The organism is Streptomyces sp. NPDC001816 (genome assembly GCF_042892235.1).
Taxonomy (GTDB): domain Bacteria; phylum Actinomycetota; class Actinomycetes; order Streptomycetales; family Streptomycetaceae; genus Streptomyces.
Map to the genome: position 1 here is coordinate 1,194,701 of NZ_JBIATY010000001.1, position 55,558 is coordinate 1,250,258.

Annotated in this window: 50 protein-coding genes and 2 pseudogenes (2 of these 52 cut by a window edge); 25 read left to right on the plus strand and 27 right to left on the minus strand. The window is 71.2% G+C overall.

Annotated features, from left to right (window positions below):
• A protein-coding gene (locus ACFYZZ_RS05375) for a DUF3320 domain-containing protein (RefSeq protein WP_389171784.1) crosses the window boundary here: on the minus strand, window positions 1-1,607 show its 5' portion. The gene continues 5,092 nt to the left of window position 1, outside the view; only the first 1,607 of its 6,699 coding nucleotides appear in the window; its start codon is at window positions 1,605-1,607; its stop codon lies beyond the left edge, outside the window.
• An 885-nt stretch (window positions 1,608-2,492) separates the two neighbouring features.
• On the opposite strand from ACFYZZ_RS05375, the gene ACFYZZ_RS05380 reads away from it, so the two are divergent.
• From ACFYZZ_RS05380 to ACFYZZ_RS05390, 3 genes are all read left to right on the plus strand, one after another.
• Window positions 2,493-3,032, plus strand: coding sequence for a hypothetical protein (locus tag ACFYZZ_RS05380; RefSeq protein WP_389171787.1), 540 nt, complete (start codon window positions 2,493-2,495; stop codon window positions 3,030-3,032).
• 121 nt (window positions 3,033-3,153) lie between these two features.
• Window positions 3,154-3,798 carry a hypothetical protein gene (locus tag ACFYZZ_RS05385; RefSeq protein WP_389171790.1) on the plus strand — a complete coding sequence of 215 codons (645 nt, stop codon included), beginning with the start codon at window positions 3,154-3,156 and terminating at the stop codon, window positions 3,796-3,798.
• Window positions 3,799-3,853: 55 nt separating this feature from the next.
• Window positions 3,854-4,576 carry a YcnI family protein gene (locus tag ACFYZZ_RS05390; RefSeq protein WP_389172052.1) on the plus strand — a complete coding sequence of 241 codons (723 nt, stop codon included), beginning with the start codon at window positions 3,854-3,856 and terminating at the stop codon, window positions 4,574-4,576.
• Window positions 4,577-4,631: 55 nt separating this feature from the next.
• Here ACFYZZ_RS05390 and ACFYZZ_RS05395 read toward each other — a convergent pair whose 3' ends face one another.
• Entirely contained in the window at window positions 4,632-5,396 is a 765-nt protein-coding gene (locus ACFYZZ_RS05395) for a CDP-alcohol phosphatidyltransferase family protein (RefSeq protein ID WP_389171793.1), read from the minus strand.
• 108 nt (window positions 5,397-5,504) lie between these two features.
• Between ACFYZZ_RS05395 and ACFYZZ_RS05400 the strand changes: the two genes are divergently transcribed.
• The 5 genes and pseudogenes from ACFYZZ_RS05400 to ACFYZZ_RS05420 form a co-directional block, all read left to right on the plus strand.
• Window positions 5,505-6,494, plus strand: a complete 990-nt coding sequence (locus tag ACFYZZ_RS05400; protein WP_389171796.1) for a zinc-binding alcohol dehydrogenase — start codon at window positions 5,505-5,507, stop codon at window positions 6,492-6,494.
• A 112-nt stretch (window positions 6,495-6,606) separates the two neighbouring features.
• On the plus strand, window positions 6,607-7,005 hold the full coding sequence (locus tag ACFYZZ_RS05405) for a 6-pyruvoyl tetrahydropterin synthase family protein (protein ID WP_389171799.1): 399 nt from the start codon (window positions 6,607-6,609) through the stop codon (window positions 7,003-7,005).
• Window positions 7,002-8,183 carry a glycosyltransferase family 4 protein gene (locus tag ACFYZZ_RS05410; protein WP_389171802.1) on the plus strand — a complete coding sequence of 394 codons (1,182 nt, stop codon included), beginning with the start codon at window positions 7,002-7,004 and terminating at the stop codon, window positions 8,181-8,183. Before ACFYZZ_RS05405 ends, ACFYZZ_RS05410 begins: the two co-directional genes overlap by 4 nt.
• A complete protein-coding gene (locus ACFYZZ_RS05415) occupies window positions 8,180-9,190 on the plus strand; it encodes a class I SAM-dependent methyltransferase (RefSeq protein ID WP_389171804.1) in 1,011 nt (336 codons plus the stop codon). Before ACFYZZ_RS05410 ends, ACFYZZ_RS05415 begins: the two co-directional genes overlap by 4 nt.
• Window positions 9,191-9,225: 35 nt before the next feature.
• A pseudogene (locus ACFYZZ_RS05420) lies at window positions 9,226-10,293 on the plus strand (lysylphosphatidylglycerol synthase transmembrane domain-containing protein); the annotation flags it as partial.
• A 101-nt stretch (window positions 10,294-10,394) separates the two neighbouring features.
• On the opposite strand, the gene ACFYZZ_RS05425 reads toward ACFYZZ_RS05420, so the two are convergent.
• A complete protein-coding gene (locus tag ACFYZZ_RS05425; RefSeq protein WP_386575972.1) occupies window positions 10,395-11,171 on the minus strand; it encodes a creatininase family protein in 777 nt (258 codons plus the stop codon).
• 38 nt (window positions 11,172-11,209) lie between these two features.
• On the opposite strand from ACFYZZ_RS05425, the gene ribA reads away from it, so the two are divergent.
• From ribA to ACFYZZ_RS05450, 5 genes are read left to right on the plus strand one after another with little or no spacing between them, the layout of a single operon-like run.
• Window positions 11,210-11,869, plus strand: a complete 660-nt coding sequence (ribA, locus tag ACFYZZ_RS05430) for a GTP cyclohydrolase II (protein WP_389171807.1) — start codon at window positions 11,210-11,212, stop codon at window positions 11,867-11,869.
• A gap of 33 nt (window positions 11,870-11,902) precedes the next feature.
• Window positions 11,903-12,877, plus strand: coding sequence for an ornithine cyclodeaminase family protein (locus ACFYZZ_RS05435; RefSeq protein WP_386575970.1), 975 nt, complete (start codon window positions 11,903-11,905; stop codon window positions 12,875-12,877).
• Window positions 12,874-14,019, plus strand: a complete 1,146-nt coding sequence (locus ACFYZZ_RS05440; RefSeq protein ID WP_389171809.1) for an NAD(P)/FAD-dependent oxidoreductase — start codon at window positions 12,874-12,876, stop codon at window positions 14,017-14,019. Before ACFYZZ_RS05435 ends, ACFYZZ_RS05440 begins: the two co-directional genes overlap by 4 nt.
• Entirely contained in the window at window positions 14,016-15,089 is a 1,074-nt protein-coding gene (locus tag ACFYZZ_RS05445) for a saccharopine dehydrogenase (protein WP_389171812.1), read from the plus strand. The genes ACFYZZ_RS05440 and ACFYZZ_RS05445 overlap by 4 nt, the downstream gene beginning before the upstream one ends.
• Entirely contained in the window at window positions 15,082-16,233 is a 1,152-nt protein-coding gene (locus ACFYZZ_RS05450; protein WP_389172054.1) for a saccharopine dehydrogenase family protein, read from the plus strand. The genes ACFYZZ_RS05445 and ACFYZZ_RS05450 overlap by 8 nt, the downstream gene beginning before the upstream one ends.
• On the opposite strand, the gene ACFYZZ_RS05455 is transcribed toward ACFYZZ_RS05450, so the two are convergent.
• Window positions 16,211-16,579, minus strand: coding sequence for a hypothetical protein (locus ACFYZZ_RS05455; RefSeq protein WP_389171815.1), 369 nt, complete (start codon window positions 16,577-16,579; stop codon window positions 16,211-16,213). The genes ACFYZZ_RS05450 and ACFYZZ_RS05455 overlap by 23 nt on opposite strands.
• A 405-nt stretch (window positions 16,580-16,984) precedes the next feature.
• Between ACFYZZ_RS05455 and ACFYZZ_RS05460 the strand changes: the two genes are divergently transcribed.
• Window positions 16,985-17,395 (plus strand): hypothetical protein, encoded by a 411-nt coding sequence (locus ACFYZZ_RS05460; protein ID WP_389171818.1) that lies wholly within the window; start codon window positions 16,985-16,987, stop codon window positions 17,393-17,395.
• Between the two features lie 713 nt (window positions 17,396-18,108).
• Here the strand turns inward: ACFYZZ_RS05460 and ACFYZZ_RS05465 are convergent.
• From ACFYZZ_RS05465 to ACFYZZ_RS05485, 5 genes are all read right to left on the minus strand, one after another.
• Window positions 18,109-18,417: a hypothetical protein gene (locus ACFYZZ_RS05465; protein ID WP_389171821.1), complete on the minus strand. Its 309-nt coding sequence runs from the start codon at window positions 18,415-18,417 to the stop codon at window positions 18,109-18,111.
• Between the two features lie 259 nt (window positions 18,418-18,676).
• On the minus strand, window positions 18,677-19,372 hold the full coding sequence (locus tag ACFYZZ_RS05470) for a TNT domain-containing protein (RefSeq protein ID WP_389171824.1): 696 nt from the start codon (window positions 19,370-19,372) through the stop codon (window positions 18,677-18,679).
• A 158-nt stretch (window positions 19,373-19,530) separates the two neighbouring features.
• On the minus strand, window positions 19,531-20,754 hold the full coding sequence (locus ACFYZZ_RS05475; protein ID WP_389171827.1) for a serine hydrolase domain-containing protein: 1,224 nt from the start codon (window positions 20,752-20,754) through the stop codon (window positions 19,531-19,533).
• A gap of 61 nt (window positions 20,755-20,815) precedes the next feature.
• Entirely contained in the window at window positions 20,816-22,177 is a 1,362-nt protein-coding gene (locus ACFYZZ_RS05480) for an MFS transporter (RefSeq protein ID WP_389171830.1), read from the minus strand.
• Complete coding sequence (locus ACFYZZ_RS05485; RefSeq protein ID WP_389171833.1) at window positions 22,174-22,752, minus strand: TetR/AcrR family transcriptional regulator; 579 nt, start codon at window positions 22,750-22,752, stop codon at window positions 22,174-22,176. The genes ACFYZZ_RS05480 and ACFYZZ_RS05485 overlap by 4 nt, the downstream gene beginning before the upstream one ends.
• Window positions 22,753-22,839: 87 nt before the next feature.
• On the opposite strand from ACFYZZ_RS05485, the gene ACFYZZ_RS05490 reads away from it, so the two are divergent.
• A complete protein-coding gene (locus ACFYZZ_RS05490) occupies window positions 22,840-23,283 on the plus strand; it encodes a PPOX class F420-dependent oxidoreductase (protein ID WP_389171836.1) in 444 nt (147 codons plus the stop codon).
• A gap of 1 nt (window position 23,284) precedes the next feature.
• Here the strand turns inward: ACFYZZ_RS05490 and ACFYZZ_RS05495 are convergent, their stop codons facing one another.
• Entirely contained in the window at window positions 23,285-24,394 is a 1,110-nt protein-coding gene (locus tag ACFYZZ_RS05495) for an NAD(P)-dependent oxidoreductase (protein WP_389171838.1), read from the minus strand.
• Between ACFYZZ_RS05495 and ACFYZZ_RS05500 the strand changes: the two genes are divergently transcribed.
• Window positions 24,287-24,883 carry a TetR/AcrR family transcriptional regulator gene (locus ACFYZZ_RS05500; RefSeq protein WP_389171841.1) on the plus strand — a complete coding sequence of 199 codons (597 nt, stop codon included), beginning with the start codon at window positions 24,287-24,289 and terminating at the stop codon, window positions 24,881-24,883. The genes ACFYZZ_RS05495 and ACFYZZ_RS05500 overlap by 108 nt on opposite strands.
• Before the next feature lie 53 nt (window positions 24,884-24,936).
• Window positions 24,937-25,278 (plus strand): VOC family protein, encoded by a 342-nt coding sequence (locus ACFYZZ_RS05505; RefSeq protein WP_389171844.1) that lies wholly within the window; start codon window positions 24,937-24,939, stop codon window positions 25,276-25,278.
• Here the strand turns inward: ACFYZZ_RS05505 and ACFYZZ_RS05510 are convergent.
• From ACFYZZ_RS05510 to tkt, 8 genes and pseudogenes are all read right to left on the minus strand, one after another.
• Window positions 25,263-25,958: a TetR/AcrR family transcriptional regulator gene (locus ACFYZZ_RS05510; protein ID WP_389172057.1), complete on the minus strand. Its 696-nt coding sequence runs from the start codon at window positions 25,956-25,958 to the stop codon at window positions 25,263-25,265. The two genes, ACFYZZ_RS05505 and ACFYZZ_RS05510, sit on opposite strands and share 16 nt — an antisense overlap.
• A gap of 228 nt (window positions 25,959-26,186) precedes the next feature.
• Window positions 26,187-26,777: pseudogene (locus tag ACFYZZ_RS05515) on the minus strand (histidine phosphatase family protein); the annotation flags it as partial.
• 6 nt (window positions 26,778-26,783) lie between these two features.
• Complete coding sequence (gene gnd, locus ACFYZZ_RS05520; RefSeq protein ID WP_389171847.1) at window positions 26,784-27,662, minus strand: phosphogluconate dehydrogenase (NAD(+)-dependent, decarboxylating); 879 nt, start codon at window positions 27,660-27,662, stop codon at window positions 26,784-26,786.
• Window position 27,663: 1 nt separating this feature from the next.
• Complete coding sequence (gene pgi / locus ACFYZZ_RS05525) at window positions 27,664-29,331, minus strand: glucose-6-phosphate isomerase (RefSeq protein WP_389171849.1); 1,668 nt, start codon at window positions 29,329-29,331, stop codon at window positions 27,664-27,666.
• Between the two features lies 1 nt (window position 29,332).
• Window positions 29,333-30,259: a glucose-6-phosphate dehydrogenase assembly protein OpcA gene (gene opcA / locus ACFYZZ_RS05530; RefSeq protein WP_389171852.1), complete on the minus strand. Its 927-nt coding sequence runs from the start codon at window positions 30,257-30,259 to the stop codon at window positions 29,333-29,335.
• Window positions 30,256-31,848 carry a glucose-6-phosphate dehydrogenase gene (gene zwf / locus ACFYZZ_RS05535; RefSeq protein ID WP_389171855.1) on the minus strand — a complete coding sequence of 531 codons (1,593 nt, stop codon included), beginning with the start codon at window positions 31,846-31,848 and terminating at the stop codon, window positions 30,256-30,258. Before zwf ends, opcA begins: the two co-directional genes overlap by 4 nt.
• Window positions 31,848-33,014, minus strand: coding sequence for a transaldolase (gene tal / locus ACFYZZ_RS05540; protein WP_389171857.1), 1,167 nt, complete (start codon window positions 33,012-33,014; stop codon window positions 31,848-31,850). Before tal ends, zwf begins: the two co-directional genes overlap by 1 nt.
• Before the next feature lie 19 nt (window positions 33,015-33,033).
• Window positions 33,034-35,109: a transketolase gene (gene tkt / locus ACFYZZ_RS05545; protein WP_389171859.1), complete on the minus strand. Its 2,076-nt coding sequence runs from the start codon at window positions 35,107-35,109 to the stop codon at window positions 33,034-33,036.
• A 154-nt stretch (window positions 35,110-35,263) separates the two neighbouring features.
• Between tkt and ACFYZZ_RS05550 the strand changes: the two genes are divergently transcribed.
• Window positions 35,264-36,154, plus strand: coding sequence for a helix-turn-helix domain-containing protein (locus ACFYZZ_RS05550; RefSeq protein ID WP_389171862.1), 891 nt, complete (start codon window positions 35,264-35,266; stop codon window positions 36,152-36,154).
• 10 nt (window positions 36,155-36,164) lie between these two features.
• On the opposite strand, the gene ACFYZZ_RS05555 is transcribed toward ACFYZZ_RS05550, so the two are convergent.
• Window positions 36,165-37,124, minus strand: coding sequence for an alpha/beta hydrolase family protein (locus ACFYZZ_RS05555; protein ID WP_389171865.1), 960 nt, complete (start codon window positions 37,122-37,124; stop codon window positions 36,165-36,167).
• A gap of 164 nt (window positions 37,125-37,288) precedes the next feature.
• Here ACFYZZ_RS05555 and ACFYZZ_RS05560 point away from each other — a divergent pair, with 164 nt between their 5' ends.
• The gene (locus tag ACFYZZ_RS05560) at window positions 37,289-37,885 is read left to right on the plus strand and encodes a TetR/AcrR family transcriptional regulator (RefSeq protein ID WP_389171867.1); all 597 of its coding nucleotides are present in this window, start codon (window positions 37,289-37,291) and stop codon (window positions 37,883-37,885) included.
• A gap of 279 nt (window positions 37,886-38,164) precedes the next feature.
• On the opposite strand, the gene ACFYZZ_RS05565 is transcribed toward ACFYZZ_RS05560, so the two are convergent.
• Window positions 38,165-39,559: a glycoside hydrolase family 16 protein gene (locus ACFYZZ_RS05565; protein WP_389171870.1), complete on the minus strand. Its 1,395-nt coding sequence runs from the start codon at window positions 39,557-39,559 to the stop codon at window positions 38,165-38,167.
• A gap of 184 nt (window positions 39,560-39,743) precedes the next feature.
• Window positions 39,744-40,991 carry an Ig-like domain-containing protein gene (locus tag ACFYZZ_RS05570; RefSeq protein WP_389171873.1) on the minus strand — a complete coding sequence of 416 codons (1,248 nt, stop codon included), beginning with the start codon at window positions 40,989-40,991 and terminating at the stop codon, window positions 39,744-39,746.
• Window positions 40,992-41,185: 194 nt separating this feature from the next.
• Here ACFYZZ_RS05570 and ACFYZZ_RS05575 point away from each other — a divergent pair, with 194 nt between their 5' ends.
• The gene (locus tag ACFYZZ_RS05575; protein WP_389171875.1) at window positions 41,186-43,879 is read left to right on the plus strand and encodes an FAD/NAD(P)-binding protein; all 2,694 of its coding nucleotides are present in this window, start codon (window positions 41,186-41,188) and stop codon (window positions 43,877-43,879) included.
• A gap of 97 nt (window positions 43,880-43,976) precedes the next feature.
• On the opposite strand, the gene ACFYZZ_RS05580 is transcribed toward ACFYZZ_RS05575, so the two are convergent.
• On the minus strand, window positions 43,977-44,771 hold the full coding sequence (locus tag ACFYZZ_RS05580; RefSeq protein ID WP_389171878.1) for a DUF817 domain-containing protein: 795 nt from the start codon (window positions 44,769-44,771) through the stop codon (window positions 43,977-43,979).
• A gap of 223 nt (window positions 44,772-44,994) precedes the next feature.
• Between ACFYZZ_RS05580 and ACFYZZ_RS05585 the strand changes: the two genes are divergently transcribed.
• Window positions 44,995-46,269 carry a lipase family protein gene (locus tag ACFYZZ_RS05585; RefSeq protein WP_389171880.1) on the plus strand — a complete coding sequence of 425 codons (1,275 nt, stop codon included), beginning with the start codon at window positions 44,995-44,997 and terminating at the stop codon, window positions 46,267-46,269.
• Between the two features lie 81 nt (window positions 46,270-46,350).
• Here the strand turns inward: ACFYZZ_RS05585 and ACFYZZ_RS05590 are convergent, their stop codons facing one another.
• Together ACFYZZ_RS05590 and ACFYZZ_RS05595 are read right to left on the minus strand one after the other, a co-directional pair.
• Entirely contained in the window at window positions 46,351-47,097 is a 747-nt protein-coding gene (locus ACFYZZ_RS05590) for an IclR family transcriptional regulator (RefSeq protein WP_389171883.1), read from the minus strand.
• On the minus strand, window positions 47,094-47,513 hold the full coding sequence (locus ACFYZZ_RS05595) for a MarR family winged helix-turn-helix transcriptional regulator (protein WP_389172059.1): 420 nt from the start codon (window positions 47,511-47,513) through the stop codon (window positions 47,094-47,096). The genes ACFYZZ_RS05590 and ACFYZZ_RS05595 overlap by 4 nt, the downstream gene beginning before the upstream one ends.
• A 216-nt stretch (window positions 47,514-47,729) precedes the next feature.
• Between ACFYZZ_RS05595 and ACFYZZ_RS05600 the strand changes: the two genes are divergently transcribed.
• The 4 genes from ACFYZZ_RS05600 to ACFYZZ_RS05615 are packed head-to-tail and all read left to right on the plus strand — an operon-like array spanning window position 47,730 to window position 51,499.
• Complete coding sequence (locus ACFYZZ_RS05600; RefSeq protein WP_389171886.1) at window positions 47,730-48,647, plus strand: SDR family NAD(P)-dependent oxidoreductase; 918 nt, start codon at window positions 47,730-47,732, stop codon at window positions 48,645-48,647.
• Window positions 48,647-49,522 (plus strand): amidohydrolase family protein, encoded by an 876-nt coding sequence (locus tag ACFYZZ_RS05605; protein ID WP_389172061.1) that lies wholly within the window; start codon window positions 48,647-48,649, stop codon window positions 49,520-49,522. The genes ACFYZZ_RS05600 and ACFYZZ_RS05605 overlap by 1 nt, the downstream gene beginning before the upstream one ends.
• A gap of 10 nt (window positions 49,523-49,532) precedes the next feature.
• Complete coding sequence (gene menE / locus ACFYZZ_RS05610; RefSeq protein WP_389171889.1) at window positions 49,533-51,029, plus strand: o-succinylbenzoate--CoA ligase; 1,497 nt, start codon at window positions 49,533-49,535, stop codon at window positions 51,027-51,029.
• A gap of 14 nt (window positions 51,030-51,043) precedes the next feature.
• Complete coding sequence (locus ACFYZZ_RS05615) at window positions 51,044-51,499, plus strand: MaoC family dehydratase (protein WP_389171892.1); 456 nt, start codon at window positions 51,044-51,046, stop codon at window positions 51,497-51,499.
• A 4-nt stretch (window positions 51,500-51,503) separates the two neighbouring features.
• Here ACFYZZ_RS05615 and ACFYZZ_RS05620 read toward each other — a convergent pair whose 3' ends face one another.
• The 3 genes in view from ACFYZZ_RS05620 to ACFYZZ_RS05630 are tightly spaced (at most 26 nt apart) and all read right to left on the minus strand, a layout consistent with a single transcriptional unit that may run on beyond the window.
• Complete coding sequence (locus tag ACFYZZ_RS05620; protein WP_389171895.1) at window positions 51,504-52,346, minus strand: hypothetical protein; 843 nt, start codon at window positions 52,344-52,346, stop codon at window positions 51,504-51,506.
• Window positions 52,346-54,022 carry a PHP domain-containing protein gene (locus tag ACFYZZ_RS05625; protein ID WP_389171897.1) on the minus strand — a complete coding sequence of 559 codons (1,677 nt, stop codon included), beginning with the start codon at window positions 54,020-54,022 and terminating at the stop codon, window positions 52,346-52,348. Before ACFYZZ_RS05625 ends, ACFYZZ_RS05620 begins: the two co-directional genes overlap by 1 nt.
• Window positions 54,023-54,048: 26 nt before the next feature.
• Window positions 54,049-55,558: the 3' portion of a LamG-like jellyroll fold domain-containing protein gene (locus tag ACFYZZ_RS05630; protein WP_389171900.1), read on the minus strand. The gene runs 323 nt beyond the window's last position; the window shows 1,510 of its 1,833 coding nt (coding positions 324-1,833); its start codon lies beyond the right edge, outside the window — the gene reads right to left on this strand; the stop codon is at window positions 54,049-54,051.

A 55,558-nucleotide genomic window follows, 5' to 3' on the forward strand; every position in this document is an offset into this window, starting at 1 on the left:
GCGCCGTCGGTGTTGAGAGGCTCATATGCGTCCAGGGCAGACAGGAGTCCACTCAGGGCCGTGCGTGCTTCCTCAAGCACCGGACCGGGATGGGACCGGTCCGTACGCAGGCCACGCCACGGAAAGCCCGGGTCGGCCACGGCCTGCCAGGCGTCGGCAATGGTGCCGGCAGCCAGGAGTACGCGGTCCAGGTCGGCTGTGGACAGGGCTGAAGCGTCGAAGCGCCGCGATGTGCCGTCACCAGAGGCGGAGAGGTAGGCGACGGGGGCGTCATCGAGGCGCCCCACCCGCCCGATGACGTCGTGCAACGTGCGGCCCAGAGGCTGCCGCGTCTCGTTCATCGCAGTGGCGTACGCGGACAGAGCCTCGCGGTCGAGGCGTGCCTGAGCCCTTTCCTGGGCGGGAAGTTCGGAGGCCTGCGGCTGCTCGGAGAGAGCCCGGCCCAGTTCCTGCGCCACGGCCTTGCGACTGGTGTTGCGGCTGTGCAGGGCGAAGGCGTAGGAATCCAGTCCCACCGACTTCAAGCGCTGCAGTACGACGTCCAGTGCCGCCGCCTTCTCACTGACGAACAGCACACTGCGGCCGGCGTGCATCAGCCCGGCGATGATGTTGGTGATGGTCTGGCTCTTGCCCGTCCCTGGAGGTCCGTCGAGCACGAACGACCGTCCCGCCACCGCAGCCGCGACTGCCTGCCGCTGCGAGGTGTCGGCGTCCAGGACCAACGGAGTGTCCTCCGGGGGTGCCAGTTCGTCGACCCGCTCTGCCGGCACTTCCTCGAAGTCGAAGCGGTCGGAGGCGAGGGCGCTGCCGGGCCCGACCGCCACTGCGCGTACCAGATCGCTCGCCAGGAGCCGGTCCTCGTTCTCGAGCAGGTCTCGGTACATCGACTCCTTGTGGGAGGCGAACAGCGCCATGACGGCCCGTTCTTCCACCTCCCACTGGGACTTGCCTGACACGGCCTTGCGCACAGCCTCAAGCACTGCGGTCACGTCACGGCAGTCGGTTTCCGCCACAGGTGCCCAGTCGATGCCGAACTGTTCCAGCTTGATGGGCAATGCCGGATTGAGCTGGGGGTCCTCGTCGTCGTTGGCCTGGAGGAGTATCTGCCCGGTGGGCGTCCGTACGATTTCCACGGGGAAAAGGATCAGTGGCGCCTGGCTGGCGGTGGTGGCTCCGTCCTCACGCCAATGGAGGATGCCCACACCCAGGTGCAGGGTCCACAGACCGTAGTCGTTGAATACCTGCGTCGCCTTGGACCGGAGAGAGCGCAGCGCCCTCTGCAGGGCGGGGGCGGTGGTCTTCTGCGTGACGACATCGTTTTCACCGGGAGGAGGGAGCTCCGGTTCCTCGTCGTCCGCGGGTACTTCGTCCGGGAGCGCTGCGAAGTTCAGTGGACGGTTTTCCAGCAAGCTCACCAGGACCGACGGCGAGGGAGCCGACACCTCCAACGTCGAGCTGCGGGTGTGCCTGAAATTCAGCAGCCGATTGCGTCCGCTGAGGTCCACGAGCGACGTTCGCCAGCCTGCGAGGATCGTCTTGAGGCGTTCCAGGTCGCTGCCGCCCCCGAATGCACCCGGATTGGTCGTCACGGTTGTCCCTGCTCTCACGTTGCACAGCTCGGGCCCGCCGAGGGAGAAGCACAGACTTCTTCCCGGGGCACGGCAACGCGGGCAGGCCCGACGTCCTCCGAAAGATCCCCTCTACGCGACATGTTCGCCTTGTCGCACTCGCCCCCCACGGACGGACGGATTCTATGGTGATGCCATGGAAATCAGAAGTGGATCTGGTGTTCACTCCTCCTCGAGTGCTCCATCTTCACCTGGTGAGCCCGCGACCCATCTGCGGGCTTAGGGGACACATCCCGCACACCCGACTGCTCCGCGGGGGTTGGTCCAGCAGGTCGGTCATGCCCGCGGGGGCCACCACAACGCAGGCGGCTGCGGCGGGACCCGTGGCGCTGTAACGAGGCACGAGGCGCACCTTGGTGATGACCGGACCAACAGCCCGAGTACGAGGCGGGCTGGGCTGGTCCCACCAGTGTCATCCCGGCCGGCACGATGGCCCTACCGTCGGCACCCGGACGACAGGGTCGTACGTCTGCACTCCCGTTCTCGTCGTCGACGGCTGCGGCATCACGACTGCCGGCTGGTCGTGACCGTTGCGTCTTGCTCTCCCCAGGCCGTTCTGAGCGTGGCGCAGCAGCTCGACGCCCTGGTCGTTTCCATGGATGACCTGACATGGTTGCGCACCCCGTACCCATGGGCGGCGCAAAAGGGGCGCTTCGTGAAACTAGCCCGGGTCGAACGGAATTGGGCTTTCGTGTAGGTCGGACGACGGAACGGACCTCGGCTCAACACGTCGGTGTTGGTCATCGGTTCTGTTGCAGCGTCACGCGATCAGGTGACGTCGGCCGGAGCGGGCGCACGCGGCGGGGTCGGCTCGTTCGACGGTGTGACGGGACTTCTCGCTCATCGGGATCGAAGGAGACGCGCATGGGACTGTCCTTCCGCCGCAACGTCGACGGCACCACGACCGGACGGAATGACGAGACAGGCTTTACCGTGACCCTCGCCGACGAAGGAGAGGTCAAGCGACGGCTGTACGAGGACGCCGGGTGGGAGTACACGTCGCCACCGCCTCCTGTGCCTCCCGGGCGTCATCGCTTCGCCCTGGTGGACGATTCATTTGATACCGGGGATTTCGGCGACAGCCGCTATGCAGGGATCCGAGCCAATCCGCCTGCCGGGTGTGTTCCCGTCGACTGGGGGTGTTTCGCCCTGGAGTGCGAGCGGCCCGGAGCCACGCTTCTCGACGCGGTCGCGGACACCGTTGCCGAGGTGCGCCAGGAACACGGCCTGGTCATGAACAGCCTCGGCATCGAGAAACCCGAGGAGTGGTACGGCGAGGGGAAGGATGGATTCAAGGGCCAGATCGTTGCTCACTTGCTTCTGCGGGCGGTCCATCGAGCGGGCGTCATCGGTTACGGGCGTGACGATCTGATCCAACTGCTGGACGCGACAGGTATCGAGTAGTGGCCGCCGCACCGGCTGCAGCATTCCTGCTGCCGCAGGCCGTGCAGCCCCCCGGACCGGCGGTGACTGAACAGGCCAGCGGTGCCACACGTACGACCGGGTCGTGGGAAGATCCCTCACCATGAGCGCATCCCCGGCAGTGAGGAGCCTGCGTGCCGCGGTGTTCGCCGCGGTGTGTGTGCTGCTGGCTGCCGCGGCGCACGGGCTTGCCACCGGTGACATGCCGCCGGTGTGGGCGGACGGTGCCGGATTCCTCGGGGTCTTCGTCACCGGGTGGCTGCTCGGCGGTCGGGAGCGGGACCTGCCGGGGATCGGGGCGGTCATGCTCGCCACGCAGGCGGGTCTGCACATCGCCTTCGACGTCGCGCATCCGCACGTGGTCGTGTCCGCGCACGGTATCCGGATGAGCTCCATGGACGACGACGCCGTGGAGCACGCACACACGGTGTCCGCGCTCGCCTCGGCCGCCCTGGCCCACGCGCACGAGATGGCCACGCCCGTCACGGCCGCCCACCTGCTCGCCGCCCTCGTCGCCTCCTGGTGGCTGCGGCGCGGGGAGGCCGCGCTGTGGTCGTTGCTGCGCCGGGCGGCCGCGTTCGTGCCCTCGCTCGCGGTGGCCTGGTGGCAGGGCGCTCCCATCCCGCTTCCCACGACACCCGGCGGCCCCGGGCGCACACGCGCCGAGGCCGTCCCGCTGCGGCAACTCCTGCTGCGGCACGCGATGCGCCGCCGCGGACCGCCCGCCTGGATCCCATACACGATCTGACCCCCCATCACACACTTCAGTACGTACGGAGATCCACTCACCCATGTCCCAGCACATGACCTCGACACGCACCGCCCTGCGCCGCGCCGCAGCCGTCACCGCCCTCACCGCCGCCGGACTCCTCACCGCGGCCGGTGTCGCCTCCGCGCACGTCACCGTCCACCCGGAGAGCTACGCCAAGGGAGCCACCGACGGCCTGCTCACCTTCCGCGTGCCCAATGAGGAGGACAGCGCGAGCACGACCAAGGTGCAGGTCTTCCTGCCCACCGACCACCCCGTGCTCGGGGTGCTGGTCCACCCGCAGGACGGCTGGACCGCGAAGGTGACCACCACCAAGCTCAAGACGCCGGTCAAGACCGACGACGGCACCATCACCGAGGCGGTCTCCGCGATCACCTGGAGTGGCGGGAAGATCGGCGCCGGACAGTACGAGGACTTCGACGTCGCCTTCGGGCAGCTGCCGGACGACAGCGACCAGTTGACCTTCAAGACGCTGCAGACCTACTCCGACGGCAAGGTCGCCCGCTGGATCGAGGAGCTGGCCGGCGGGGACGAGCCGGAGAACCCGGCGCCGGTGCTGAAGCTCACGGCCGGTGGGGAGAAGACGACGTCGGCGGATTCGAAGAGCGGCTCGGGCGGCTCGGGCAGTACGTCGAAGGCTGTTGACCCGAGCGACTCGACCGCCCGTGGTCTTGGCGTCGCAGGGCTGGTGGTCGGTGTGCTCGGCCTTGCCGCCGCCGCGTTCGCGATCGTACGGGGCCGGTCCGCGCGGTCGTAAACGCACATGCGGAAGGGCCTGGACCGACTGTCGGTCCGGGCCCTTCCGCGTACCTTCAGCGCGCGGCCAACTCCAGTACCCTCGGCTCCGCCGGCACCTCCACCGCAGCCGTACGCGAGTTCCGCCACAGCCACAGCACATCCCGGCCGAACGACCACACCAGCGAGCCCAGGGCCAGCAGCACGACCGCCAGGTTGGCCGCCTGCGGCAGCAGCTCGGCGCCCGCCACCAGCAGGCAGATGCCCTGGAGCGCGGCGACCGTCTTGCGTGCGAAGGACGGCGGCAGCGGGGCGTTCAGCCAGGGGACGACGCGGGCCGCGGCGACGAAGCCGTAGCGCATGCCGCCGATCAGCAGTACCCACGGGCCGAGCTGCATGGACACGTACACGCTCAGCACCAGGATCAGGAACGCGTCCACCTCCATGTCGAAGCGGGCGCCGAGCGCGCTGGAGGTGCCGGTGCGGCGGGCCACCTTGCCGTCCACGCCGTCCAGGAGCAGGGCGACGGCGGTCAGGGCGACCAGCAGGGTCACCGGCGGTGCGCTCTCGAAGGAGTCCGCGACCAGCGCGGTCACCCCGCCGACCAGGGTGGCCCGGCCGAGGGTGACCCGGTTGGCGGGGCCGAAGGAGCTGAGCCGGGAGCGGTGCAGGGCGCGGGAGAGGACCGCCCAGGTGGCGAACGCGAAGGCGAGCCCGGTCAGCCAGCCGGCCGGCCCCATGCCGATCGCCGTGCCGAGCAGGGCCAGCAGCAGGATCTGCACGCCCGCTCCCACGGCGGTCTCCTGCTGGAGCCTTGCGTCAAACGTGTTGTTCAGGGCCACCGCGCATTCCTCCGGCCGAGTGACAGAGTCGATCAACGCCGCGTACTGTGCGCGGCCTGTGCACTTCTCGGTACGTGAACAACTTCCCTATCGTTCAGGAGGATGCCGATGAACCACTCGGCCCGCGCGTTCTGGCTCCGCTCGCCGGGGCACGGTGAGATCCGTGACGTCACCCTCGCGGGGCCGGCCGAGGGCGAGGTTCTGGTCCGCACGCTGTACTCCGGAGTCAGCCGCGGCACGGAGACCCTGGTCTTCCGCGGCGGGGTGCCCGAGTCCCAGCACGCCGTGATGCGGGCGCCGTTCCAGGAGGGCGACTTCCCCGGGCCGGTGAAGTACGGCTACCTGAGCGTCGGTGTCGTGGAGGAGGGGCCGCGGGAGCTCGTCGGCCGGACGGTCTTCTGCCTGTATCCGCATCAGAGCCGTTACGTCGTTCCGGTGAGCGCCGTCACCCTCGTACCCGAGCGGGTGCCCGCCGAGCGGGCCGTGCTCGCCGGGACCGTGGAGACCGCGGTGAACGCAGTCTGGGACGCGGCGCCCCTGATCGGCGACCGGATCGCGGTGGTCGGCGGCGGCATGGTCGGCTGCTCGGTGGCCGCGCTGCTCGCCCGCTTCCCCGGCGTACGGCTGCAGCTGGTCGACGCCGACCCGGACCGGGCGAAGACCGCCGAGGCGCTCGGCGTGGACTTCGCCGCACCCGGTGACGCCCTCGGCGACTGCGACCTCGTCGTCCACGCCAGCGCCACCGAACAGGGCCTCACCCGCTCCCTCGAACTCCTCGCCGCCGAGGGCACGGTCGTCGAGCTGAGCTGGTACGGCGACCGGCGCGTCGCCCTGCCGCTCGGCGAGGCCTTCCACTCGCGCCGGCTCACCCTGCGCAGCAGCCAGGTCGGCACCGTCTCCCCGGCCGCCCGCGCCGGCCGCGGCTACGCCGAACGGATGGCGCTCGCCCTCGACCTGCTCGCCGACCCGGCCCTGGATGCCCTCATCACCGGCGAAAGCGCCTTCGAAGAGCTGCCGGAGCTGATGCCGAAACTCGCCGCAGGCGAGATCCCCGCCCTGTGCCACCGCATCAACTACACCGGCAACGGCCTGACCTGAGAAAAGAGTGAGAGGAGGCTGAACACGGGGAAGCGAAGAGCCGTACTACACGGCATCCCCTCGCAGGCAACCGCGGGGGACACCAGACGCGCCGCACCTGGAGGGTCGTCCGTTGTTCAGCATCACCGTCCGCGATCACATCATGATCGCCCACAGCTTCCGCGGCGAGGTGTTCGGGCCCGCGCAGCGACTGCACGGCGCCACGTTCCTCGTGGACGCCACCTTCCGCCGTGAACAGCTGGACGAGGACAACATCGTCGTGGACATCGGCCTGGCCACGCAGGAACTGGGCGCCGTCGTCGCCGAGCTGAACTACCGCAACCTCGACGACGAGCCCGAGTTCGCCGGGATCAACACCTCCACGGAGTTCCTGGCCAAGGTCATCGCCGACCGGCTCGCCGAACGCATCCACAAGGGCGCGCTGGGCGAAGGCGCCAAGGGCCTCAAGAACATGACCGTCACACTGCACGAGTCGCACATCGCCTGGGCGAGTTACGAGCGTGGCCTGTGACCGAGACGACCGTGGCGAAGGCGCGGCTCGCCTACGTGCCCCAGCAGCCCGCCCCTTCCGAGAACGTCGGGATCATCCCCATGTCCCTGCGCACCGTGCACTTCGTCATGCCGGGCGGTGTCGACGACCCGGCCGCGCCGAGCGGCGGCAACGCCTACGACCGCCGGGTCTGCCTGGACCTGCCCGGCTTCGGCTGGCAGGCCGTGCGGCACGCCGTGCCCGGCAGCTGGCCGCGCCCCGGCCGGTCCGACCGTGACGTCCTCGCCCGCGTCCTGCGGGACCTGCCGGACGACACCGTCGTCCTGCTCGACGGCCTGGTCGCCTGCGGCGTCCCCGAGGTCGTCGTCCCCGAGGCCGAACGCCTGCGGCTCGCCGTGCTGGTGCACCTGCCCCTCGGCGACGAGACCGGCCTGGACGCGGCCCTGGCCGCCGACCTCGACGCCCGTGAGCGGCAGGTGCTGCGCGCGGTGCCCGCGGTCATCGCCACCAGCGACTGGGCCGTCCGCCGCCTCGTCTCCCACCACGGCCTCGCCCCCGAGCGGGTGCACGTCGCCGCCCCCGGCGCCGACATCGCGCCCCTCGCGCCCGGCACCGACGGCGTCTCCCAGCTGGTGTGCGTCGCCGCCGTCACCCCGCGCAAGGGCCAGCACCGGCTGGTGGAGGCGCTGGCCACGGTGACCGACCTGCCGTGGAACTGCGTCTGCGTCGGCGGGCTGACCCACGACCCGGAGTACGTCGCCCATCTGCGCGAGCTGATCCGGCGGCACGGCCTCCAGGACCGGCTGCGGCTCGCCGGTCCGCAGGCCGGCGCCGAACTCGACTCCGCCTACGCCACGGCCGACCTGATGGTCCTCACCTCGTACGCCGAGACGTACGGCATGGCGATCACCGAGGCCCTCGCCCGCGGCATCCCGGTGCTGGCGACCGACGTCGGCGGTGTCCCCGAGGCCGTGGGCCGCGCCCCCGACGGCGGCGTCCCCGGCATCCTCGTCCCGCCGGAGGACCCGGCCGCACTCGCCGCCGAACTGCGCGGCTGGTTCGGCGAACCCGACGTACGCCGCCGTCTGAAGGCCGCCGCCCGCAGCCGCCGCGCGGCCCTGGACGGCTGGGCGACCACCGCGCGCAGCCTGGCCGGCGTCCTCGCCCGGCTGCCCGAGGCACCGAGGAGGGCGGCATGAGCGACACCAGGACCGTGACCGGAGGGATCCCGGCCCAGCCCGGGCCGAGCGACGAGCAGGTGCCGGACACGGCTCGCCGACACGACGACCCGTCCGGCGTGATCGCCGGCGCCGGGCCCGTCGCCCGCCCCGGCGAGCGCGCCACCGTACGGCTGCGGGAGGGCGGGGAAGAGGAACCGCCCCGCTACGCGCCCGAGTGGCTGCAGCTGCGGGAACCGGCCGACGCCGCCGCCCGGGCGGAGGACCTGCTGGACCCGCTGCGGATCCGGCTGGCCAACCTGCCGGGCCGCACGGGTGGTCTCGTCGTGCACGACCTGGGCTGCGGCACCGGCTCGATGGGCCGCTGGCTGGCGCCTCGCCTGGACGGCGCCCAGCACTGGGTCCTGCACGACCGCGACCCGTACCTGCTGCACTTCGCCGCCGTGGCCTCCCCGCGCTCCGCCGCCGACGGCAGCCGGGTCTCGGTCGAGACCCGGCGCGGCGACGTCGCCCGGCTCACCCCGGACGCGCTGACCGGGGCCTCCCTGGTGACGGCTTCGGCCCTGCTGGACGTCCTCACCCGCGAGGAGATCGAGGCCCTCGCCGCCGCCTGCTCCGGAGCGGGCTGCCCGGCCCTGCTCACGCTGTCCGTCGCCGGACGCGTCGAACTCACCCCGTCCGACCCGCTGGACGCCGAGATCGCCGAGGCGTTCAACGACCACCAGGGCCGTACCGGCCTGCTCGGTCCGGACGCGGTCACGGTGGCCTGCGAGGCGTTCTCCGAGCGCGGGGCGACGGTACGGGTGCATCCGAGCCCGTGGCGACTCGGCCCCGAGGAGTCCGCGCTGACCGCTCAGTGGCTGCGGGGCTGGGTGGGCGCGGCCGTCGAACAGCGTCCCGAACTGCGCGAGCCCGCCGAGCGCTACCTGCGCGAACGCCTGGCCGCCTGCGAGGCCGGTGAGTTGCAGGTGGTCCTCCACCACAGCGACCTGCTGGCGCTGCCGCGGCCGGCGGGAGGAGCGTCATGAGCGGGCAGGCGGGCGCGGTGTCGGCCCCGGAGGCCATGACGGCACTGCTGGAACCGCCTGTCGACGAGGCTACGCATGCAGGCGCCTCCGAGCCTGGGGGGCGCGTCGCCTCCGAGGCCGAGGGGCGCCCTGCCTCCGGGCCTGCGGGGCACGCTACTTCTGTGCCCGAGCGGCGTACTGCTTCCGGGTCTGAGGGGTGCGTGGTCTCCGGGCCTGCGGGGCCTGCTGCCTCCGTGCCCGAAGAACCCACCACCCCCGAGCCCGAAGAACCCACCACCCGCCGCTTCAACTCCCGCGCCCTGCGCACCCACTTCGGCACCGTCGCCGGTGTGGTCATCCTCGGTGCCCTCCTGTGGCGGCTGGGTACCGGTGTGCTGCTGGACGGGCTGCGGCGGATCGACACGGTGACGCTGCTGGTCGCGCTGGGCATCGGTGTGGTCACCACCCTGTTCAGCGCGTGGCGCTGGCAGTTGGTGGCCCGGGGGCTGCGGATCCGGCTGCCCTTCGGACCCGCGGTCGCCGACTACTACCGGGCGCTGTTCCTGAACGCGGCGCTGCCCGGCGGGGTCCTCGGCGATGTGCACCGGGCGGTCCGGCACGGGCAGAGCGCCGGTGACCTGAGGCGCGGGGTGAAGGCGGTCGTTCTGGAACGGGTCGCCGGGCAGGTCGCGCTGACCGTGTTCGGCGCGGCGGTGCTGCTGACCCTGCCGTCGCCCGTCCGGGACGACGTCCGTACCTTCGCGGCACCGACGGCCCTCGCCGCGGCGGGCGCGCTTGCCGTGCTCCTAGCCGTACGGATGAACCGCGCGGCCTCCCGCCGCGGCGGCGCCCTGCGCAGGAGCCTCGGCGAGGCGCGGGAGGGGCTGCTGTCCCGTCAGGCCGGGCCCGGTGTGGCCCTGTCCTCGGCGATCATTCTGGCCGGGCACGTCGCGATGTTCGTCGTGGCGGCCCGGGTCGCCGGCTCCGCCGCCTCCGTGGCGGTGCTGCTCCCGCTCGCGGTCCTCGCCCTGGTCGCCATGGGCCTGCCGCTGAACGTCGGCGGTTTCGGCCCCCGCGAGGGCGTCACCGCCTGGGCGTTCGGCGCCGCCGGGCTCGGCGCGAGCAGCGGAGTGGCCGTCGCCGTCGTGTACGGCGTGCTCAGCTTCGTGGCGAGCCTGCCCGGCGCCGTCGTCCTGGTCGCCCGCTGGTACACCGGGCTGCGCGGCTACCCCCGTACGTCCTCGGAGCCCTCGGCGGACGTCAGCAGCGCGAAAATCGCGCCGAACGATTCCGTGAGGCTCGCCAGCAGTTCCTTCCCCTTTTCCGCCGAACCCAGGGAAGGACGGCCGATGACGCCCGACTCGGTATAGGCGGACATTCCCACGGTGAGCAGATGACGACGGTCGTCCGCGGTGAAATCGGCGGACTCGTATCCAGGACGGACGAATTCGGGATGAGCGTGCAGCAGAATGGAGGTCTCGATTTCCCCTGCGTGCATGTCGGTGAGCAGCGAGGTGCGCACCCCCGCCGCCTCCCGCGCCGCCTCCCAGTCCTCGGCGGCGGGGAACAGTCCCATCTTCTCGCCGCGCGCGGAGGCTTCCTGTACGACGTTGCCCAGCACATAGTTGCCGCCATGCCCGTTGACCACGACGAGCGCGTCGACACCGGAGCGGCGCAGCGACGCCGCGATGTCCCGGACCACCGCATGGAGGGTCACGGCGGAGATGCTGACGGTCCCCGGCCAGGCCGCGTGCTCGTGCGAGCAGGAGACCGTCACCGGAGGGAGGAGGTGCACCGGGTACGCGGCGGCGATCTCCCTCGCCACGGCACAGGCGACCAGCGTGTCGGTCGCCAGCGGAAGGAAGGCGCCGTGCTGTTCGAAGCTGCCGACGGGAAGGACGGCGACCTGAGTTGAAACGCCCGCCCCCCGCATCCGTACGTCTTCCGTGGTGTCTGCCGGCACCACCCCGTATGCCGCCGAACGCGCGCCCGAACCACTCATCTTTTCCCGGCCTTTCGTCTCTGCTTAGGAATCAGATCATGACAGAAAACATCGGCATCCTCGGCAAGAAGTCCCCGCGGCGTTCGGGCGCGGAACGCATTGTGAATGCGCCGCTGCCCACCGTGTACGGGAATTTCCAGGCGATCGGCTACCTGGACCACGACCGCGGTGACGAGCAAGTCGCCCTGGTGTACGGGGAGATCGGCGCCGACAACGTTCTCGTCCGGCTGCACTCGGAGTGCCTGACCGGCGACGCGTTCGGCTCCCAGCACTGCGAGTGCGGCGACCAGCTGGCCGCGGCGCTGCGTGCGGTCGTCGCCGAAGGCAGCGGTGTCGTCGTGTACTTGAGGGGTCACGAGGGCCGTGGCATCGGTCTGCTGGCGAAGCTGCGCGCGATGGCCCTGCAGGCGGAGGGCCTGGACACGGTCGAGGCGAACCTGGCGCTCGGGCTGCCGGTCGACTCCCGCGACTACGGCGTCGCCGCGCAGATCCTGCAGGACCTCGGGGTGCGCTCGGTGCGGCTGATGTCCAACAACCCGCGCAAGCGGGAGGCGCTGGTCCGGCACGGCGTCCAGGTCGCCGAGCAGGTGCCGCTGCTGATCGAGCCGTGCGAGAGCAACATCAGGTATCTGCGGACGAAGCGGGAGCGGCTGGACCACCACCTGCCCCATCTGGACGCGGTCGCCCACGGCTCCTGATTCGGCGGGCGGCCGTCCGGACAGGATCAGGGGATGACCGACGACGACGTCCTCTTCCTCTCCGCGACCGAGGTGACCCGGCTGCTCGGCCCGGACGCGGCGATCGCCTCGCAGCGGGCGGCCTTCACCGCGCTCGGCACGGGCGAGGCCGACATGCCCGGCAAGATCATGCAGCCGAGCCGCTTCGACGACAGCGTGGTCTTCGCCTACGTCTCCCGGCTGTCCAAGGACACCGGGGCGGTGGCGAAGTTCGGCAGTGTCAACCCGGGCAACGCGGCCGCCGGGCTGCCCACCGTGCACGCGGTCGTCACCGCGCTCGACCCCGACACCGGGCGGCTCGCGGCCGTCCTGGACGGTACGGCGGTGACCACGCTGCGTACGGCGGCGGGCAGCGCCGTCGCCGTGGACGCCCTCGCCGTGCCCGGCCGCACGGAGCTGGCGCTGCTCGGCTCCGGCACCCAGGCCCTCGCCCACGCCCGCATGATCGCGCGGGTGCGGGAGGTGACGGCGGTACGGCTGTGGAGCCCGACCCCGAGCCGCCGCACCGCCGCCGCTGACACCCTCGCCACCGGACTCGGCGTCCCTGTCCGGGCGGTCGACAGTGCCGAGGAAGCGGTGACCGGCGCCGGGGTGGTCGCCGCCTGCACGCTCAGCACGACACCCGTGGTGCGCGGCGCATGGCTGGCCCCGGGCTGCACGGTGGTCAGCGTCGGCTCCTTCGAGCCCACCCGCCACGAGGTCGACGCCGACGTCGTACGACGTGCCGCGGCCGTCGTCGTGGACGACGCCGGCACCGCGGCCGGGCACGCCGGGCCGGTCGTGGACGCCCTGCGCGACGGACTGCTCACCCCCGACGCCCTGATCCCGCTGGGCGAGGTGCTCACCGGACGCCGCGGCGCCCGTACCGCACCGGACGACATCGTCTACTACAACAGCACCGGACTCGGCATCCAGGACGCCGCGGCGGCCTGGGCCGTGATCCGCGCCGCGAAGGAGGCAGCCGAGTGAACCTTCAGGCCCGGGTGGTCGTCGTCGGCGGCGGGGTGATGGGCACGAGCATCGCCTACCACCTGGCGCGTGCCGGAGTGCGTGACGTCGTCCTCGTCGAACGCGACGAACTGGCCGCCGGCTCCACCTCCAAGGCCGCGGGCGGAGTACGGGCGCAGTTCTCCGACGAGCTGAACATCCAGCTCGGCGCGCGCAGCCTGGAGGCCTTCGGCCGGTTCGCGCAGGAGATCGGGCAGGACATCGGGCTGCACCGGGTCGGCTATCTGTTCCTGCTGTCCACGCCCGAGGAGGTCGCCTCCTTCGAGGCGGGGGTGCGGCTGCAGAACTCCCTCGGCGTGCCCAGCCGGATGCTCACCCCGCAGGAGGCCCGCCGGCTCTCCCCGCTGATCACCACCGACGGACTGCTGGCCGCCGCCTACTCCCCGGACGACGGCCACTGCACACCCGAGGCCGTCGTCCACGGCTACGCTGCCGCCGCCCGCGCCCACGGCGTCCGCATCCTGCGCCACACCGAACTGACCGGCATCGAACTGCACGGCGACACCATCACCGCCGTCAGCACCACCCTCGGCCGCATCGCCACCGACACGGTGATCTGCGCGGCCGGCGCCTGGTCCAGGGCGGTCGGCGCGATGGTCGGCGTGGACCTGCCCGTGCAGCCGCTGCGCCGCCAGATCGCGGTCACCGAACCCGTCCCCGGGCTCCCGCCGACGCTCCCCATGACCATCGACTTCACCACCAGCCTCTACTTCCACGCCGAGGGCCCCGGCCTGCTGCTCGGCATGTCCGACCCGGACGAGGAACCCGGCTTCGCCACCGACACCCACGACCGCTGGATCCCCCGGCTGTACGAGGCGATGCAGCACCGCGCCCCCGCCCTGCTCGACCTGCGCCGCACCGGCATCTGGGCGGGCCTGTACGAGAACACCCCCGACCACAACGCCCTGATCGGCGAGGCGCCTTCGGTGTCCCGCTTCCTGTACGCGACCGGCTTCTCCGGCCACGGCTTCCTCCAGGGACCCGCCGTGGGCGAGATCGTCCGCGACCTGTACCTGGGCCGCGTACCCTTCCTCGACGTCCGCCCCCTGAGCGCCGGCCGGTTCGCGGCCGACGCCCCGCGCCCGGAGGCCAACCTGGTATGACCGAGCTGCACCTGTGGCTGCGCCACGAGGCCCGTACCACCGAGCGGCGCACGCCGATCGTCCCCGCCGACGCCCGCCGCCTGACCGAGAGCGGGGTGCGGCTGACCGTGGAGGAATCCCCGCAGCGGATCTTCCCCATCGAGGAGTACGAGGCGGCCGGCTGCCGCCGCGCACCGGCGGGCTCCTGGCCGACGGCACCGCGCGATGCCGTGATCCTCGGCCTGAAGGAACTCCCCGACGAGCCGCCGTCGTTGCCGCACCGTCACATCTTCTTCGGGCATGCCTACAAGCAGCAGCCGGGGGCGGTGGAACTGCTGCGCCGGTTCGCGGCCGGGGGAGGAGCGCTGCTGGACCTCGAGTACCTGGTGGACGACCAGGGCCGCAGGCTGGCCGCCTTCGGCTACTGGGCGGGCTACCTGGGCGCCGCGCTCGCCGTGCTCCAGCACCGGGGCCGCCTGGTGGCACCCCTGCACCCCACCACCAAGGAGGACCTGGACGCCACCCTCGAACCGACGCCCGCAGACGAGGACTTCACGGCACTCGTCATCGGCGCGCTGGGCCGCAGCGGCCGGGGCGCCGCGGCCGCCTTGGCCACCGCAGGCGTGACCGCGACCCACTGGGACCTCGCCGAGACCCGCACCCTCGACCGCCCGGCCCTGCTCCGCCACGACGTGATGGTGAACTGCGTCCTCGCCACCACCCCCGTCCCGCCCTTCCTGCGCGACGCGGACCTGGACGACCCGGCCCGCCGCCTGCGCACCCTCTGCGACGTCACCTGCGACGTCGGCTCCCCGCTGAACGTCCTGCCCGTCTACGACCGCACCACCGACTGGACGGACCCCGTACGCCACCTGCGCAAGGAACCGCCCCTGTCCCTGATCGCCATCGACAACCTGCCCTCGCTGCTGCCCCGCGAGTCCAGCACCGACTTCTCCGCGGCCCTCCTGCCCCAACTGCTCGACTTCGGCACCTCGGGACCGTGGGGACGCTGCCTCGACCGCTTCCACCAGGCCTGCCGCGAGCTGGGCATCGCCGACGAAAGGGAGTCGCCCCATGAGCCCCGTGACTGACCGAGTCCCGGCGTCCGGCACCGTCCACTGGGTCGGTGCGGGCCTGTCCACCGGCAGCGGACTGGCCGCACTGTGCGACACGGCCGAGCGGGTACGGCTGTGGCACCGCACCGAAGAACGCGCTTCCGACGCCCTCGCCGCCCTGGGCCTGACCGGCCGAGCCGAGCCCCGCGCCCTCACGCTCCCCGCGCTCACCGCCGAACTGGCGCCCGGAGACATCGTCGTATCGATGCTGCCCGCGCCGGAGCACGCCGCACTCCTGTCCGCGTGTGTGGCCGCGCGAGCCCATTTCTCCTGCTCCAGCTATGTCTCGCCCGAGGTCCTGGACCAAGTGCCGGCAGCGGAGGCAGCCGGCCTGGTCGTCCTCACCGAGGCGGGCCTCGACCCGGGTATCGACCACCTCTTCGCGCACAGCCTCATCGGCAGGGCGCGCACCCAGATCGGCGCGGACACCCCGGCGACCTACCGCCTCACCTCCTACTGCGGCGGCGTCCCGGCGGTCCCGAACGACTTCCGGTACCGCTTCAGCTGGGCACCCCTGGGCGTCCTCAACGCGCTTCGCTCACCCGCCCGTTACCTGGAGAACGGCACCGAGACCACGGCCTCCCGCCCCTGGGAGGCGACCAGGCCGCACATCCTCTCCGGGGAGACCTTCGAGGCCTACCCCAACAGGGACAGCATCCCCTTCATCGCCCAGTACGGCCTCCCGCCCGCCTGGACCCCGAGCACCTTCGTACGAGGCACCCTGCGCCTGGACGGCTGGCTGAAAGCGTGGGAGCCCGTCTTCGAGGAGCTGAAGGCGGGGGACGACGCGAGCATCGCCGCCCTTGCCCGCGAGCTGGCGGCGACCTACCCGACGACGGACGAGGACCGCGACCGCGTCGTACTGTCGGTCTCCCTGGAGGTCGAGACCCCGGACCGGACCTGGACGGGCAGCTACTTCCTCGACCTCGTGGGTACCGCCGAGGAGTCGGCCATGGCCCGCTGCGTCTCCCGCCCCCTGGCCCTGGGCGTCCGCCACATCCTGGACGGCAGCCTGCCGGCGGGACTGAACCGGGCGGCGGAGACGGCTGAGCGGTCGGACGTGTGGCTCTCCGAACTCGCAGAGGAGGGACTGGACTTCACTCTGCGACTGGGCCAGTAGAAGAGGCACTGCTCTCGCGCTGGTCGTCGATGCGGACCTGCAGGTCGGACCAGCGCGAGGCCCAACGCCCCAGGTCGTCCGTGGTCGGCAACCCCTGCGAGCGCAGCGCCGTGTCCGGCAGGAACCGGATGAGCGTGCCGGTCGTCCCGTCGGCCTGCAGGGGTTCCAGGTCGGTCACCGGAACCCCGTGCTCGTAGCGCTGGGTCCAGGCTCCGTCGAGGCGGCGATTGGTGTGCATCAGCCACTCGCTGAGCGCCGCCACGACGGACATGCCGCGACGCGGGTGCCCGTCCGGAAGGTGCTCCGCGTCCGGGAAGTCGAAGAACCGCAGGTCCTTCGTGGCCATGACCGGCTTCTTCACGAACCGGCCGTGCTCATCGGCGCGAGTGTCGGTGCCTCGACCGTCATCGGCCACGGACACGGAGCCGTCGCGATGCAGAGTGATCGTGCATCGCCCTCCTGCCCTGCTCACCGCCTCGTCGGCGGCGTAGGCAACGACCTCGAGGACGAGGTGCCCCGGGCCACCGGGAGCGAACTCGGCCGGCGCATGGCGAATATGCGCAAGGTGTTCCAGATCCGTGACGCGGGCCCAGTCGTGGGTGGTATTGCTCCAGGAACCCCTTGATTCACCTGATCCATCCATCCGACGAGTATGACGAGTATCAGGGGTCGCCCCCCTGTGCCCCCTACTCACGTGCACCTGAGTACTTGAACTCTGTGTGGTGACGGGGCGAGCCGGAACGCTGGGGCCATGAGTGAAGGACAACCCAAGCCCGTTCTCCAACTGTTGTCGATCCCCGTGTTGGCCGGGGTGTCGCTGGCACTGTGGGCAGCCTGGCTCGGCTGGGACCAGCACCGTGACGTCCACCCTGACGGCTCGACGACCGGCCCGTACGAGGCGTGGCAGGTGATCGGGCTGGTGCTGACTCTGCTGGCACCGGTCTGCTGGGCGGCAGCTCGGCGCTACATGGCAGGCGCTGTGCTCGGCACCTCCGCCGGCCTGACGGTTGCTGCCTATTACGACTGGTCGGACGACGCCAGCGGCCTTTTCGTGGTCGGCGTGGGGATGATCATGATAGGGAGTTTCGTCGTGACCTCCGTCGTTTCCGCCGTGATCGCGGCGCTGACAGCTGGACCGCCCAGCCGTCTGCCCAGCCCTTGATCGCCTTTCGTGCCCTGCCGAGCGGGAGCTAGTGTTCGCGCAGCGAGTGACTCACGAGGAGCGAAGAGGGGTCCCTGTGCCGTCCTCTTCCTCAACTGGATCCGATGCGACGGCGAGCACAGCGCGCGGCGCTCCACGCCCCCTCCGCACACCACCACCCACTCTCCTGCGTCCGGTTCAACGCCGGGCACGGCTTTGCTGACGCAGGCGACATCCGTCGTGGCAAGCGTGCCCGGAGGTGTTCTCCTGGAGGGCGGATCGGAGCGTGTCGGAGACGGCATCCATACCCGCCCGGTACTGAACAAGGGGAAGACGTACCGACTCGTCCTGACGTGCGTAGGTCAGGGCAGTGCACGCCTGACGGTCGCCCCTACGACCGCAGGTTGCGGGGCAACGGTTCCTTGCGACCGGTCCGTAGTCCAGCAGCGGATCAACGGGAGCGGAACAGTCCGAATCGATGTTGTCGGTGCAAAGCACTCCACGGGCGTTCTCGCCTGGCGAATCAACACCCTCTGAGAGCGCATCGCCGTCTGCGTCGACGGACTCGTCCACCTGAAGCATGCGTCCTGGTGAACAGCTACGGCGCGGGCCAACGATGCCTACCGAAGCAAACGGGGTGGGCGCCCGGCCTTGGGCTGGTGGGCTGTTCACCTTGCTGATGGGTCGTCGGCGTCCGCGTTTGTCCCCCGTTGTGCGTGGTCGTTGTCACGCAGTCAGACACTCACCGGAGACGCGCCCCGGCCAGCTGCTGCAGTCGCCCCGGCGGCCTCCCGCACACCGGTGGCGAGCACCGCGCACGTGAACGCGATCGCAGGGGCCTTCCAGTCCCAGGAGGCGAACATGATCACTGGTACGACGAACATCGAATGGACGGCGGAGACGGCAAACGCCCCCCGCGCCCAACCTCCGCCGTTCACCGGCCGACGTACGGTCGCCCAGTGCCGCCACCACAGTCCGGCAGCCATCGCCGCAATGCCGGCCATCACGGCAGCGCCCAGCCGGGCCAGATCGGCATCGGTCACGCTGTCAGGGTCCAGTGCGGTCGAGCCGGTCGTGTGCACGCTCAGTGCAACCGCAGTCCATCCGAGGGCCGCCGTACTCAGCAAGGAAGCCAGAACTGCTGCGCGCCGCCGGGACCAACTCGCTTCAGAATGCATGGAGTTCGATTTCATGATTCATACTAGCCACGGCTCGGAACAGGGACGCGATGGTGGTGCGTCCTGACGGAACCCTGGATGGCTGCACCGTTGGTCCGGTGCCGGGGATGTGATCCATCTGGTGTCACGACGTCGGGGTGATCTCTTTCAGATACCCACCCGGGGCGGCCAGTTCCGAGACCCTGGTCTGCGTCAGGAACTGTTCGCCGAGCCCTTCCTGGCCGAACCAGGGCCTGATGGGCCCGGCCTGGACCGTGAGCGGCTTGATGACGCGGTACAGGTGGTAGTTGAAGGGAGGGGTGTTCTCGGCGTACTTGTCCAGGTTGGTCGGCGGGAGAGCGCGCTTCGCGTACGGCGTGCCCTCCGGCGCGAGGAAGAAGCCGTTGCCGCTGCCGAAGAGGTCGACGCGGTCCCCCACCTGGAGGGTTTTCGGCGATTCGACCGGACGGCCGTCGCGGAGGACGAAGCCGTTGTTGTCGGGGTACCACCAGCCGGACTTGTTCTGCTGGTCGGTCTGCCAGTAGCAGCCGAGGAACCAGAACTGCGAAGTGTGGTCCTCCGGGTGGTAGCCCCGGAGCATCCGTCCGATGGCGCCGCTCGTCGTGAGGTAGCTGGGGCCGAGCCGCCAGTCGCCGTGGTAGTACTCCTGCAGACCCGTCGACGGTGCCGGGCTCGTGCTGGCCGTCCGATGGGTGATCGGGCAGTCGTAGGAGCCGCCCCGGAAGTGGGCCTCCTGGGCCTGGACGGGGGCTGGCGCTGCTCCGATCAGAAGGAGCGACGACGCAAGTCCGCTCCAGAGGAGACGTCGCAGTGCGCGCATCCGAATCCCTTCTCTTCCGGTGTCGGTCGGCACCGGCACACGCCGCAGTCAAAGCGCGCGGTACGAACGAAGGAGCGAGGTGGCCCGGGGACGTCGCCTGAGCGGCGCAACGGAACAACTCGGACGGTCGAGCGGTCCCTTGTGGAAGCCACCAGCGGTCAGTCCATCAGCGCCTCGTGCACCATTCGCCGCAGCTCCGGGAACACCTTCAGCTTCTTCGGGCGTACCTGGGTCATGAACTGGACCGTCAGGTCGTGGGTCGGGTCGATCCAGAAGGCCGTGGTGGCCACGCCGGTCCAGCCGTAGGTGCCGAGGCCCTGGGGGGCCAGGGTGCGCGTCGGGTCGATGACGACGGAGACGTTGAAGCCGAAGCCGAGGCCTACGTTGTTGCGTTCCTGGTGGGCGGGGGCGCCGAAGGTGCGCAGGTCGGTGTTGCCGGGGAGGTGGTTGCGGGTCATGAGGGCGACTGTGTCGGGGGACAGGAGGCGGGTGCCGTCCAGTTCGCCGCCCCGGCGGAGCATCTCCATGAAGCGGTGGAAGTCCTGGGCCGTGGCGACCATGCCGCCGCTGCCGGACAGGAAGCGGGGCCGGCCGCGCAGTGGCAGTCCCGGGATCGGTGTGATGCCGCCGTCCTCGGTCTCGCCGTACATCTCGGCCAGTCGATCGGCCTGTTCGGGGGTGATGTGGAAGCCGGCGTCGGTCATGCCGAGGGGGCGGAAGATGCGCTCGGCGAAGTAGTCGTCCAGGGGTTGTGAGGAGACCACCTCGATGATCCTGCCCAGCACGTTGGAGGCGATCGAGTAGTTCCACTGCGTGCCTGGTTCGAACTGCAGGGGCAGGCGCGCGTACACCTGCATCGTCTCGGCCAGGTTCGCGCCCGGCGGTACGGACGACTCCAGGCCGGCCTCGCGGTAGAGGGCGTCCACGGGGTGCTTGTAGTAGAAGCCGAAGGTCAGGCCCGCCGTGTGGGTGAGCAGATGCCGGATGAGGATGGGGCCGGAGGCGGGGCGTGTGCGTACTTCGGTGCCCGCACCGCTCTCGTACACCTGGGGGTCGGCGAATTCCGGTAGGTAACGGTCGACCGGGTCGTCCAGGGACAGGCGGCCCTCTTCCACCAGTTGCAGCACCGCGACCGCTGTGACGGGCTTGGTCATGGAGTAGATGCGCCAGAGCGTGTCCGTCTCGACGGGCAGCCCGGCCGCGACGTTCCGGTGGCCGTACGTGGTGAGGTGGGCGACGTGGCCGCGGCGGGCCACGGCCAACAGGAAGCCGGGCAGGCGGCCTTCGTCGACGTGCTGGGCGAAGCGCCGGTCGAGGCGGTCGAGCGCCTTCGCGTCCAGCCCGGCCTCGTCCGGGTCGACTTCCTGTCGCAGCTGTGCCATCGCTCTCCTCCGGTCGCGTCGTACGCGCGTGCGGGCAGGTGTGTCCGCCGCGACGCACATCTCATCGTCGCGCAGGAACCCCGGAACGGACCTGTTCATCAGGGGTGTGTGTGATCGACGCGACCCCACGCCCCGGGAGCGCGCGTGCCGCCGGCACGGCGATCGCGGCCACTGCGGCGAGCGCGAGCAGCGCCGTCCGGGGGCCCGCGCCCATCAGCGCGGTGCCCGCGGCCACGCCGAGCACGGGCCCGATGTTGAGCGCGGTCTGCTGCAGGCCCCCCGCCACTCCGGCCACCGCCACCCGCGCCTGCCGTACGACCACATGGGTGGCCGCCACCATCACCGTGCCGAATCCCGCGCCCAGGAGTGCGAACGCGCAGCCTTGAGTGAGCGCACCGGTGGCCGCGGACAGGATCAGGACGCCGAGTGCGAGCAGTGTCATGGCCGTCGCTGTCGTTCGCCGTGCACCCAGCCTGCGCAGCAGCATCGGGCACAGGGGAGCGGACCCCACCATCAGCACCGCCAACGGCAGGCTGCGCAGGGCGCTTTGGAACGGGTCGAGGCCGAGCCGGCGCTGCAGCACGTACGTCTCGACGAACAAGGCGCCGAAGAGTGAGGCCGACGCGGCGACCAGGAGGGTGAGGGCCGAGCCGACCGCGGGTGAGCGGATCACGTCAGGTGGGAGCAGAGGGCTTGTGGTGTGGCGTTCGTGCCGTATGAAGGTGATGGCGGCGAACGCGGCAACCGCCAGTCCGGCGGCGATGGCCGCACCGGATGTGGGCAGCGCGACCAGCGTCTGGACGAGACAGGCCAGGGTCACGGCGAGGAGCAGTGCCCCTGGTAGGTCCAACGGGGTGTGGGGAGTTGACTCGTGGGCCGGGTCGGGCAGGACCAGGGCCGCCAGGCCCAGGCCTGCGGCCGGCAGCACGCTCAGGAAGAACACCGCCTGCCAGCCCAGCCCGTTCACCAGTGCCCCGCCCAGCAACGGCCCCGCTGCCGCCGCCAGACCGATCGCGCTGGTGCGTACCGCGAGCGGCATCGCCAGCCGGTCCGGCGGGAAGGCGGCCCGCAGCATGCCGAGCGTGGCGGGCTGCAGGAGCGCCCCGAACACGCCCTGTGCCGCCCGCAGTCCGATCACCCAGCCGATCGAGGGCGCCAGTCCGACGCCCGCCGAGGCCGCGCCGAACCCCAGCAAGCCGAGCGCGAACATCCGCCGCTGCCCGTAGCGGTCGCCGAGCCGGCCCGCGAACACCAGCAGGCTCGCCACCGCCACGAGGTACGCGGTGCTGGTCCACTGCACCTGCGCGTACGACGCGTGCAGCGCCCGTTGCAGGGAGGGTTGGGCGACGGTGAGGACCGTACCGTCGAGGGCGACGAGTACGGCGCCCGCCACGCTGCTCACCAGGGTCAGCCGGCGGTTCACCGCCCGCCCTCCGGGCCCAGGTGGGCGAGGAGGGCCGCATCCAGCAACGCGTTGAAGTCCGGTTCGTCCGTGGCGAGTTGGAGGCTGCCCCAGTGCCACAGCTGGGCGATGCCGTGCAGGTTTGCCCACAGGGCGCCCGCCGTGCGCCGGGCGTCCGTCTCGGGGCGGACCTGGCCGACGAGATCGGCGAGGAGAGTGAACAGTGGCAGGCTGGTTTCGCGCAGGCCCAAGTGGCCGCTCTCCAGTAGATCGTGACGGAACATCAGCTCGTACATGCCTGGGTTGTCCAGAGCGAACTCCAGGTAGACGCGGGCCAGTTCCCGCACCTGCGCGCGGGGGTCGCCGGCGCCGTCGAGCGTCGGGCGGACTCGGTCGCCCAGATCGGCGAACCCCCGTCGGGCGATGGCGGACAGCAGTTCCAGATGGGTGGGGAAGTAGCGGCGTGGCGCCCCGTGCGAGACCCCCGCGCGGCGGGCGATCTCCCGGAGCGTCAGCGCCTGGACACCCTCGGCGGCGACCAGCTCCACGCCGACGTCGATGAGCCGGGCGCGCAGCCCCGTGCCGGATTCAGTCATAGACAGTGTCTACCAGGTGGGCGTAGACGGTGTCTACTCGCGGATTCAGTGGGGAATGCCCGTGCTCTCGGGCCAGTTGACCCTCATATGACTCAGGACCCGACGCAGGACGCCCTGCTCAAGCTGCTCTCCGAGACGCGAGGTGGAGTGCTGGTCACGCTCAAGAGCGACGGCCGGCCCCAGCTGTCGAACGTCAGCCACGCCTACTACCCCGACGAGCGGGTCATCCGGATCTCGATCACCGACGACCGCGCCAAGACCCGCAACCTCCGCCGCGACCCCCGCGCCTCCTACCACGTCACCAGCCAGGACCGCTGGGCGTACACGGTCGCCGAGGGCACGGCCGACCTGTCGCCGGTCGCCGGGGACCCGTACGACGAGACCGTCGAGGAGCTGATCCGGCTCTACCGGGACGTCCTCGGCGAACACCCGGACTGGGACGACTACCGGGCCGCGATGGTCCGCGACCGTCGGCTGGTGCTGCGGCTGCCCGTCGAGCGGGCGTACGGCATCCCGAAGGGCCAGGGCTGACCTACCGCGCCTCGGCGGTCCGCGCCTCGATCGCCCGGAGTACCGCCACCATGTCCTCGTCGCCGTACCCCCGCGTCACCGTCTCCTCGAACAGGCTGTGGCAGACGTCGAGCAGGGGCGAGGCCAGGTGTGCCTTGCGGGCCGCCTCGGCGATGAGCCGGTTGTTCTTCAGGACGTCCAGGGCGGCCGCCTGCACCGCGAAGTCCCGCTCGCGCAGCTTGGGCGCCTTCATCCGGGAGACCCCGCTGGCCATGGGGCCCGCGTCCAGGACGTCCAGGAACAGTCGCCGGTCCAGACCCTGTCGTTCGGCGAAGTGGAAGGCCTCGGTCAGCCCGGTCACCAGGGTGATCAGGAAGAGGTTCACGGACAGCTTCATCAGCAGCGCGCCCGGTGCCGCGCCGCACGCGAAGGTCTCCCGGCACAGGGGTGCGAGCAGCGGTCGTACGGCCTCCACGGCGGACTCCTCGCCGGCCACCATCGCCACCAACTGCCCCTGCTCCGCCGGTACCCGGGAGCCTGAGACGGGGGCCTCGACGTACCGGCCCCCGGCCGTGCGGATGTCGGACTCCAGCGCGTGCGAATACTCGGGGGAGGTCGTGCCCATGTGGACGACCACGCGTCCGGCGACCCGCGCGGCGAGGGCGGGGGTGCCGCGGCCGAGGACGGTGTCGACCGCCGCCTCGTCGGCGAGCATCAGCAGCACCACCTCGGCCCGCTCGAACACCTCATCGGTGTCCGCCGCGACCTCGGCGCCGGCCGCGCGCAACGGCTCGGTGCGCTCCGGTGTCCGGTTCCACACCACGAGGGGTGTGCCGCAGGTCGCCAGGCGCAGCGCCATCGGCTGACCCATCACTCCGAGACCGATGAATCCGACGTTCACGGGGGCCGCCCTTCCCTCTGCCGGCCGACTATGACCGCTGTCATAGTAGCTAGTGTTATGACGCCGGTCATAGGGTGAAGGCCGAGGGTGAAGGCCGAGGGCGAGGGCGATCGGAGGTCGGCCATGGCGGAGTCGCGGCACGGGCCGCGCGAGCGGATGGTGTTCAGCGCGGCCCAGCTGATCCGGCGCGACGGGGTCGGCGCGACCGGCATGCGGGACGTCGCCGCGCACGCCGGGGCGCCGCGCGGTTCGCTCCAGCACTACTTCCCGGGCGGCAAGGAACAGCTGGTCAACGAGGCTGTGGGCTGGGCCGGACGGTACGCCGGAAAGCGCGTCGCCCGCTTCCTCGCGTGCCTGGACGAACCGACGCCGAGCGGCCTGTTCGCGGCGATGGCAGCCCAGTGGACGGACGAGTACGAGACGGAAGGCTTCGCCGGCGGCTGCCCGGTCGCGGCTGCGACCGTGGACTGTGCCGCCGAGGGCACCTCCACGCGCGAGGCGGCCGCCGCAGCGTTCGCGACCTGGCGCGCCCCGGTCGCCGAGGCCCTGACCGGCATGGGCGTCCCCGCCGCCCGCGCCGACTCCCTTGCCACCCTGATGATCAGCACCCTGGAGGGCGCGATCCTGATGGCCCGGGCCGAGGAGGACGTACGCCCGCTGCAGGCCGTGGTCCGCGAACTCGGGCCGCTGCTCGACGCCGCGGTGGTCTCCTCCGGGTGACGCCCGGCGCGGAGGTGCTTGTTCCGCGCGGCCTCCCGCACTAGCCTCCGCGCGTGATCAATGGGGCACATGTGGTGATCTACAGCCGTGACGTCGAAGCGGACCGGGCCTTCCTGCGGGACGTCCTCGGCTGGGCGTACGTGGACGCCGGCCACGGCTGGCTGATCTTCCAGGCGCCGCCCACGGAGGTGGCGTGTCATCCCACGGACGGCGACCCGTCGCACGAACTGATGCTGATGTGCGATGACCTCGACGCGACACGGGAGCAACTCGCCGAGAAGGTCGTGGAGTTCGCGGAGCCCGTCGAGGAGGCCCGGTGGGGCCGGCTCACGGCACTCCGGTTGCCGGGCGGCGGGCGACTCGGGCTGTACGAGCCGCGTCATCCGCGGCCGTAGGGCTGAGGTTGCAGGGGGGTGGGTGCTCGCTCCGCGGTGAGGTAGGCGATCACCATGTCGCCGAGCATGGTCCGGTAGTGCTCGCGCTGCGCCGGGTCCACCAGGTCGCGGCCGAACAGGGCGCCGAAGGTGTGCCGGTTGGCGACCCGGAAGAAGCAGAACGAGCTGATCATCGCGTGCAGGTCGACGGCGTCGACATCGGCCGTGAACAGCCCGGACTCCTGCCCGGCGGCCAGGATCCGGCGGATCACGTCCAGTGCCGGCGAACCCATCCGCCCGAGCTTCTCGGAGGCCGCGATGTGCTGGGCGCCGTGGATGTTCTCGATGCTGACCAGCCGGATGAAGTCCAGGTGCTGTTCGTGGTGGTCGAAGGTCAGCTCGGCCAGGCGCCGGATCGCCGCGACCGGGTCCAGGTGCTCGACGTCCAGCCGCTGCTCCGCCTCGCGGATCACGCCGTACGCCCGCTCCAGCACGGCCGTGAACAGCTGCTCCTTGCCGCCGAAGTAGTAGTAGATCATCCGCTTCGTGGTGCGGGTGCGGGCCGCGATCTCGTCCACCCGGGCGCCGTCGTAGCCGGCCCGCGCGAACTCCTGTGTGGCCACGTCGAGGATCTCGGCCTTGGTGCGGACGGCGTCACGCGTCCGCCCGCCGGGGTGTGCCGGTTCTTCGACGCTGGTCATCGGGTTCCTTCGGGCATGGGGCCAGTGCCGGTGATTGTAGAAGCAGGGCCCGGAACCGGACCCGCCGGACCGGTCCGGCCTTTCCGAAGCAGGCCGGGGCTGACACAACCAACGTACTAGTTCGTACATTAGTGAGCACCAGGAGGTCCCCATGGCGACCGGACCCGGCTGCTGTACGACTGCGGCCCGGGTCACTCGGGGTGACCCGGGCCGCGGAAAGGGCCGCCACGGGCGTCGGTTCCACTCGGCGACGACCGGACGCCCGTGCTCCGTGGAGAGCCGGCTGAGCGTGCCGGTCGCCAGCTGGAACAGCCGGCCCTCGGCGGGCGGCAGACCCAGTCGGCGGGCGGTGAGCACCCGCAGGAAGTGGGCGTGCGCCACCAGGATCACGTCACCGGTGTCCGCGGCGAGCGCCTGGTCCACCCGGGCCAGCACCCGGTCGGCGCGCGCCCCGATCTGCTCGGGCGACTCGCCGGGGTGCCCGTCGAGGACGGGCGGTACGCCGTCGGTCCACAGGTCCCAGTCGGGGCGGCTGCGGTGGATGTCGGCCGTGGTGACACCCTCGTAGGCGCCGTAGTCCCACTCGTGGAGATCCGGATCGGGTACGGCCCCGGACAGGCCGGCCAGTTCGGCGGTGCGTATCGCGCGGCCCAGCGGGCTGGTCAGCGCGAGGGTGTAGGTCCGTTCGGTGAGGAGCGGGGCGAGGGACTTGGCCTGTTCCTCACCGTGCGTGGTGAGGGGCAGGTCGGTCCAGCTGGTGTGCTGTCCCGACACGCTCCACTCCGTCTCGCCGTGGCGGACCAGGAGGAGGTCACCCACGGTCGCTCAGTCCTTCTTCTCCACGGCGTGGCCGCCGAACTGGTTGCGCAGCGCGGCGATCATCTTCATCTGCGGGGAGTCGTCCTGGCGGGAGGCGAACCGGGCGAAGAGGGAGGCGGTGATCGCCGGGAGCGGCACCGCGTTGTCGATGGCGGCCTCGACCGTCCAGCGGCCCTCACCGGAGTCCTCCGCGAACCCGCGCAGCTTCTCCAGGTGCTCGTCCTCGTCCAGGGCGTTGACCGCGAGGTCGAGCAGCCAGGAACGGATGACGGTGCCCTCCTGCCAGGAGCGGAAGACCTCGCGGACGTTCTCCACGGAGTGGACCTTCTCCAGCAGCTCCCAGCCCTCGGCGTAGGCCTGCATCATGGCGTACTCGATGCCGTTGTGGACCATCTTCGAGAAGTGCCCGGCGCCGACCCGACCGGCGTGGACGTAGCCGTAGGGGCCCTCCGGCTTGAGCGCCTCGAAGATGGGCTTCAGGCGCTCCACGTGCTCCTTGTCGCCACCGACCATGAGCGCGTAGCCGTTCTGCAGGCCCCAGACGCCGCCGGAGACGCCCGCGTCGACGAAGCCGATGCCCTTGATGCCGAGTTCGGCGGCGTGCTTCTCGTCGTCCGTCCAGCGGGAGTTGCCGCCGTCCACGACCACGTCGCCGGGGGAGAGCAGGTCCTTGAGTTCGTCGACGACCGTCTGGGTGGCGGTGCCCGCCGGGACCATCACCCAGATGGTGCGCGGCGCGTCGAGCTTCTGGACCAGTTCCTCGAGGCTCTTGACGTCGGAGACCTCCGGGTTGCGGTCGTAGCCGATGACGGTGTGGCCGGCGCGGCGGATCCGCTCGCGCATGTTGCCGCCCATCTTGCCGAGACCGATGAGACCGAGCTGCATGTCAGTTCACTTCCTGAGCGTTCTTGAGGGTGCGGTAGGCGGCGACGAGGGCTGTGCTGGACGGGTCGAGACCGGGCACGTCAGCGCCGGTGGTCAGGGCGGGCTCGATGCGCTTGGCGAGGACCTTGCCCAGTTCCACGCCCCACTGGTCGAAGGAGTCGATGTTCCAGACGGCGCCCTGGACGAACACCTTGTGCTCGTAGAGGGCGACGAGCTGGCCGAGCACGGACGGGGTCAGCTCGCGCGCGAGGATGGTGGTGGTGGGGTGGTTGCCACGGAAGGTGCGGTGTGCCACCTGCTCCTCGGGCACGCCTTCCCCGCGGACCTCCTCGGCCGTCTTGCCGAAGGCGAGGGCCTGGGTCTGGGCGAAGAAGTTGGCCATCAACAGGTCGTGCTGGGCCTTGAGTTCACCGCTCAGCTCGGCGACCGGCTCGGCGAAGCCGATGAAGTCCGCCGGGATCAGCTTGGTGCCCTGGTGGATCAACTGGTAGTAGGCGTGCTGTCCGTTGGTGCCGGGCGTGCCCCAGACCACCGGGCCGGTCTGCCACTCCACCGGGGCGCCCGCCCGGTCCACCGACTTGCCGTTGGACTCCATGTCCAGCTGCTGCAGGTACGCCGTGAACTTGGACAGGTAGTGGCTGTACGGCAGCACCGCGTGCGACTGGGCGTCGTGGAAGTTGCCGTACCAGATCCCCAACAGGCCCATCAGCAGAGGCGCGTTGGCCTCGGCGGGCGCGGTGCGGAAGTGGTCGTCGACGATCCGGAAGCCGTCGAGCATCTCCCGGAACCGGTCCGGGCCGATGGCGATCATCAGGGAGAGGCCGATCGCGGAGTCGTACGAGTAGCGCCCGCCGACCCAGTCCCAGAACTCGAACATGTTGTCCGGGTCGATACCGAACTCGGTGACCTTGGCGGCGTTCGTGGACAGCGCCACGAAGTGCCTCGCGACCGCCTTCTCGTCGCCGTCGAACGCCTTCAGCAGCCAGGAGCGGGCCGAGGTGGCGTTGGTGATCGTCTCGATCGTGGTGAACGTCTTGGACGCGACGATGAACAGGGTCTCCGCCGGGTCCAGGTCGCGGGTGGCCTCGTGCAGGTCGGCGCCGTCCACGTTCGACACGAAGCGGAACGTCAACTCCCGTGCCGTGTAGGCGCGCAGGGCTTCGTAGGCCATCGCCGGGCCGAGGTCGGAACCGCCGATGCCGATGTTGACGACGGTGCGGATCCGCTTGCCGGTGTGGCCGGTCCACTCGCCCGAGCGGACCCGCTCGGCGAAGCCGGCCATCTTGTCCAGGACGGCGTGCACGCGCGGTACGACGTTCTCGCCGTCGACCTCGACCACCGCGTCCCGCGGGGCGCGCAGCGCGGTGTGCAGGACGGCCCGCCGCTCGGTGATGTTGATCTTCTCGCCGCGGAACGTGGCGTCCCGCAGCGCGAACACACCGGTGGCGGTGGCGAGTTCCTGAAGGAGGGCGAGGGTCTCGTCGGTGATCAGGTGCTTGCTGTAGTCGATGTGCAGATCGCCCACCCGGACGACGTACCGCTCGGCGCGGCCGGGGTCCGTCGCGAACAGTTCGCGCAGGTGCGGCTGTCCCGCGGCGCGGTGGTCGGCGAGGGCCGTCCACTCGGGCCGGCGGGTGAGCTCGGGGGAGTCTGACGGTGCGTCGGACATCTCAGGCGTTCTCCTTGGTGGCCTCGCCCTTGAGGGCGATGGCGTACATCTCGTCGGCGTCGAGGCGGCGCAGCTCCTCGGCGATGAGTTCGGAGGTGCCGCGGACCTTCAGGGCGAGGGTGCGCGGCGGCTGGCCCGGCAGGGTCAGCGTCGCGAGCGGCCCTTCGGGGCGGTCGATGACGATCTCGCCGTTCGCGGTGCCGAGGCGTACGGCCGTGACGACCGGGCCGGCGGTGACCACGCGGTCCACGCGGACGTGCAGGCGGGCCTCCAGCCAGCGGGCGAGGAGTTCGGCGCTGGGGTTGTCCGCCTCGGCCTCCACGGCCGCCGACGTCACCTTCGCGCGGGCCTGGTCCAGCGCGGCGGCCAGCATGGACCGCCACAGCGTGAGCCGGGTCCAGGCGAGGTCGGTGTCGCCGGGCGCGTAGTTGCCGGCCCGGGTCTCCAGGACCTCCATCGGCCGCTCGACCGCGTAGAGGTCGGTGATCCGACGCTGGGCGAGCGCGCCGAGCGGGTCCTTGGACGGGGTGTCCGGCGCGTCCACCGGCCACCACACGACCACCGGGGCGTCCGGCAGCAGCAGCGGCAGGACCACGGAGTCGGCGTGGTCGGACACCTCGCCGTAGGTCCGCAGCACGACGGTCTCGCCGGTGCCGGCCTCGGAGCCGACCCGGACCTCGGCGTCGAGCCGGGAGTGGGTGCGGTCGCGCAGGGTGCGGGCGTGCCGCTTGATGACGACCAGGGTGCGCGAGGGGTGCTCGTGCGAGGCCTCCTCGGCGGCCCGGATCGAGTCGTAGGCGTTCTCCTCGTCCGTGACGATGACCATCGTCAGGACCATGCCCACGGCCGGGGTGCCGATGGCGCGGCGGCCCTTCACCAGCGCCTTGTTGATCTTGCTTGCCGTGGTGTCGGTCAGGTCGATCTTCATGGCCTGCGCCAGCTCCGTCCGTCTCGTGCGAGCATCTCGTCCGCTTCCCTCGGTCCCCAACTGCCCGACGCGTACTGCGCCGGCCTGCCGTGCGCCGCCCAGTACTCCTCGATCGGGTCGAGGATCTTCCAGGACTCTTCCACTTCCTGGTGACGGGGGAACAAATTGGCGTCGCCGAGCAGTACGTCCAGGATGAGCCGCTCGTACGCCTCCGGGCTCGACTCGGTGAACGACTCGCCGTAGGCGAAGTCCATGGACACGTCCCGGATCTCCATCGAGGTGCCCGGCACCTTCGAGCCGAACCGGACGGTCATGCCCTCGTCGGGCTGGACGCGGATGACGATCGCGTTCTGGCCCAGCTCCTCGGTGGCGGTGGAGTCGAACGGGGAGTGCGGGGCCCGCTTGAAGACCACCGCGATCTCGGTGACCCGGCGGCCCAGCCGCTTGCCGGTGCGCAGGTAGAACGGGACGCCCGCCCAGCGGCGGTTGTCGATGCCCAGCTTGATCGCGGCGAAGGTGTCGGTCTTCGACTTGGGGTCGATGCCGTCCTCTTCCAGGTAGCCGACTACCTTCTCGCCGCCCTGCCAGCCGGCCGCGTACTGGCCGCGCACGGTGTGCTTGCCCAGCTCCTGGGGCAGCCGCACCGACTTGAGCACCTTCAGCTTCTCGGTGAGCAGCGCCTCCGCGTCGAACGCGATGGGCTCCTCCATGGCGGTGAGCGCCATCAGCTGCAGGAGGTGGTTCTGGATGACGTCTCGGGCCGAGCCGATGCCGTCGTAGTAGCCCGCGCGGCCGCCGATGCCGATGTCCTCGGCCATGGTGATCTGCACGTGGTCGACGTAACTGCGGTTCCAGATCGGCTCGTACATCTGGTTGGCGAAGCGGAGCGCCAGGATGTTCTGGACGGTCTCCTTGCCCAGGTAGTGGTCGATCCGGAAGACCTGGTCGGGCTCGAACACGTCGTGCACGACCGCGTTCAGCTCCTGGGCCGACGTCAGGTCGTGGCCGAACGGCTTCTCGATGACCGCCCGGCGCCAGGCACCCTGCGGCGGGTTGGCCAGGCTGTGCTTCTTCAGCTGCTGCACGACCTTGGGGAAGAACTTCGGCGGCACCGAGAGGTAGAAGGCGAAGTTGCCGCCGGTGCCGCGGGAGGCGTCCAGCTCCTCGACGGCCTGCTTCAGCTGCTTGAAGGCGGTGTCGTCGTCGAAGTCACCGGGGATGAACCGCATGCCCTCGGCGAGCTGCTGCCACACCTCCTCGCGGAACGGGGTGCGGGAGTGCTCGCGCACCGCGTCATGGACGACCTGCGCGAAGTCCTGGTCCTCCCAGTCGCGGCGGGCGAAGCCGACGAGGGAGAAGCCCGGCGGCAGCAGGCCGCGGTTGGCCAGGTCGTACACGGCCGGCATCAGCTTCTTGCGGGACAGGTCGCCGGTCACACCGAAGATGACCAGACCCGAGGGGCCCGCGATCCGCGGGAGCCTGCGGTCGCGGGTGTCCCGCAGCGGGTTGTCCCAGTCGGTGACCGGGGCGTCCGGGACGCCGGCCTGCGCGGCGGGAGGCGTCTCGGGTTCCGGAGCCTTGGTCGTCATTACGCGTCAACTCCCTTGTTCTCCAGGGACTTGGTGACGGCGTCCAGCAGCTCCTGCCAGGCCGTCTCGAACTTGGCGACGCCCTCGTCCTCCAGCCGCTGGACGACCTCGTCGTAGGAGATGCCGAGCCGCTCCACGGCGGCGAGGTCGGCGCGGGCCTGCGCGTAGCCGCCGGTCACCGTGTCACCGGTGATCTCGCCGTGGTCGGCGGTGGCCTTCAGGGTGGCCTCCGGCATCGTGTTCACGGTGCCGGGTGCGACCAGCTCGTCCACGTACAGCGTGTCCTTGTACGCGGGATCCTTCACGCCGGTGGAGGCCCACAGCGGGCGCTGCTTGTTCGCCTTGTCGGCGGCGTACGCAAGCCATCCTTCGTCGGGCTGTGTCGAATTGTCGGCAGAGCCGAACACGTCCTCGTACGCCTCGTAGGCGAGCCGCGCGTTGGCGAGCGCCGCCCGGCCCTTGAGCGCGCGGGCCTCGTCGGTGCCGAGGGCGGTCAGCCGCTTGTCGATCTCGCTGTCCACGCGGGAGACGAAGAAGGACGCCACCGAGTGGATCCGGGACAGGTCCAGGCCCCGCTCGCGGGCCTTCTCCAGGCCGGCCAGGTAGGCGGCCATGACCTCGCGGTAGCGCTCCAGGGAGAAGATCAGCGTCACGTTGACGCTGATGCCGAGGCCGATGACCTCGGTGATGGCCGGGAGGCCCGCCTTCGTCGCCGGGATCTTGATCATCACGTTGGGGCGGTCGACGAGCCAGGCCAGCTGCCTGGCCTCGGCGACCGTCGCCACGGTGTGGTGCGCGAGGCGGGGGTCGACCTCGATGGAGACCCGGCCGTCGCGGCCACCGGTGGCGTCGTACACCGGACGCAGGATGTCGGCGGCCGCGCGCACATCGGCGGTCGTCATCATCCGCACGGCTTCCTCGACCGTGACGCCGCGTACGGCGAGGTCGGTCAGCTGCTCCTCGTAGCCCTCGCCGGAGCCGATGGCCGCCTGGAAGATCGACGGGTTGGTGGTGACGCCGACGACGCCACCGCTCTGCACCAGCTCGGCCAGGCCGCCCGACGTGATCCGCTTGCGCGACAGGTCGTCCAGCCAGATCGACACGCCCTCGTCGGCGAGGCGCTCAAGGGCTCCTGGGGTCGCGATTGCTTCGGTCACAGTGATCATCTTTCTGGTCGCGTCGGTATCAGGCGCGCGCGGCGGCCAGCGATTCGCGGGCAGCGGCGGCGACGTTCTCGGGGGTGAAGCCGAACTCGGTGAACAGTGTGGTCGCATCGGCGGAGGCGCCGAAATGCTCGAGTGAGACAATCCGACCTGCGTCGCCCACGAACCGGTACCACGTCAGACCGATACCTGCCTCGACGGCGACGCGGGCCTTCACGGCCGGCGGCAGCACGGAGTCCCGGTACCCCTGCTCCTGCTCCTCGAACCACTCCACGGACGGCATCGACACCACCCGCGCGCCGATCCCCTCGGCCTCCAGCTGCTCCCGTGCGGCGACGGCCAGCTGCACCTCGGATCCCGTCGCGATGATGATCACCTCCGGGGTCTCGGTGGAGGACTCGCGCAGCACGTAGCCGCCCTTGGCCGCGTCCTCGTGGAGCGCGTACACCGGCACGGCCTGGCGGGTGAGCGCGAGCCCGTGCGGGGCCGGGGCGGTGGCGTGCCTCTTCAGGATCTCGGCCCAGACGACCGCGGTCTCGTTGGCGTCCGCCGGGCGGACGACGTTCAGGCCCGGGATCGCGCGCAGCGAGGCCAGGTGCTCGACCGGCTGGTGGGTGGGCCCGTCCTCGCCGAGGCCGATGGAGTCGTGCGTCCACACGTACGTCACGGGCAGCTGCATCAGCGCCGACATCCGGACGGCGTTGCGCATGTAGTCGGAGAAGACCAGGAAGGTGCCGCCGTAGACGCGGGTGTTGCCGTGCAGGGCGATGCCGTTCATCTCCGCGGCCATCGAGAACTCGCGGATGCCGAAGTGGACGGTGCGGCCGTACGGGTCCGCCTCGGGCAGCGGGTTGCCCTTCGGCAGGAAGGAGCTGGTCTTGTCGATGGTGGTGTTGTTCGAGCCGGCCAGGTCGGCGGAGCCGCCCCACAGCTCGGGGAGGACCGGGCCGAGCGCCTGCAGCACCTTGCCGGAGGCGGCTCGGGTGGCGACGGACCTGCCCTCCTCGAACACCGGCAGGGCGTTCTCCCAGCCCTCGGGCAGCTCGCCCTTGCTGATCCGGTCGAACAGCTGAGCCCGCTCGGCGTCGGCCGTGCGCCACTCGGCGATCCGCTTGTCCCAGGCCGCGTGCGCCTCGGCGCCCCGGTCCAGGGCCCGGCGGGTGTGGTTCAGGACCTCGTCGGTGACCTCGAAGGACTGCTCCGGGTCGAAACCGAGGACGCGCTTGGTGGCCGCGATCTCGTCCGCGCCGAGCGCGGAGCCGTGGGAGGCCTCGGTGTTCTGCGCGTTCGGGGCCGGCCAGGCGATGATCGTGCGCATCGCGATGATCGAGGGGCGCCCGGTCTCGGCCTGCGCGGCCTTCAGCGCCGCGTACAGGGCGGGCACGTCGACGTCGCCGTCGGCGGTGGGCTCGATGCGCTGGGTGTGCCAGCCGTAGGCCTCGTACCGCTTCAGCACGTCCTCGGAGAAGGCGGTCGCGGTGTCGCCCTCGATGGAGATGTGGTTGTCGTCGTAGAGGAAGACCAGGTTGCCGAGCTTCTGGTGGCCGGCCAGGGAGGAGGCCTCGGCGGAGACGCCCTCCTCCAGGTCGCCGTCGGACACGATCGCCCAGACGGTGTGGTCGAAGGGGGAGGTGCCCTCGGGGGCCTCGGGGTCGAACAGGCCGCGCTCGTAGCGGGCGGCCATCGCCATGCCGACGGCGTTGGCGACGCCCTGGCCGAGCGGTCCTGTGGTGGTCTCGACGCCGGCGGTGTGCCCGTACTCGGGGTGGCCGGGCGTCTTCGAGCCATGGGTGCGGAACGCCTTCAGGTCGTCCAGCTCCAGCTCGTACCCGGCGAGGAAGAGCTGGGTGTAGAGGGTCAGCGAGGTGTGGCCGGGGGACAGCACGAAACGGTCACGGCCGGTCCACTCCGGGTCGGCCGGGTCGTGTCGCATCACCTTCTGAAAGATCGTGTACGCGGCAGGGGCCAGGCTCATCGCGGTGCCCGGGTGGCCGTTGCCGACCTTCTGCACGGCGTCAGCCGCGAGAAGCCGGGCGGTGTCCACGGCACGCCGGTCGAGCTCTGTCCACTCGAAGCCGTCGGATGTCTGCGTGCTCATCTTCAAGAAGTCCTCGTTCAGTGCGGATCGCTGGCTGGACGCGTTCAAAAGTAAAAGTCTGACTTTTTAGAGGGAAGGGAGAGGTGTGTCAGCCTGTGGTGAATGTGGGACAGCGATCGGGCGACAGGGACGGCACGAGCAGGACATGCGAGACATGGCAGGCAGAACACACCGAGGCGACGGTGAGGGAATCAGGACCTTCCCCTTCCCGACGGAGCTGGCCGTCGGCGGCGTCGGCATGCAGGTCGGCCCCATGGGGACCGACCACAGCTGGCACGTCGACGCGCCACTGCACCGTGTCCACCGCATCGACTTCCACGTCGTCATGCTCTTCACCGAGGGCCCTGTCCGGCACATGATCGACTTCGCCGAGTACGAGGCGTCGGCCGGCGACCTGCTGTGGATCCGCCCCGGACAGGTCCACCGGTTCTCCCGGACCAGCCAGTACCGCGGCACCGTGCTGACCATGCAGCCCGGTTTCCTGCCCCGCGCCACCGTCGAGGCCACCGGCCTCTACCGCTACGACCTGCCCCCGCTGCTGCACCCCGAACCGGCACAACTCGCCGCGCTCCAAGCCGGCCTCGACCAGCTGCGCCGTGAGTACGAGGACACCGCGACGCTCCCGCTGAGCCTGCACACGGCCGTGCTCCGGCACACGCTGACCGCGTTCCTGCTGCGTCTGGCCCACCTCGCGGCCAGTTCGGCGGAGTCGTCCCGGGAGCAGGCGGACACCACCTTCACCCTGTTCCGGGACGCCGTCGAGCAGGGGTTCGCCACCAACCACAGCGTCAGCGCGTACGCCGACGCGCTCGGTTACTCCCGCCGCACCCTCGTCCGCGCGGTCGGCGCGGCCACCGGCGAGACGCCGAAGGGGTTCATCGACAAGCGGGTGGTCCTGGAGGCCAAGCGCCTCCTCGCCCACACGGACATGCCGATCGGCCGCGTCGGGGCGGCCGTGGGCTTCCCCGACGCGGCGAATTTCTCCAAGTTCTTCCATCTGCACACCGGCGTCACGCCGGCGGCGTTCCGGGCGGAGCTGCGGTAGAGCTCCCGGGTTACTTGGACTCGACCCGTCCGAGCGGGCTCGGGTCGGCTGCCAGTGCGTCGCACGCCGCCTGCCAGGCGGGATCCCCGGGGTTGAGCCGGCTGCGGAGGTAGGCCCAGGTGAGCCGCTGGATCGCGGCCACGCGCTCGGGGTTCTCGTCCGTGGTCTCGGCGACGTCGTATCCGGAGACCCCGCCGAGGCCGTGTTCCGCGTCGAACAGGGTGAGCAGGGACTTGGGGCCCGGGGAGAGGACGTACGGATCGGCGTGCCAGTCCGGGCCCCGGACCGTCAGGTGGGCGGAGTCGTCCTTGTCGCCGGCGACCACGAGCGTGGGCGTCGTCATCCCGGAGAAGTCCGTGGTCGAGAAGAAGGGCCAGTTCTCGGCCACGAACCCGGTGAGGGCGTCGCCCCCTCGGCCGGGTGCGGCGAGCAGCACCCCCGCCTTGATCCGGGGGTCGGCCAGGTTCACTTCCTTTCCGTCGTCCGGATCGGTGAGCCGGGCGCCCAGCAGCAGGCTCGCGGTGTGCCCGCCCATCGAGTGCCCGGCCACCGCGACCTTGCTCCGGTCCAGGCGTCCGGGGAGTTGCGGGACGGCGGCCTCGATCTCGTCCAGCCGGTCGAGGATGCGCGTCATGTCCTCGGCGCGTGATCGCCAGTACAGAGGGGCCCCGGGGGTGTCGGGATCCAGGGTCAGGGTCCGCGAACTCAGGTGGGTGGGCTGGATCACGACGAAGCCGTGCGCCGCCCAGAAGTTGACGAGGGGTGCGTAGCCGTTCAGTGAGGACAGATGGTTCGAGTAGCCCTGGCCGTGCGAGAGGAGGATGACCGGCAGGTTGGTTCCGGTCACCGGCGCGGAGACGCGCACCTGGAGGTCCACGGCGCGGTCGGGGGCCGGCAGCACCACCGGACCGACCGAGAGGACGGGGGTGGGCGAGCTGAGACTGCCTGCTGTGTAAGTCGATGCACTCACGAGGTGTGTGTCCCTTCGGATGCCTCTGCCGCCGGTCTCGTTCGTCCGGCGGGGGAAGGCGGTCGGGAGCGTCCGGCTTCAGCTACCCTGAAACCGGAACGTCGTTCCGATTAATATACGGAACGCTGTTCCGTTTAGGCAAGGATCATCGGGAGGAGAGCGCGGTGCCCACTGCAGGACAGTCCGGGGAGGTGCCGGCCCGAAGCAGGCGGGCCGACGCACAGCGCAATCAGCAGACGCTGCTTGCCGCCGCCGCCGCGGTGTTCGTCACCTCCGGCGTCGATGCGCCGATCCGTGAGATCGCGGCCAGGGCGGGGGTCGGGGTGGGGACCATCTACCGCCACTTCCCGACGCGGGCGGATCTCGTCGTCGCCGTCTACCGCCACCAGGTCGAGGCCTGCGCCGAGGCCGGCCCGAGCCTGCTGGCCGGTGCCGACTCCCCGTTCGCGGCACTAAGCCAGTGGGTCGACCTCTTCGTCGACTTCCTGGTCACCAAGCACGGCCTCGCCAACGCAATGCAGTCGGACAGCAGCGGTTTCGAGGCGCTGCACACCTACTTCCTCGACCGCCTGGTGCCCGTCTGCGCACAGTTGCTCGACACCGCGGTCGACGCCGGCGAGATCAGGCCCGGTACGCACCCCTACGAACTGATGCGCGGCATCGGCAACCTCTGCATCGGCCGCGACAGCGACCCCCGCTACGACCCCCGCCGACTGGTCGAACTACTCCTTCGGGGGCTGCGGCGACCGCAGTCGGACTGACGGCGACGGTGGTCAGCCGGCGAGTACGGGCCGGCCGATGTCGGACGGCCAGCCGGGCCTGAAACGTGCGGTGAACTCCGCGAAGTCCCTGCGCAGGTAACGCGGATCGGACGGTTTCAGACGGATCTGCTGGCGGCTGTCCGCCCGCTTTCGCAGCCCCGCCGAGCGTGCATCAGCCCGGTCCGGGGAGAGAGCGTGGACTCACTTCCGGACCGGGCTGGATGCGTAGGCCGCGTCGGTCCTGCTCGCGGGGCGGCGTCGGCACCCTCGTCCGTCTTGTCAGTGGCCGAAGTCGAACCAGTTCACGTTCAGGAAGTCGGACGGCTGGCCGCTGGTGAAGGTGAGGTAGACGTCGTGCGTGCCGGTCACCGAGGTGATGTTCGCCGGGATCGTCCGCCAGCTCTGCCAGCCCCCGGTGTTGGACAGGGCGAAGCTGCCGATGGGGGCGTTGCTCCGGCTGTCGAGGCGCACCTCGACCAGGCCGCTGACCCCGGACCCGGCGCCGCTCGCCACCCGCGCGTAGAACTGGGTGGCGGCGGTGGAGCCGAAGTTGACGCCCTTGTAGAGGGCCCAGTCGCCGTTCGCGAGGTATCCGATGTCCTGTCCGCCGCCGGTGTCCGTGGTGGCCTCGGTGCTCACGCCGGACTGGCTGTCGTACGACTCGGCCTGGATCGCGCTGTAGGCGTCCCGGTTGCCGGAGGGCGGGGGAGTGGTGCCGCCGCCCGTGGCCTGGAGCACCTGCACGTAGTCCACGGCCATCGGGTGGTTCGGCTCGGTGCCGCTGTCCGGGCCGCCGCCGAAGGCGGCCGGGAAGCCGCCGCCCATCGCCACGTTCAGGATGACGAAGAAGCCGTGACTGGTGGCGTTGGCCCAGGTGGTCGCGTCGACCTGGTTGGCCCTGACCGTGTGGAAGTTGACGCCGTCGAGGTAGAAGCGGATCTCCTCGGGGCTGGTGGAGCGGTCCCACTCCATCGCGTAGGTGTGGAAGCCCGCCTGGCAGGTGCTGCCGGTGCAGGAGGTGGAGTTGCCGATGCCGGAGGTCTCGTTGCAGGGGCCGCCCGGGTTGGTGCCGCAGTGCATCGTGGCCCAGTCGGTGTTCAGGCCCTGGACGTTCTCCATGATGTCCAGCTCGCCGACGCTCGGCCAGTTCTGGTAGTTGCCGCGGTAGGGCGCGCCCAGCATCCAGAACGCCGGCCAGTAGCCCTTGGCGGCCGCGCCGGTGACGTCGGGCATCTGGATACGGGCCTGCACGCGCAGCTTGCCGCCGGCCGGTGGCTGGAAGTCGGTGCGGGTCGTCTCGATGCGCCCGGAGGTCCAGTTGCCGGACGCGTCGCGGCGCGGCGTGATGAGCAGGTTGCCGTTGCCGTCCAGCGAGACGTTGTTGGTGCTGGAGGTCATCGTCTCGACCTCGCCGGTGCCCCAGTTCGCGGCGCCGCCGGGGTACGAAGTCCCGGTGTCGTACTGCCAGTTGGAGGTGTTGACACCGGAGCCGGCCGAGCCGTTGAAGTCGTCGAGGAAGACCTGCGTCCAGCCCGACGGGGGAGTCGGGGCCGAGGCGCTGGCGGGTGCGGTGGCCGCCGTCGCCACGGCGGCGGCCAGACCGAGCGTGGCGGCCACGGCCACGAGCGCGCGGCGCAGGGCGCGGGGTCTGGGTATGCCGGAGGATTCGCTCATGAGGGAGGGCCTCTCGGGTACGGAGGGGGGTGCGGGAGTGTTGTGAGAGCGCTCCCATGAATGGGGTGAGAGCGCTCTCAAGGTGCCGCCAATGTGCTCCCCGGCCCTGCGGTCGTCAAGAGTTAAAGCAGAGAAACTCCTTTTGTCGCACGGGAGTTCACCCCGTGAAGCCACCCAGACCGGCTCAGACCGCGCTGCCCGCCTTCCACTCGGCCCACGACAGGTTCCACCCGTTGAGCCCGTTGGCCGGGTCCACCGTCTTCTCGCCGGAGTTCTTCACGATCACCACGTCGCCGAGCATCGAACTCTCGTAGAACTTGTAGCCGGCCACGGAGCTGTCGCCGGCGCCCTTGGTGTCGTGCAGGCCGATGCAGCCGTGACTGGCGTTCTGGTGCCCGAACACGGCAGTCGACGCCCAGTAGTTGCCGTGCACGAAGGTGCCGGAGGTGGTGAGTCGCTGGGCGTGCGGCACGTCCGGGATGTCGTACTCGTCGCCGAGACCGACCGTGGACGACTCCATGCGGGTCTGCTGGAACCGCTCGCTGATCACCATGATCCCGGACCAGGTGGTGTGGCCGGAGTCGCCGCCGGTGACCGGGTAGCTGGCGGCGGCCTTCCCGTCCCGGCGGACCGTCATCGTCTTCGTCGCGAGGTCGACCGTGCTGATCTGCTCGCGGCCGATGTGGAAGGTGACGTCCTTGTGCTGGGTGCCGTAGACGCCGTCCGCGCCCTCGACGTCCTTCAGGCGCAGGCTGAGGGTGATCTTCGTGCCGGGGGCCCAATAGGTTTCGGGGCGGAAGTCCAGCCGGGTGTCGCTGAACCAGTGCCCGACCACCTCGACGGCCGGTTCGGCGGTCACCGTGATCGCCTTCTGGACGGCGGCCCGGTCGGCGACGGCGTGCGTGAAGTTGATCGACACCGGCATGCCGACGCCGGAGGTGGAGCCCGCCTCGGGCGTGAAGTAGCCGACGAACGTGGCGCCGGGCGACCTGGTGGTGAACGTCGACACGGCCTCCTCGGCGGCGCCCTCCGCCTTGGCCGTCACCGTGTACTTCGTGCCCGAGTACGGATTGCGGGCCGAAGTCCACTTGATCCTGGCCGAGTCGAGGGTGCCCGCCAGGGTGGAGCCGTCGTTGCCGGTGACATGGACGGAGGTCAACGTGCCGTCGGCGACGGTCACCTCGACGGGGCTGGTGAAATCAGCCTTTTTCGTGCCGGCCGCGGGCGTGACGGCGATGGTCGCCTTCTTCGTCGTCGCGGCCCGCGCGGACGCCGTGGCGCCCTTGCCGTCCGATGCCGCCGAGGCATCGGCCGAGGAGCTGCAGCCCGCCAGGGCGACGGCCGGTACCGCTCCGAGAGCGGCGAGGATCCCGCGCCGGGACCACCCGCGAGCCCGCTGTCCGGACCGGTTCGATATGTGCGACACGCCCACGACACGCCTTCCTGAGTTGTCTCTCCGTGCGTGGGCATCCTGCGCCGCTTCTCTGGGCCGGCCCTTTGAATCCGTGGGGTGCTCCCTGAGATTCCGATGAGGACACGCCGAGACGGCTGGAAGTCGTGGTTGTGGGGGCCCGGACCCGGTCGGAAGAGTGAAGAAACAGTTTCACCGACCCGCCGGAGGTATACATGACCGACGTCCGCAAGCGGCACACCGTGGCCATCGTCGGAGCCGGCGCGGCAGGCGCCCTGACCACCGTTCAGCTCTGCGAGACGGCGACCCGCCGCCGGACTCCCCTCGACGTCGTCCTGATCGACGCGGCCCCCGAGGCGGGCCGGGGCACCGCCTACGCCACCCGTGACCCACGCCACCGCCTGAACGTGCCCGCCGGCAACATGAGCGCCTACCCCGACGATCCGGGCCACTTCACCCGCTGGCTGTGCCGGCACGGCGAACCCGAGGTCACCGGCGCCGACTACGCCACCCGCTACCGCTACGGCGCCTACCTCGCCGACACCCTCGGCCAGGCGATCGTCCGCGCCCACGGCACGGTCGCCGTACGCCGGCTGCGCACCCGGGCGGAGGGCTGCGACGGCACCCCCGACGGCGGGGTGGAGCTGAGCCTCGCCGACGGGGGACACCTGACCGCCGACGCCGCCGTCCTCGCCACCGGACCCGCCGCCGCGACCGCCGCATGGGCTCCGCCCGCCCTGCACGCCTCGCCTCGCTTCGTCGGCACGCCGTGGGCGCCGGGCGCGCTGGACGAGGCCCTGGAATGCCCCTCGGCCGGCGCCCGGGACGGCAGCGACGACGTGCTGCTCGTCGGCACGGGCCTGACCGCCGTCGACCTGGCGCTGACCCTCGACCGCCCCGGCCGCACCCTCCACGCCCTCTCCCGCAACGGCCTGCTGCCCCAGCCGCACACGCTCGGTCCGGCCGCCGTGATGCCCGCGCCGCAGGATTTGCACGACACGTCCCTGGGCCGACTGCGCCGCGCCGTCTACCGGCACCTCAGCCGCTCGGTCCGCACCCACGGCGACTGGCGCCCCGGCCTCGACAGCCTCCGCCCGCACATCACGCGCCTGTGGCACAGCCTCACCCTCGAGGAGCGGGAGGAGTTCCTCGCCCGCGAGGGCGCCCTGTGGAACACCCACCGCCACCGCATGGCCCCCGCCACCGCCGAGCACGTCTCCCGGGCCCGCACCGCGCGCCGCCTCCAGGTCCACACGGGCAGGGTCGTGCGGGCCACGGCGTGCGACGGCGGAGGGCTCGCCGTCGAGCTGTCGGGCGGCCGTACGCTGCACGTGGGTTGGGTGGTCGACTGCACCGGCCCGGGGCGGAACCTCGACGACCCGCTCTGGCATGGGCTGTTCGCGTCCGGGGCGGCGGTTCCCGGCCCGCTCGGAATCGGCGCCGCGACCCGGGACGGCCGCCTCCTCGACGCCCGGGGCGGCGTGGGGCTCCCGCTGTTCACGCTGGGTGCCCCGCGCCGGGGCGAGCTGTGGGAGACCACCGCGATCCCCGAAATCCGCGTCCAGGCAGCCGAGTTGGCCCAGCAGCTGCTGGCCCCGCTCACCCCGAGGCGCCGTACGACCCGCCGCCCCGTCGACGGGCACGGCCTCGCCCTGACCACCCATGCCGAGGCGGCCGCCGCCTACCGAGGCGGGCTCGACCGGGTCCTCAAGGTCCGCTCCGGAGCCCCGCAGGCCTTCGCCCGCGCGGTCGCCCTCGACCCCGGCTTCGCCCTCGGCCACGCCGCCCTGGCGCTGCTGGGCCACGAGTGCGGGGCCGCCGTCGACGTGCCCCGCGCCCTCGCCGACGCACAGCGCTCGGCCCGCGAGCGGGCCGACTCACGTGAGCGGTCCTTCGTGGACGTCGTCACGCGGCGGATCACCGGCGACGACGGGGACGAGGCGCTCGTACGACACCTGCGGACCTACCCCGCCGACGCGCTCGCGCTCGCCGCCGCCGTGCCCACCATCGCCTTCTCCGGGGTCAGCGACCTGCACGACGACGACGCGCTCGGTCTGCTCCGACTGACGTCACCGGCGTACGACGGGCACTGGTTCCACACCTCGCTGCTCGCCTTCCTGCGCCAGGAGGAGGGCCGCCTGCACGAGGCGGGCGAGCTGGCGCACCGGGCGCTGGCGGTCGAGCCCGCCTCGGGGCACGCCGTGCACGCCCTGGCGCACGTGCACTACGAGTCGGGCGCGCACGAGGCCGGACGTGACTGGCTGGACCGCTGGGTGTCGGGCCGGGGCCGGGGCGCGGTCCACCGGGCGCACTTCTCCTGGCACATCGCGCTGCACGAACTCGCCCTGGACGACCCGGCGGCGGTCCGCAGGCGCTGGTTCGCACAGCTCGCGCCCGGCCGGGTCACCGGAATGCGGGCCCTGGTCGACTCGGGGTCGCTGCTGTGGCGGGCGCGGCTGAGCGACAGCTGGCGGGGCGAACTGCCCGCGGCCGACGTGCTGGAGGCGGTCGAGCGGGAGGTGCTGGAGCGGCCGGCGACGGCGTTCACCGCGCTGCATGTCGCGGTCGCCCGCACCGCCGCCGGGGACCTGCCCGCGCTGCGCCGGCTGCGCGATCACGCCCTGGGAGCGGACCAGGTGCAACGCGAGGTCGTCGCCCCGCTGTGCGAGGCGCTGGCCGCACTCGTCGAGGAACGCTTCGTGGAGGCGGCCCGTGGCCTGGACGCGCTGCTGCCCGTGCTGCGCAGCGTCGGCGGCAGCGCGGCCCAGCGGGAGGTCGTCGAGGAGACACTGCTGTACGCGCTCGTGGCGGCGGGCCGCAGTGACGCCGCCCGCCGCCTCCTGGACACCCGCCTCGACCGCAAACCGGCCCCCCGGGACCGACGGTTGCTGGCCGGCCTGTCCGGCTGACCGGACGTCCGCCGCCACCGGAGCCCCGACTCGATCAGCTGTCGGAAGCCGCGGCCCCAGGCTCCCCCCCTGCCCGGGGAGCCTGGGGCGACGGCAGTCACCGGGGTGCGGAGGGTGTCCTGGACCGGCCGAACGCCGCGAGGACGAACGTGACGCTGATGAGCAGTGCCCAGGCGCCGAACTTGCCGACGTCGACGGGCTGCCAGCCGTGCAGCTGGTACGGGTAGCGCCACGCGCCCACATAGGTGGCGAGGTTCTCCGCCAGCCACAGGAAGAACCCGATCAGGGTGAAGGACAGCGCGAGCGGCATGCGCCGCCGTGTCCCGCGCACCGTGAAGTGCACGGTGGTGCCCGCGGTGACGGCCACGAGGAGGGCCGCCAGCGGCCAGCGGACGTCGGGCAGCCAGTGGTGGCTGAAGAAGTTGACGTAGACGGCGGCGGCCACCAGGGCCGTCGCCCGCGGCCGGTAGCGGACCACCTCGAGGTCGAACAGGTGCCAGGCCCGGCAGATGTAGCTGCCGACGGCCGCGTAGAGGAAGCCTCCGTACAGCGGGACGCCCGCGAACTTCAGCACGGCCGGTTCCGGGTAGCTCCACGAGCCGAGCGAGACCTTCACCAACTCGAAGGCGAGACCGATGACATGGCAGGCGGCGATGACGGCGACGTCGCGTCCGCTCTCCCAGCCGCGCCGCCAGAACAGCAGCGTGAGGAGCACGCCGTAGCAGGCGAGCAGGTCGTAGCGGGCCACCGGCAGCGGTGGCAGCAGGGCCGATGCCGCCACTCCGGACAACAGGGCGATGGCGAAGGCGCAGGCCCGGGTCTGGGTCCAGGTGAAGTCGAGCAACTGGCTGATCGGGGACGCCGGGAAGCCGGCCGGATGTGTAGTGGGCATGGTGATCAGGAGGACGACATCGGGCCCGTCTCCGGTTGCCCGAGGAGCCGATCGGCCCTGCCACCACGCTAGTCACCGGCGCACAGCCCTGCCCCCGCCGGTTCGTCGTCCTTTAACTATCAGCGCTTACCTACGCCTCCGTAACCTCTCGGCCTGCTCAGCTTCACTCTTCACCCCAAAGAAGGGACGCTCTGAGGTGAACTCCCCGAGGCCCAGGAAGCCGTTGCCGAAGAGAGCCGCACTGCTCGCCGCCGCCGCGGGCCTGCTCGGCGGACTGCTGGCGATGCCGGCGGTGACCGCGGAGGCCGGGACGCCGGAGGCGTGCTCCGCCGCCGACGCCGACATCTACCGGCCCCCGGACAGCCCCACCGTCGCACCGGGCGCCGTCGTCGCCTGCCGCAAGGTCGACTCGCTGCCCATGGTGATCGGCGGTCCCCCGCTGAACGCCTGGAAGGTGCAGTACGGCTCCACCGACGGGCGGGGCCGGCCGGTCTCCGTCGTCGGCACCGTCGTCGTACCGCAGAAGCCGTGGACCGGACCGGGCGAGCGGCCGCTGGTCGCGTTCGTGCCCGGCACCCTCGGCATCGGACCGCAGTGCGCGTTCTCCAAGCAGCTCGCGGGCCAGTACCAGGACGCCTACGAGGGCCCGAACATCGCGGCGCTGCTCAACGCCGGTTACGCCGTCGCCGCGACGGACGGCCAGGGCTACATGGACGGCCAGGTCCACCCCTACGCCTCCGGAGTGGAGGCCGGTCACGCCACCCTCGACATGGCCCGCGCGGCCTCCCGGATGCCCGGCGCCGGGGTGAGCCCCGCTGCCGAGGTCGGGATCTGGGGCTACTCGGAGGGCGGTTCCGGCAGCCTGTGGGCGGCCCAGCTCGCCCGGTCGTACGCCCCCGAACTGAAGGTCGTGGGCTCTGCCTCCGGCGGGACCCCCACCGACCTCAAGCAGGTGGCGAGCAACCTCGACGGACAGTTCTTCGCCGGGTTCCTGGTGGACGCGTTCATCGGTCTGTCCGTCACCCATCCCGACATGCCGTTCGACGGCCTCCTCAACGACAGTGGCCGCAAGGCCGTCAAGGACGCCGAGTCGCTGTGCGCGGTCGGTACCGTGAGCCGCTTCCCGGGCGCGCGGATCGAGCAGTACACCAGGGACGGGCTGACGCTCGACCAGATCTACGCCCTGCACGGCTCCGACGGCACCACCTGGGGCGACGCCGTCGAGGCCAACAAACTGGGCGCCGGGGTCGGCACCCCCGGCTCGGGCGCCCGCTACGAGATCGGCTTCCCGGTGCTGCAGTACCGCGGCCTGCTGGACGAGGTGATCCCCGCCCGGATGGCGGGCGAGACCCGCCGCGCCTACTGCGCCGCCGGCATCACCACCCGCTGGACCTCGTACGTGGGCGACCACCTCACCGGCGACGCCCAGGCGGTCGCCGACGTGGTGTCCTGGCTCGGCGACCGGTTCGACGGGAAGGCGGACACCGGGAACTGCTGACCCCTCGCACGGGCACAGCCGTACGACAGAGGTCCCCGCGCCGGAGCACGACGGCGCGGGGACCTCACCGTCCCGGGCGCTTCACGGCCGCCAGCCGAGCGCGCGGGATATCCCACGCGCCGCCAGCCGCACCGCCGGGATCAACACCGGTGTCCGGGCGCCCTCCTGGGGCACGACCACCGAGACCGCCGCGACCACGCCGCCGCTCCGGTCGCGGATCGCTGCCGCCACCGACAGGGCGTCGTCGGTGATCTGACGGTTGCTCACCGCGACGCCGGTGTGCCGGACTTCGGCCAGAGTGCGGCGCAGCCGGGCCGGGTCGGTGATCGTGTACGGCGTGAAGGAGGCGAGCGGTCCGGTGCAGTACTCCTCCTGGAAGCCGGGTTCCGCGTGGGCGAGGAGGGCGAGTCCGACCCCGGTTGCATGCAGCGGCCAGCGGGCGCCGACGCGGATGTGCACGCCGACCGCCGACCGCCCCGACAGCCACTCGATGTAGACGACCTCCGCATCGTCGCGCACCGCCAACTGCACGTTCTCGTGGGTGGCTTCGTACAGGTCCTCCAGGTACGGCAGCGCGACCTGCCGGAGCGCCAGGCCCCGCGGGGCGAGTGCGGCCAGCTCCCACAGGCGCAGGCCCACGTGGTAGATGCCGAAGTCGTCCCGCTCCAGGGCGCCCCACGCGGCGAGGGCGCGCACCAGCCGGTGCGCGGTGCTCAGGCTGAGCCCGGCCCGGCGGCCGATGTCCGTCAGGGACAGCGCCGGGTGCGCGTGGTCGAACGCGGCGAGCACGGCCAGCAGCCGCTCGTGCGCCGAGCGGGCGGCGGTCATGGCTGGTCGGCGACCCGCAGGAGCAGCGCGTGCAGCGTCTCGCGCTCGGCAGGGCCGAGTGGAGCCAGCAGGTCGTTCGTCACCCTCAGGCCCGCCTCGTCGGTGTCGCGCAGGAACGTACGGCCCTCCTCGGTCAGTACGACGATCCTGCTGCGCCGGTCGTCGGGGGAGGGGCGGCGCTCGGCGAAGCCCAGCTTCTCCAGGTCGTCGACCAGGCCCACGATCGCGCTCGGGTCGTAGCCGAGCCGGGTGCTCAGCTCGCGCTGCAGCGCGCCCTCGGAGGTGGCGAGGAAGCGCAGCACCGCGTAGTGCCGCAGCCGCAGCCCGGACTCCTGGAGGAAGGAGTTGAACATCTGCCCGGAGCGCAGGCCGAGGCGGTACAGCAGATAGCCCGTGTCCGCGTGCAGCCCGCGCATCCACGGCTCGTCCGCGTCGATCGGGCTCGGGTTCTTGGTGTGCCGGCGGGTGATGGCGGGCCCCCTGGTCTCGGTCTTCTCGGCTGGGTGGAGCCCAGCATGCCGCATCCGAAGGGCGGCAACAACTATTGACGACAACAATTATTGCTCTTAGCTTCGATCTCGTGGACGCGTCCGTCCGCCTCCCGAGCCGTTCCCGTCCGAAAGGACCCGCACGTGCCCCCCATCGATCTCACCGGCAAGGCCGCCGTCGTCACCGGCGGCGGCCGCGGCCTCGGCCTCGCCTACGCCCACGCCCTCGCCGCCCACGGCGCCTCGGTGGTCGTCAACGACGTCGACGAGGCCGTGGCCGAGCAGGCCGTGAAGTCCCTCACCGAGGCCGGCGGCACCGCCGTGGCCGAGGTGGTCCCGGTCGGCACCGCCGAGGCCGCCGACCGGCTGGTCGCCCGCGCGGTCGAGGCGTTCGGCCGGCTCGACGTCCTGGTCACCAACGCCGGCATCCTGCGCGACAAGGTGCTGTGGAAGATGACCGACGAGGACTTCGACGCCGTGGTCACCACCCACCTCAGGGGCACCTTCACCTGCGCCCGCGCCGCCGCCGTCCGCATGCGCGAGCAGGGCGAGGGCGGCACCCTCATCCTGGTCGGCTCCCCGGCCGGGCAGCGCGGCAACTTCGGGCAGACCAACTACGCCGCCGCCAAGGCAGGCATCGCCGCCATGGCCCGTACCTGGTCGATGGAGCTGGCCCGCGCGCGGATCACCGTCAACGCGATCGTGCCGGTCGCCGCGACCGCGATGACCGAGACGATCCCGGCCTTCGCCCCCTACGTCGAGGCGATGCGGGGCGGCGAGGCGCTGCCGGACTTCCTGCGCAAGGGCGAGGGCTTCGGCACCCCCGAGGACTGCGCGGCCCTCGTGCCCTTCCTCGCCTCCGAGGCGGCGCGCGGCATCACCGGCCAGGCCATCGGTATCGGCGGCGACAAGGTGGCACTCTGGTCGCACCCGCAGGAGATCCGGGCGGCGTACGCGGACGGCGGCTGGAGCCCCGAGGCGCTGGCCGACGCCTGGCACACCTCGGTGGGCGCCGAACCCCAGACGGTCGGCATCCCGGCCCCGAAGGTTCCGGAGGCGTGATGGACATCGAGGACCTGGTCGCCATCGACGTCCACACCCACGCGGAGGTGTCCTCGAAGGGCCACTCCTCCCTGGACGACGACCTGCACGCCGCCTCCGCCGCCTACTTCAAGGTCGAGGGCAGGCGGAAGCCCACCCTGGAGGAGACGGCCGCCTACTACCGCGAGCGGAGGATGGCCGCGGTGATCTTCACGGTGGACGCCGAGTCCGCCACCGGCACCGCGCCCGTCCCGAACGAGGAGGTGGCCGAGGCGGCCGCGGCCAACGCGGACGTCCTGATCCCCTTCGCCTCCGTCGACCCCTTCCGCGGGAAGGCCGGTGTACGGCAGGCCCGCCGGCTGGTGGAGGAGTACGGGGTGAAGGGCTTCAAGTTCCACCCCAGCATTCAGGGCTTCTTCCCCAACGACCGTGCGGTCGCGTACGCGTTGTACGAGGTGATCGAGGAGACCGGTGCCATCGCCCTGTTCCACACGGGCCAGACCGGCATCGGCGCCGGCGTGCCCGGCGGGGGCGGCATCCGCCTGAAGTACTCCAACCCGCTGCATGTGGACGACGTCGCCGCCGACTTCCCGCAGCTGAAGATCATCCTGGCGCATCCCTCGTTCCCCTGGCAGGACGAGGCCCTGGCCGTCGCCACCCACAAGCCGGGCGTGCACATCGACCTGTCCGGCTGGTCGCCGAAGTACTTCCCGCCGCAGCTGGTGCAGTACGCCAACACACTGCTGAAGGACAAGGTCCTGTTCGGCTCCGACTTCCCCGTCCTCACCCCGGACCGCTGGCTCGCCGACTTCGCCGAGCTGCCCGTCAAGGACGAGGTCAGGCCGAAGATCCTCAAGGAGAACGCCGCCCGCCTGCTCGGGCTGACGAAACCGTAAGGGGTGCCGGATGCGCAACGAGGGACTGGGGTCGTGGCCCGCACGCCGGGCCCGCAAGACCCCGCACCGCACAGCGCTGGTACACGGTGACCGGTCGACCGACTACCGCACACTGCACACCCGCACCACCCGGCTGGCCCGGGCCCTGCGCGCCCGGGGCGTCCGCCGCGGCGACCGCGTCGCCTACCTCGGACCCAACCACCCCGCCTACCTGGAGACCCTGTTCGCGGCCGGCCTGCTCGGCGCCGTCTTCGTCCCGCTCAACACCCGCCTCGCCGGTCCCGAACTCGCCTACCAGCTGGCCGACTCCGGCGCCCGGGTCCTCGTCCACGCCCCCGCCCGCACCGCACTGCCCGACGCCCCCGAGGTGCGGACGTACGTCGAAGTGGGCGCCGCGTACGAGGAGTTGCTGGCGTCGGCGGACGACGAGCCGATCGACGAACCGGTCACTCCCGACGACACCTGCATCATCATGTACACCTCGGGTACGACCGGCCGGCCCAAGGGGGCCATGCTCACCCACGGCAACCTCACCTGGAACGCGATCAACGTCCTGGTGGACACCGACCTGACCGCCGACGAACGCGCCCTGGTCTCGGCCCCGCTGTTCCACACGGCCGGCCTGAACATGCTGACGCTGCCGGTCCTGCTGAAGGGCGGCACCTGTGTCCTGGTGGAGTCCTTCGACCCCGAGGCCACCTTCGACCTGGTCGAACGGCACCGGATCACCTTCATGTTCGGCGTGCCGACCATGTTCGACCAGATCGCCCGGCACCCCCGCTGGCCCGCCGCCGACCTGTCCTCGCTCAGAATCCTCACCTGCGGCGGCTCACCCGTCCCCACACCGCTCATCGCCGCCTACCAGGAGCGCGGCCTGACCTTCCTGCAGGGCTACGGCATGACCGAGGCCGCGCCCGGCACCCTGTTCCTCGACGCCGAGCACGCGGTGAGCAAGGCCGGCTCGGCAGGCGTACCGCACTTCTTCAGCGACGTCCGGGTCGTGCGGCCCGACCTCACCCCGGTGGACGTGGGCGAGACCGGCGAGGTCGTCGTGCGCGGGCCGCACGTCATGTCCGGCTACTGGGGACTGCCCGAGGAGTCGGCCGCCTCCTTCGCCGACGGCTGGTTCCGCAGCGGGGACGCGGCCCGTGTCGACGCCGACGGCTACGTGTACATCGTCGACCGCACGAAGGACATGATCATCTCGGGCGGGGAGAACGTCTACCCCGCCGAGATCGAGGACCTGCTGCTCGCCCACCCCGGCATCGCCGAGTGCGCGGTCATCGGTGTCCCGGACGACACGTGGGGCGAGGTGCCCCGCGCGGTCGTCGTACCCGAGGCGGGCGTGGACCTCGACCCGGACGAGGTGTTGGCCTCGCTGGCCGGCCGGCTCGCCAAGTACAAGATCCCCAAGTCGCTGGTGGTCGCGGACGAACTCCCGCGCACCGCCTCCGGAAAGCTCCTCAAGCCCCGGGTGCGCAAGCACTTCGGTCACCGACTCCCGTAAGGAAAAGGCACCTCATGAGCGTCACCGTCAACGGTCTGGACGAGCTGAAGAAGCTGGCCGGCAGCGACCTCGGCACCAGCGAGTGGATCGAGGTCACCCAGGAACGCATCGACACCTTCGCCGACGCCACCGGCGACCACCAGTGGATCCATGTGGACCGTGAGCGCGCCGAGGAGGGCCCGTTCGGCGCCCCGATCGCCCACGGCTACCTCACCCTCTCCCTGTTCATCCCGCTCTTCACCGAGCTGCTGGACGTCCAGGGCGTGACCACGAAGGTCAACTACGGGCTGAACAAGGTGCGTTTCCCCGCCCCGGTGAAGGTGGGCTCACGCATCCGGCTCGCCGCGCGGCTCGCCTCCGTCGACGAGGTGCCGGGCGGGGTGCAGATCGCCGTCGACGGCACGATGGAGATCGACGGCGGCGGGAAGCCCGCCGCCGTCCTGCAGAGTCTCTCCCGCTTCTACGCGTGAGCGGCTACTGCTGCCGGTAGGCGTACACGGTCGTCGCGACCGCGCACACGCCCGGCGGGATCACCTCGGCCCGCAGCGTGCCGCTGCCCGGGTCGTAGTCGACGCCCTCCGCCTCGAACGTGCCGGTGCACACGCTCTTCTGCGGCAGACCGAACAGGCTCGTCACCGTGCCGGTGACGGGCTTGCCGTCCAGCGGGTGCGGCAGGTCGACCCGCAGCAGCGGCCTGCTCTGCGGGAAGAGCGCGCCGGAGGCGTCGTCCGAGGCGCACACCAGCCGGGTGGCGGTGACGAAGTCACAGCCCTGGATGTCCCGCACCGGCCTGTCCAGGCTGATCTGCCCGGCCTGCGCCAGCGACCCGCCGGTGGCCGGAGTGGCCGGGTTGAGCAAGGGCGCCGGGAACACCTGGAGCCGGTTCTGGTCGCCCCACTCGCCCGACACCAGCCACTGGCCGTCGGGCGAGACGGTGGCGAAGGAGTTGTTCACCTTCTCGCCCGGATCCAGCTGGTGCACGTAGTCGTACCGCTTCCCGGACGGCGTGGTGACCGCGTACATCTTCGACGTGGCCGTGTCGGCGCCCTGGTAGGCGTCGAAGACGTAGCCGCGCGTGATGTCCGGGTCGCCCACGTGGTTCCAGCCCTTGATCCGCAGGTCCAGCGGGATGTCCAGCAGACCGCGGTGCAGCAGCGAACCGTCCGCCCGGCTCGCGAGCCCCTGACCGCCGCCGAGGGTGTCGGTGTACGACGTCCCGGCCTGCGCCCACTGGGGGCCCTCGGCGGCGGAGGCGCTCGGGGCGCCCAGGGCGAGCGCGCCCAATAAGGCGGTGAGGGTGAGGAGATGGCGTCTCATCAGGCTCCTGCCACGTCGACGAAGATGGGGTTGGAATAGAACCACGTATCGGCCCACGGGTCACCGTTTCCGGGTTCGTGGGTGATCGGACCGTGCGGGTCGATCGCCGCGCCGAGGTATCCGGCGCCGTGCCGGTTGCCGTCGCTGCCGCGCAGCCGCACGTAGAAGGACTCGTCCCCCGCGGTGAGCGGGATGCGCAGCGTGTACGTGCCGTTGCGGCCGCTGACGTCCTTGCTGTGGGCGACCTTGGTGTCGGGCGCCTGCCAGCTGTCGCGGTCGGCGGCCGGGCCGCGCACCGCGCCCCGGATCACGTCCACGTGCGCCAACCGGGGCAGGATTCCCTGCGGGTTGGCCCGGGAGGCGGTGGTCACCGTCACGTACAGCGTGAGCTTCTCGCCCCTGCGGACGCGCAGCCGTCCGCCCAGCGTGACGCCCCGCCCGAAGTCGCAGTCCCGCTTCAGTCGCACGTCGAGCCCGTCGAGCAGATGCCCGTGGTCCAGCCAGACGCGGCCCGCGCGCAGGCCGGCCATCACGGCACGGTAGCCGTAGCGGGTCACACCGACGTGGGTGCGGCTGAACTCGCCCGGCCAGAAGTCGCTGCCGGGCTGCGGGGTGTCGGTGTCGACGGGGTCGGGCAGCCTGCCGGTGTTGTCGAAGTTCTGGCCGGGCTGCCAGTCGCCGTTCTTCCAGGTGTCGAAGACGGTCCGGTGGTTGTCGGAGTTGGTGGTGATCGAGAACAGCCTGCCCTCGGCCAGCATCGAGTCCCACAGACCGCCGACGGTCGCGGTCGCCCAGTCGAAGCCGCCGTAGGTGAGGTAGGCGTCCGCCGGGTAGCCGGCGAAGGAATTGGCGGACGGCTTGTTCTCGTACTCGCCGCGGATCGACGTCGAGCCGCGCCAGTCGGGGATGGCCGCGCCCTGGGCGCCGGGAGCACCCTCCATGCCGATCATGATCTCGGGCGCCGCGTCCCGCCAGTTGCGCATCTCGTGCGGGGAGTCGATGCCGAGGCGCAGCGGGTGGTTGGCCAGGACGAGGACGTCGTCGATGTAGCCGGTGCGGCGCTGCTCGGCCAGCCACTGGATGGCCTTGACGGCATGGGCCTCGTTGCGGGTCGTGTTGGCGTTGGCCGGGGCGCCGTCGGTGTAGCCGAGCAGCTTGCCGTCGTAGGCCAGCTCGAACCGGGTGAGCAGGTCGACCTCGTGGGGGCCGGGGGCGGCGAAGACCGTGCAGTGCTCGGCGGCCGGGATGTACCACTCCAGGCCCTGGAAGATCAGCTGGCGCGGGTTCTCGGCGCGGGCCTTGAGGATCTCCTGGTGTTCCAGCGCGGCGCCGTAGTGGGCGTGCCCGAAGTTGGAGTGCTCGTTGAACACCATCCAGTCCAGGCCGTACCTGGCGGCGGCCTGGGCCTGCTGCGAGAACGTGTACTTGGCGTCGTGGCTGTACACGGAGTGGACGTGATGGTCGCCCACGAGGTAGGCGAGATGCGGGTCGTCGCCGCCGAAGCCCTCTTTGTGGGAGGCGGCGGCGAAGACGGGCGTCGCGGCCGGGCCGAGGGCGAACGCGGCGCCGAACAGGCCGGCACGGCGCAGGAGTCCGCGTCTCGACACGCCCTGCGCGTCGAGGGATGCGGCGGACACGGACGGGTCGGCCCAGGCGGGCAGCTGCTGCTCGGTCATGATCGTCAAGGTCCTCTGCTCAGGCGTCAATGGGTCATAAAGGAGGTGACGGGCAGCGCCCGTTCGACGATGCGGACGTCGCCGAGGCGGCCGTGCAGGATCTGGTCGATCCGGTCGGCGTACTCGTAGCCGCCGAGCAGCCAGGGCAGCCCGGCCGAGGCGATACCGACGGCGGCGGCGTGCGGGTTGCGGGCCACGGGGCAGCCCTGGACGTACATCGTCGTGTGCCGTCCGTCGTTGACCACGGCCAGGTGCCACCACTTCTCGCGGGCCGTCTCGTCCCCCCAGTTGGTGGCCAGCTGCTGCTGGTTGAGCGGATGGACCGCCCACTGCGGGCCCGGTCCGTCGGAGATCGACAGTGTGGCGAGCGGTTCGTCGGGATCGTCCGTGACCGGGCCCACGGCACCGTTGCGGCCGGTGCGGCTGACCAGGCCGGACCAGGCGTGGTGCCGGGCGTCCCAGTCGGCGGGCAGGCGGTAGAACGCCTCGATGGTGTAACCGTCCTTGAACGTGGCCGAGTTGAGCGGGGCTCCGTCGACCGTGCGCAGGTAGGCGCCCTTCAGGGGGGACTTGTAGCCCTGGAACTCCAGGCTGCCGTGCCCGGGCTGGTCGGGGTGGTGGTCGGCGGACCAGCCGAGCGAGCCGCCACCCACCGGAACCACGGTGAGGTCGTTGCCGCGGCCGGACAGGTCACGGACGGTTCCGGAGACCGGCGACTCGAAGCGCCAGTAGGCGACCGTGCCCCGGATCAGCATCTCCGAGGCGGGTCGCGCCGGGCGGGCCGGCACCGGATCGAAGCCGGAGAACCGCTCGGCGAAGTCGATCTCGACCGAGAAGCGGTCCGCGTCGCCGCTCAGCTCGATCTCCTGCCGCTCCAGCTCGTTGAGACCCTTGGCCGCCCGGCCCAGGATCCACGGGGAGATGGTCTCCACGTCGATGACGCCCCGGTCCAGGTCGAAGCGGTAGAGGCGGATCATCGCGGCGCCGCCGAAGTAGCGGTTCTGGTAGTTCGTCAGATGCAGGTGCACCTCGTTGCCGGCCGCGTTCTTGCGGGTCGCGCGGCCCGCGGGCCAGTAGTGGCCGTTCAGGGTCAGGAAGATCTGGTCGTGGTCCTCGATCAGCTGGTCCCACAGCCGCTGCCCGTAGGCCGACAGGGTGTCGTCCTCGACGACCAGCTCGTGCGTGGTGAGGACGACCGGCGTCTTAGGGTGCTGGGCGAGGACGTCCTTCGCCCAGGCGTACCCCTTCGCCGACAGCCGCCAGTCCAGGGCCAGCACCATCCACTCCCGTCCGCCGGCCCGGAAGAGGTGGAAGGTGTTGTAGCCGTCGGGGGAAGCCCCGCCGAACGTCTTCTTGCCCTGGAAGCGCTGCGGCCCGAAGGCGTCCAGGTAAGGCGTCGCACCGCGCTGGTCGTCCGTCGAGGACCGCACGTCGTGGTTCCCGGCGAGGACGCTGTAGCCGACGCCCCGCCGGTCGAGGATCCCGAACGCCTCGCCGATCGCGGCGAATTCGTCCTCGGCGCCGTTCTGGGTGAGG

What these genes read in the sequence shown, in the direction of transcription:
- ACFYZZ_RS05380 (WP_389171787.1), top strand. Translation starts at nt 2,493, where the DNA reads ATGGGACTGTCCTTCCGCCGCAACGTCGACGGCACCACGACCGGACGG.
- ACFYZZ_RS05385 (WP_389171790.1), top strand. Translation starts at nt 3,154, where the DNA reads ATGAGCGCATCCCCGGCAGTGAGGAGCCTGCGTGCCGCGGTGTTCGCC.
- ACFYZZ_RS05390 (WP_389172052.1), top strand. Translation starts at nt 3,854, where the DNA reads ATGACCTCGACACGCACCGCCCTGCGCCGCGCCGCAGCCGTCACCGCC.
- ACFYZZ_RS05400 (WP_389171796.1), top strand. Translation starts at nt 5,505, where the DNA reads ATGAACCACTCGGCCCGCGCGTTCTGGCTCCGCTCGCCGGGGCACGGT.
- ACFYZZ_RS05415 (WP_389171804.1), top strand. Translation starts at nt 8,180, where the DNA reads ATGAGCGACACCAGGACCGTGACCGGAGGGATCCCGGCCCAGCCCGGG.
- ACFYZZ_RS05425 (WP_386575972.1), bottom strand. Translation starts at nt 11,171, where the DNA reads ATGAGTGGTTCGGGCGCGCGTTCGGCGGCATACGGGGTGGTGCCGGCA.
- ribA (WP_389171807.1), top strand. Translation starts at nt 11,210, where the DNA reads ATGACAGAAAACATCGGCATCCTCGGCAAGAAGTCCCCGCGGCGTTCG.
- ACFYZZ_RS05435 (WP_386575970.1), top strand. Translation starts at nt 11,903, where the DNA reads ATGACCGACGACGACGTCCTCTTCCTCTCCGCGACCGAGGTGACCCGG.
- ACFYZZ_RS05445 (WP_389171812.1), top strand. Translation starts at nt 14,016, where the DNA reads ATGACCGAGCTGCACCTGTGGCTGCGCCACGAGGCCCGTACCACCGAG.
- ACFYZZ_RS05455 (WP_389171815.1), bottom strand. Translation starts at nt 16,579, where the DNA reads ATGGCCACGAAGGACCTGCGGTTCTTCGACTTCCCGGACGCGGAGCAC.
- ACFYZZ_RS05460 (WP_389171818.1), top strand. Translation starts at nt 16,985, where the DNA reads ATGAGTGAAGGACAACCCAAGCCCGTTCTCCAACTGTTGTCGATCCCC.
- ACFYZZ_RS05470 (WP_389171824.1), bottom strand. Translation starts at nt 19,372, where the DNA reads ATGCGCGCACTGCGACGTCTCCTCTGGAGCGGACTTGCGTCGTCGCTC.
- ACFYZZ_RS05475 (WP_389171827.1), bottom strand. Translation starts at nt 20,754, where the DNA reads ATGGCACAGCTGCGACAGGAAGTCGACCCGGACGAGGCCGGGCTGGAC.
- ACFYZZ_RS05485 (WP_389171833.1), bottom strand. Translation starts at nt 22,752, where the DNA reads ATGACTGAATCCGGCACGGGGCTGCGCGCCCGGCTCATCGACGTCGGC.
- ACFYZZ_RS05490 (WP_389171836.1), top strand. Translation starts at nt 22,840, where the DNA reads ATGACTCAGGACCCGACGCAGGACGCCCTGCTCAAGCTGCTCTCCGAG.
- ACFYZZ_RS05500 (WP_389171841.1), top strand. Translation starts at nt 24,287, where the DNA reads ATGGCGGAGTCGCGGCACGGGCCGCGCGAGCGGATGGTGTTCAGCGCG.
- ACFYZZ_RS05510 (WP_389172057.1), bottom strand. Translation starts at nt 25,958, where the DNA reads ATGACCAGCGTCGAAGAACCGGCACACCCCGGCGGGCGGACGCGTGAC.
- gnd (WP_389171847.1), bottom strand. Translation starts at nt 27,662, where the DNA reads ATGCAGCTCGGTCTCATCGGTCTCGGCAAGATGGGCGGCAACATGCGC.
- pgi (WP_389171849.1), bottom strand. Translation starts at nt 29,331, where the DNA reads ATGTCCGACGCACCGTCAGACTCCCCCGAGCTCACCCGCCGGCCCGAG.
- opcA (WP_389171852.1), bottom strand. Translation starts at nt 30,259, where the DNA reads ATGAAGATCGACCTGACCGACACCACGGCAAGCAAGATCAACAAGGCG.
- zwf (WP_389171855.1), bottom strand. Translation starts at nt 31,848, where the DNA reads ATGACGACCAAGGCTCCGGAACCCGAGACGCCTCCCGCCGCGCAGGCC.
- tal (WP_389171857.1), bottom strand. Translation starts at nt 33,014, where the DNA reads ATGATCACTGTGACCGAAGCAATCGCGACCCCAGGAGCCCTTGAGCGC.
- tkt (WP_389171859.1), bottom strand. Translation starts at nt 35,109, where the DNA reads ATGAGCACGCAGACATCCGACGGCTTCGAGTGGACAGAGCTCGACCGG.
- ACFYZZ_RS05550 (WP_389171862.1), top strand. Translation starts at nt 35,264, where the DNA reads ATGGCAGGCAGAACACACCGAGGCGACGGTGAGGGAATCAGGACCTTC.
- ACFYZZ_RS05565 (WP_389171870.1), bottom strand. Translation starts at nt 39,559, where the DNA reads ATGAGCGAATCCTCCGGCATACCCAGACCCCGCGCCCTGCGCCGCGCG.
- ACFYZZ_RS05575 (WP_389171875.1), top strand. Translation starts at nt 41,186, where the DNA reads ATGACCGACGTCCGCAAGCGGCACACCGTGGCCATCGTCGGAGCCGGC.
- ACFYZZ_RS05580 (WP_389171878.1), bottom strand. Translation starts at nt 44,771, where the DNA reads ATGCCCACTACACATCCGGCCGGCTTCCCGGCGTCCCCGATCAGCCAG.
- ACFYZZ_RS05590 (WP_389171883.1), bottom strand. Translation starts at nt 47,097, where the DNA reads ATGACCGCCGCCCGCTCGGCGCACGAGCGGCTGCTGGCCGTGCTCGCC.
- ACFYZZ_RS05595 (WP_389172059.1), bottom strand. Translation starts at nt 47,513, where the DNA reads ATGCGCGGGCTGCACGCGGACACGGGCTATCTGCTGTACCGCCTCGGC.
- ACFYZZ_RS05605 (WP_389172061.1), top strand. Translation starts at nt 48,647, where the DNA reads ATGGACATCGAGGACCTGGTCGCCATCGACGTCCACACCCACGCGGAG.
- menE (WP_389171889.1), top strand. Translation starts at nt 49,533, where the DNA reads ATGCGCAACGAGGGACTGGGGTCGTGGCCCGCACGCCGGGCCCGCAAG.
- ACFYZZ_RS05615 (WP_389171892.1), top strand. Translation starts at nt 51,044, where the DNA reads ATGAGCGTCACCGTCAACGGTCTGGACGAGCTGAAGAAGCTGGCCGGC.
- ACFYZZ_RS05620 (WP_389171895.1), bottom strand. Translation starts at nt 52,346, where the DNA reads ATGAGACGCCATCTCCTCACCCTCACCGCCTTATTGGGCGCGCTCGCC.
- ACFYZZ_RS05625 (WP_389171897.1), bottom strand. Translation starts at nt 54,022, where the DNA reads ATGACCGAGCAGCAGCTGCCCGCCTGGGCCGACCCGTCCGTGTCCGCC.